Source organism: Peribacillus sp. NPDC097675 (assembly GCF_050277655.1).
Classification (GTDB): domain Bacteria; phylum Bacillota; class Bacilli; order Bacillales; family DSM-1321; genus Peribacillus.
Window position 1 is genome coordinate 1 of record NZ_JBNNSK010000001.1, and the last position, 57671, is coordinate 57671.

Here is a 57671-nt window from a genome sequence, read left to right on the forward strand (position 1 = left end):
ATATCCAGCTGAAGGGAATCGGATACCTCATAAGCGAGAATTTCATTGGTCACCGCATCCTTCACCGTGGATAAGTAGGCACGTTTACCATTCTTGTAGGTCAGGTACGTGATATCTGTTAACAGGACTTTTCCTGCCACACCCTGTTTAAAATTGCGTTGTAAGGTATTGGGGCATGTCCGATGTTCCTTCGTTGCTTTGGCTAGACGCCGATACGGATTGGCTTTCCGAATGGGGCAGATGATCCCGAATTTTTTCATGATGCGGCGAATGCGTTTTAAGTTGTAGGCGATCTGGTACTGGTTCTGAAGCGTCATTTTAATTTGACGTGCTCCCTTTTTACGTCCGCGGAAATGATACGCCTTTAAAATCACGTCCTTTACCCCCTCATCTGTCTCGTCCTTAGCCGCACGTTTTTGGACGGATTTTTCTAGGAAGTAGTTGTAGTAACCTGAACGAGATACCCCCATGATCTCGCATAAATAGCTCACCATACGGTCCAAATTGTATTTCTTAATCGTGTGTTTAATCAGTTCAAATTTCCATTTGGGTGCGATATTTATTTTTTCTTCAACATCTGCCTTTCGAGTAGGTCGAGCTTTTTTAAAAGTTCATTCTCTGCCTCAAGTAATCGATTTTTCGCTTCTAATCGCTTAATCTTTTCCTCCAGCGTTAATTCCCGATCTACCGGTTTTCCAGAATTGGTTTTACGTGTATCTTGTAAACCCTCCACACCGGATTTGCGATACGCCGCACGCCAGCGCTTTCCGGCAGTTTGAATCCGTTCTAGACCAATTAAATCAACATTTAAGCCAACCTCTTCAAATATTTCTCGCGGGAATTTCCCTTTCTCATTTTCCGCGATAAAATGACGCTTGAATTCATCTGTATACGTGATCGCTTTTTCACTGACTGCTTTCACATAGGGATTTCTCTTTAGAAGTTCTCGTTCGTTTTTGTTCAATAATCTTTTGGTCATTTCAATTCGCTCCGACATCTTTTTTCTCAATTATAAACAAATGTACCCCATCTGATTGGACTTTTTTCAAAGTGTCTATCTGATAGGGTACATTTTAATTTTCCGAAAGCCTCTTTTTTCATTGGGAAGAAAAAGTGTTGGTTCATTCCTCTTCTTCCGCTATATCCTTTTCATCTTTCTCTGTCATGTCCTGATTTTTATCGTCTTCTGGTTCCGTTTTTTTATCTTCGTTGTTTTTTGTGTCTTCTTTTTTACCGTCTTTGTCCTGTTTGCTTGAATTAGGTTTTGAATCCTTCTTATCCACAAAGGTAGTCGGTTTTGCAGCGACGGTTTTAACGCTTTGTGATGGAGCGGATTCTTTTCCTACAATGTCTACGGCAGTTACATAATAAGATCCACCATTTGATCCTACTTTATAAACCAAATCCGAACCTGCACTGATGCTGGCGACTTTTTGCCCATTTTGATAGACACGGTAGCCAACAACATCGCCTTCAGGATGAAGCCCCCATGAAATGGTATTACCATTCATAGTGATGGAAAGGGGTTCAGGCACTTTGCCGTTATCGTTGAGTGTCGCGCTTGTTCCCACGACATCTCCCCATTTGTCACCACCAGGAATCAAGGAGTTGGGATCATTCACGTATTTTAATCCAATAGCTTCTATGGACTTAGAGTTCAACACAAACCCACCACTTGTGAATTCACTTGGAGTTTCAGAAAGGGCAGTATAGCGCCTGCTTCCGACCGAAACATATTGACCATCCATTAGACTAGTATCGCCCTGAGTTGGAGCCTGTTCTGCAATGAATAAATCTGTCTTGACAAGCCCTGCTTTTTGACAGGAATCTGAAGGCAGAAGTCCTGTAGCGGCACAGAAGGAACGACTGACGATTCCCCCAGGCATTTCGAATCGCTTATCGGGATCGACAAGTTTCGAATCCACTGCATAGGCAGCGTTCATTAAATCGGCCCAATAATAGATATTTCGTTTATTGTACTCAAGACCGTTGTATGTTCCTTGTAAAGATTTAGGCGTATCATAACCAATCCAAGTACCGAACGTCACATTCGGGTTAGTGGCTACGAACCAAGCATCTTTATAGTCCTGTCCTGTCCCGGTTTTACCTGCCCAATCACTGGAGAAGGCTAGACGGTTCTTGACTGAGGCGGCCGTACCACTGTTTACGACATCACGCATCATATCGAGTGTCAGGTAAGCGGCCTGCGGAGAGAATACTTCTACTGGCTTCGTTTTATGTTTGTAAATGACTTCTCCGTCTTTTGATACAATTTTATCGATCATGTAGGCATCGATGAAATCGCCTGAGTTGGCAAAGGTAGTATATGCATTGACATTTTCTTCTACAGTCACACCATTTGTCATTGCGCCCAATGACAAGGAGGGGTTCGAGTGATCAGCCTTTGTAAGGCTCGTGAAGCCCATTTTTTCTAAATAGGAAACTGGGTTCTGATTTATGATTTTCATATAAAACAGTGCAGCCGGAATATTATATGAATTCTTTAAAGAATCTCGGGCTGTCGCAAGGCCAGTAAGGCTACCGCCGCCATAATTCCTTGGCTGCCACAACTTCCCGCTTCCGTCTGGTATGGAAACGGGAACATTGGCCGTTACGCTTCCTGGTGACAGTTTACCAAGGTCGATTCCTGGTCCATATACCAAAAGTGGCTTCATAGTCGAGCCATTTGGTCGTAGTGACGCTGTCGCATGGTTGGTCTGTTCACGTTTAAAGTCACGTCCACCGACAAAACTGATGATCTTACCTGTTTTGTTTTCAATGAGGACGGCTCCCGTCTCAACTGGTTCCTGCACGATTTTCGATTCTTTCGTGTCGGGATCGATGATGGTTTGACTTTTATCATAACCAAAGTTCGGATAGTTTTCCGTTACCTCTTGCATTTTGTTATAGATTTTTTTATTGATAGTTGAATAGATTTTATAGCCATTTTGACGCAAGTTACGATCGGCTAACGCTAGATACTGTTCATGCAAATCGTCATTTTTTAAATCTTTTTCTTCATACCCATCTTCTTTTGCTAGATAAAGTGACAAAATATCGATGGAGCGTTTTTCAATTTCGTAGGTAAGCCATGGATATTTCTCGGAAGGCAATGTCTTTTTGCCAATAAAGTCTTTGGTTATATCGTATTTTTGTGCTTTGTCATATTGTTCTTTTGTTATGTATCCATTGCTGTGCATTCTTTTCAATACGGTTTTCATTCGGTTTATACCAGGATCAAGATTATCCTTGAGTTCCCCCTGTTGCGTATAGGGTGTATAGCCGAAAGGACTTTGTGGCAATCCCGCAATGAAGGCAGATTGGGCCAGATTTAAATCTTTGGCGTCTATGCCAAAAATCCCTTCTGCAGCTGCTTGGACACCAGCGATATTCCGTCCTGATGAATTTCTTCCCAAGGTGGAGACATTCAGATAAGTTTCTAATATCTCCTCTTTTTCAAAGAACTTTTCCACCCGGAGTGCTAGTAAAATTTCTTTTGCTTTTCGTTCGAAGGATACTTCGTTTGTCAACACTTGGTTTTTGATGAGTTGCTGTGTTAATGTACTTCCCCCGGATTGGACGGAAGCATTCGAAAATTCTTGATAAACGGCACGAAGAATCGCTTTTGGTACAACGCCATCGTGTTCATAAAAATACTCGTCTTCCGTAGCGATGACGGCATTCTTAAGGTGGTCGGAAACTTTATCAATGGACACTTCTTCTCGCTCAAGATCACTTGTGAGCTTGCCTAAATATACTTTATCTGCAAAATATATCTCAGAGGTCTCTTCATAATTGTAAATATCCTTTTGTAAATCTGATTTTGAGCGTACTGGCTCATCTTTGACGAGGGCAGCGAAATATCCGGCTCCAACGCCGCCGGCGAATGAAAAGCCTAGAATTCCAACAATAATTACAATCAATGTTAAATTCCAAATCACTTGATATGAAACCCTTGCATTCTTTATTGTTTTTTCACTTTGGAAAAATCGGCTCACTTGGTTCCACGCCGATTGAATTCTACCTTTTTGTTTATTATTCATCGTATCAACCCCCTGAAATCACATATATTATAGCATATAACAACTAGGTGAAAAGCTAACTTCTACTTTTTCCAAACTTCTGTTTAGGTGCTGTTGACAATGGTCTGTAGGTATGATAAAAATTTAGTATTATCTTTATTGAATTTATTGAATTAGCGATGATAGGACCCAGTAGTCAAACTATCCCTGTTTTAGAGAGCCGGTGGTTGGTGGAAATCGGTACAAATAGTGAGATGAATTACTTCCTTGAGCATTTGTTGTGAACTGATTAGTAGCAACAAACGGGTGACGACCGTTATTCGTCTCGAGCGGAGGGCATCTTTTGTCCTCAAGTTGGGTGGTACCGCGAATTTATTCGTCCCTTCATTTATATGAAGGGGCGTTTTTGTATGGTTTTTGCGGAAATTTTCAGGATATATATGAAGGAGGAAAAATGGAATGGAATTACTTAAGGATCTCGAGTGGCGGGGAATCATGTACCAACAAACGGATGAAGAGGGACTCAAAGAAATTTTGGATAAAGAGAAGATTTCCCTATATTGCGGGGTAGACCCAACTGCAGATAGCATGCATATCGGTCATTTGCTTCCATTCTTGACATTACGCCGTTTCCAAAAGCATGGACATCGTCCTGTTGTGCTTGTGGGCGGAGCGACTGGTCTCATCGGAGATCCAAGTGGTAAGAAAGAAGAAAGACAGCTGCAAACGTTAGAAAAGGTTCTTTATAATGCAGACTGCATTAAGGGCCAGCTTTCTCAAATCTTCGAATTCGAAGGGGAAAATGGTGCAGTGATGGTAAATAACTATGACTGGATCGGCAAAATTGATATGGTGACGTTCCTGCGTGATTATGGGAAATATATCGGTGTGAATTACATGCTTGCCAAAGATACGGTTGCTTCTCGTTTGGAAACGGGAATTTCCTTTACTGAATTTGCGTATACGATTTTACAAGGCATTGACTTCAACCACTTGTACGACAATCATAACTGTAAGTTGCAAATTGGTGGAAGCGATCAGTGGGGGAATATCACGACGGGCCTTGAGATGATCCGCAAGTCTCATGATGAAGAGACAAAAGCATACGGCATGACGATTCCGCTTGTAACTAAAGCCGATGGTACGAAGTTTGGGAAAACGGAAGGTGGAGCAATCTGGCTGGATCCAGAAAAAACGACGCCTTATGAATTTTACCAATTCTGGATCAACACAGCAGACGCTGACGTTGTGAAGTATTTGAAATTCTTCACTTTCTTATCACGGGAAGCCATTGAAGACTTAGAGAAGTCCATGGAAAATGAACCGCATTTACGTAAAGCGCAAAAAGCTTTAGGAGAAGAAATGACACGGATGATTCATGGTCAAGAAGCTCTAGATCAAGCAATCAAGATCTCTGCTGCTTTATTCAGTGGTGACGTGAAGAATTTAAGTGCGGCCGAAATTAAAGTCGGGTTTAAAGATTTTCCAAGTTTTGAACGTGAAAGTAACGAAGATATCTCGTTAGTGGACTTAATTGTAGAAGCGAAGATATCTCCATCTAAACGTCAAGCGCGTGAAGATATTCAGAACGGGGCTATCTCCATCAACGGAGAAAAAGTCACTGATTTACAATATATCGTAAACGAAGCGGCTAAGATTGAAGGGGAATTCATCCTCATACGTCGTGGGAAGAAGAAATACACATTAGTGAAATAAGATAGAGAAGGCCGGCTGGATATCAGCCGGCTTTCGTTTGGATGAAATTCATTGTATAAAAAAAACCCATCCGAGGATGGGTTTTTCGAAGTTATTAACGAGAGTAGAACTCAACGATAAGAGCTTCGTTAATTTCAGCTGGCAATTCAGAACGTTCTGGTGTACGAGTGAATGTACCTTCTAATTTCTCAGCATCGAAAGTAAGGAAGTCAGGAACGAAGTTAGTCGCTTCAACTGATTCTTTGATGATTGAGAAGTTACGTGATTTTTCACGAACGCTGATTACTTGTCCAAGGGACACTTTGTAAGAAGGAATATCAACGCGTTTTCCATCTACAGTGATGTGACCGTGGTTAACAAGTTGACGTGCTTGACGACGTGTACGAGCTAAACCAAGACGGTAAACAAGGTTATCAAGACGTGATTCAAGAAGAATCATGAAGTTTTCACCATGAACACCTTTGATTTTGCCAGCGCGGTCGAACATTGAACGGAATTGACGTTCAGTGATTCCGTACATGTGACGAAGTTTTTGTTTCTCTTGTAGTTGCATTCCGTATTCAGAAATTTTTCTACGTTGGTTAGGACCGTGTTGTCCTGGTGCGTAAGGACGTTTTTCTAATTCTTTACCAGTACCTGTTAGGGAAATTCCTAAACGACGGGATAGTTTCCAGCTTGGGCCAGTATAACGAGCCATAGGATGACTCCTCCTTCAAATGTTTTTATTTTGGTAAAATAAAAACCGTGTGTGAATGAACAATCATGACCATTTTGTTTTCATGTACCTTCGCCCTAGCAGCAGAGAGTTACGAGATACACCTCTGTATGGAGGAACAAAATGAGAACATAAAGGCTGTCACATAGGCTGCAATATTTTACACAAGGAATATTGTATAATAATCTGCCAAGTGAGTCAAGCGGTATCAGATTATAATTTATTGAGTTATAAAGAGACCAAATTTCAAAATCCCAAGAAAAATACTAGAATAAGGGAGAAATTTTTGGCTGGAAACGTTATAATATAGTAATAAGTTGGAATATATTTTGTTAATAGTTACCATAACAAAGGGGAAATGTGGTATTGTTTTGGTTATTACTAGTTCTTTTGACCTAATTATTTTTTGAATATTTCTTATTTAATAGAATAACTAGATAAAATAGGCTTTGATATAGGGATGATGTAGATGCAGAACAAAACAGTTCGATTATTGAATGAACTAAGGATGCTTTTCTTTACGTATATGAAAAATGTGGAAGGGGATCAGGAATTTTTAGAGGGTTTTCTTGTTGAGACCAAGAAACAGCTTTATATGGAAGAGGTAATTATCTTTAAATTTGATGAGTGGAAACAACATTTTTATAAAGAAGCCTCAACTGGCAGTATGAAAAATTACATTATGAAGGCTCCCGATCAGGAGTATATTGAGAGAATATTGGGCGAAATGAAGAATGATGAAGAGTCGCCTGTGTTTATGCCGCCTGAAACGCTAGATTTCCATATCATTATACCATTTTGGGATAATGGCAACATCAATGGAGTAATAGCCTTGAAAGAACGGGAGGGGAGTTCTTTTAGTTGTTTAACTCCTGATGAAGGGGCTGATTTTGCCAAGGAGTTAGCAACCATTTTGAAAGCGGCTTTATCGATTTCAAAGATGTCAGTAGAGGAGAAACGGAATAAACAACTGTTTAAGGTTACGGAAAAATTTCATTCTTCGATGAATATGGATGCGGTTTTAGGAGAAATCATTTCCACCCTGCATACCGTGTACCCATCCTTTGATTATTTCCTGCTTCTCTCCCATGACAATGACAGTCATGAGAATCTGCCAATCAAGGATCTTGAATATGATAGTGAGAATGTGGCCGCCCTGCAGGCTTATGTAACAGGCACGATACAATTTGATGATCATCCATCAGAAAGTCATTCTATATTATATGCTCCGTTAAAAGGTAAGCAGGGAGTGTATGGGGTGTTACAAGTCATTGCACCTAATACGCTCATGTTTCCTAAAAGTGAAATCGAGTTCATTTCGTTATTGGCGAATACTGCCGGAAGCGCTCTGGAAAATGCCAAATTGTATCAGCAATCGAAAAGGCTCGTGTCAGATTTGCAGCTGATAAACGAAACGTCTCATCATTTGAATTCCAATTTACGATTAAGCGAAACGATAGAATATATGAAAAAACAAATTCTGAAGTCCTTTGGTGCCGACCAGACAGGTTTTATTTTACTGTTGCCAGGGGGGGATGTAAATGTATTGACAGGAAGCTCTGATTTTTTTGACTCCGAAGAATCGAAGGTATACGTATCCTTCATGAAAGAGAAGATTAATAAAGAGAAGGAATCATTATTTATAGGTGATTTAAGCCTGAAATGTCCGAATGTTGATGTGAAATACCACTCCCTAATGGCTGTTCCAATGATGGAAAGCAATGATGTTAAAGGGTTTGCACTCGTTCTACATAAAGAACCCTATTTCTTTTCCTTTGATATGTTCAAGCTTTTGCAATCGCTCATTCATCATTCGAGCTTAGCGATGGCCAATTCCATGCTTCGTGAAGAATTAGAAAAGATGGTGATAACCGATCATTTGACTCGGTTGTATTCTAGAAGTTATCTCGATGATAAAATGTCTGAATCCATGGAAGTGGATGAAGAAGGGTCTTTCATTCTTATTGACATTGATAACTTTAAGAGAGTGAATGATACGTATGGGCACCAAGTTGGGGATGAAATTTTAATACAGGTGGCCAACCTTATTCAACATAACATTCGCGATACAGATATCGGGGCCAGATGGGGCGGCGAAGAAATGGCGATTTATCTTCCACGCATTCCTTTAGAAACTGGCATCAAGATTGCGGAACGTTTAAAGGATAAGGTGGGGGAAGAGTCCAATCCGAAAGTGACAATCTCCTGTGGCGTAACTTATTGGGCCCAAGAGCAGTTCGATAACGTGAAAGAAGTATTCAAGCGAGCTGACGAGGCTTTATATATGGCTAAGAATTCGGGGAAAAACAGGGTGAATGTAAAGGAATTGCGGCTTTAAAAGGTGAAAGGGAGTGACATGCTGATGCTGTCACTCCCTTTCTCTATCTATTTATAAATACTTGCCAAGGATGTCCGTGAATTTCTCCAAGCCTTGCTGATCACTTTCATCAAATCGATTTGTGATGGGGCTATCGATATCAAGCACGCCAATTAGCTTGCCATCCTTCATGAGGGGGATGACTATTTCGGATCTTGTAGTTGCATCACAGGCAATATGTCCCGGGAATTGATGAACATCCTCCACTCTCATGGTTTTCCGTTCGGCTGCAGAAGTCCCGCATACGCCCTTGCCTAGTGGAATGCGGACACAAGCTGGAAGGCCTTGAAAAGGTCCTAACACCAATTGGTCTTCTTCGGCTAAATAAAATCCCACCCAATTGATATCACTAAGAAATTGGTTAAGTAAGGCTGCCGAGTTACTTAAGTTGGCAATCATATTTGGCTCATCTTCAATAAGGGCTACGAGCTGTTTTTGAACAAGTGCGTAGTTTTCATCTTTTTTTCCTTGATACATTTCGACATTAAACAAAAGGATTCACCTGTCTTCCGCATTTTATTACAGGACTTTCTTTCCAAGTCACTGGATGAAGAGAATTTGTCGAGAACTTACTAAAGGAGTTGGGCTATTTCATACAGAAATTAATCCACAAGACTTGTCTCAAAGAAAGCGAGGGATTGCTGATGAATCGCCAGACGCCAACGAAACAAGCTATAGTGGAAGCTGCCCTGCATTTGTTTCATTTAAAGGGCTACCATGCAACATCCATACGGGATATCGCGAATAAAGCAAAAGTGAATACGGCTAATATTGCTTACTATTTTAAGAATAAGCAGGGACTGTTGGAGTTCTGCTTCATTTCTTATTTAGAAGAATACCTTATCGTCCTTGAAAGGAATATGGAGCAGCTTGAAATTAAAGGGCCAAAAGAGTGCTTAATGAATCTAGTGAAGGATATCCTCACTTTTCAAAGAAAGAACTTTTTAGCGGCACGATTTATTTATGGAGAATCCTCTCTTGATTCGAACTTGAACCGTGAAATTCATTCCACCTATTTTACAAAAGAAAAGTCTTACTTTCAATATGTTTTAGAGCAAGGAATCAAAAGCAGATATTTTCAGTCAGTCTCCATCCCGATGTTCATGTTGCAGTTAAAAGGTTTACTTTCCGCTCCTGTCCTTCATACTCATTATGCGATGGAGGTGCTGCATGTGTTTCCACAGGAAGCGTATTATACGAATTTATATGCTGAAGAAGTAGGCCGTTTCCTTGAAGATACATTATTCATCACGGAAGATCTGCAACCACTGCTAGCGGGAAGACCAGAAATATATACCTGATTAGCGCTTGAATTCCGGAATGAGCGAATCGAAACCTTGTCCTAAATCCTTAGCCTGGTGGGCATCGGAACCATAAACGAGCGGGATACCAAGGTCCATGGCCCGTTTTGCAAAGCGTTCAGGAGGATAGGGCTCACGGCAAAGTGGTTTTACAAATCCAGCTCCGTTATAATCAAGTGAATACCCCTGTTCCTTGATTAAATCCAGAACTCGGTAAACACGGTCGTCGTAGTTGTTTTCGGGCTGAAATCGGCGTTGGAATTTATGAACAAGGGTAATATGCCCGATTCGTTTTGGTTTATAAAGTCCTAAATTGGCCTCGATTGACTTTTCTAATGTATCGTAATACTTGGCATATACAGCATCAACGGATCCTAATTTAGTCGCAATTTCATTGAATGTATCATCACTGAAATCAATGCAGTGCCAGTTATGTTCCTGCTTGATGAAATGGACGGATAGGATGCTGTCATCAAGAAATTCGCCAACTTCATTGAGGAATTCTTTTGTTTCCTTTTCGTATCCCTCTATAAAGTCAACCTCCAGACCTCTTTTAATGAGGATCTTGCCTTTGTAATGCTCTTTTAATACCTGGAGCTCTTGAAAGTAATCGAGGAGCAGGGCAGCATCCATACCGCTGTCTTTTTCTGGGGTGGGATCTTGGAAATTCGGTGGTAAAGGGGCATGTTCCGTAAACGTAATTTCCTTTAGCCCTAGTTCGATTCCCCTTGTAATATAATCATTAAATGTATCCGTTGAACCATGTGGGCAAAACGAAGTGTGGACATGTCTATCAGAATTCATGTGCTTTCCCTCCCATATAAACGGTATTTGTAGCAATTTTCTACAAAAAATATATTTTTCTCATCAAAAATTATTGCTAACATGGTATCATAAAAGCATTAAATTGAACATTTTTAACATTTATATATAAATGAGCGTGGCCGTAAGATTAGAACAGGGGGCTTACCATGGTATACATATACATACTTGGAATATTAATCGTGTTATTTTTAATTTTCATAATTTGGGGCTATTTTTTCAAAAAAAAATACTTTAAAGAAATTGATCGTTTGGAATCGTGGAAGATCAGTATCATGCATCGCCCCGTTTTAGAAGAACTATCTAAAGTTAAACAATTGAACATGACAGGTGAAACAGAAGAAATGTTTGAAAGCTGGCGCGTGGAATGGGACGCCATCATTACAGATCACATGCCAGAAGTTGAAGAGCTCTTGTTCGATGCAGAGGAATTTGTCGACAAATTCCGTTTCAGTCGCTCAAAAGAGACTCAGAGAAAAATTACATTGAAGCTGGATGAAATCGAAGAAATGATTAAGAAAATCCTGTACGAATTGAATGAACTTGTAGGTAGTGAAGAAAAGAATCGCCTGGAAATTGAGGATATAAAGGAATCGTATCGTCAATTGAAAAAAACTTTGCTTGCTCATCGCCATAATTATGGAAAAGCGGCTGATAAACTTGAAGCCTCCCTTGATGAAGTACTGCAGATCCTTCAACAATATGAGGAAGAAACGACGAATGGAAATTATCTGAATGCTAGGGAACTCGTTCTTTCCATAAAGGAAAAGCTTGCTGTCTTGGCCACTAAAATGGAAATGCTCCCAAGATTATTGGTCGATAGTCAGTCTGAGCTGCATTCGCAAATAAGCGAATTAAAAGACGGGTATCAGGAAATGGCCGGCCAGGGTTATCTATTGAGTCACATTCAGTTCGACCAGGAGGTCTCCCGCTTGGAGAACGAGCTGGAACTATATAAAACTCAACTGGAAAATGCCGAAACGGAAGCGGTGGAAACGGGAATTAAGGATGTAAGGGAAAGCATAGAGGTGCTGTACGACCTTCTGGAAAAAGAAGTGCTTTCCAAGCAGTATGTCATGAAAAATGATGAAGTGCTCCGGAACATGATTCATGATCTTGAAGACGAGATTGATGAACAGAAAACGGAAACCATCCATGTCCAACAAACCTATCATTTAACGGAAAATGAGTTGGAAGCACAACGGAAAATGGAAAAGCAAATTGCCCAGATTGCAAAACGATATCAATTGCTCGTATTGAAAATAGAAGATAACGTGTTGGCAAGCTCGCTTATCAGTGAAGAAATGCAAGGGCTGGCCAAACAACTGAATGAACTGCAAGAAAATCAAAAAGACTTTTCGATTAAATTACAGGATTTAAGAAAAGATGAAATGGACGCAAGGGATTCCTTAGCTGATTTGAAGCGTAAAATGATTGAAACAAGCCGGTTACTCACTAAAAGTAATATTCCTGGATTGCCGGAAGAGTATAAAGTGGTACTTCAGGATGCCAAAGAAAGCGTGGCTGACGTTCAAGAGAAACTTGAGGAAAAGCCACTTGATATGTCAGTTGTCTATATCTATTTGGAAAAAGCAGTTGAACAGGTTAACAAGGTTTATGATAAGGCACATGAACTTATTGAACATATGTATCTGGCAGAAAAAGTGATTCAGTTTGGAAATCGCTATCGTAGCAGCCATGATACGGTTGCTGAAAGCTTGAGGGAAGCCGAAGCGAAATTCAGAAGCTATGAATATCAAGCTGCACTGGAAACGGCAGCCACGGCGATTGAAAAGGTCGACCCAGGCAGCTTACGAAAGATCGGAGCGAATTTAGAAGAAGTCCTTTCTTGAAAACCCGCTATGGCGGGTTTTTTCGTGTGATAAAAACAATAGTGAGCTTCCCCTAAAGAGACAGCCCCCCTATAAAGGCTAAGATGTCATCAGGATGCTAGTATTCTCCTGAGGGGCCACCAATGGGTGCCTGAAGGTCCAAAGGTGCTGTATACAAACCGTGGTAACTGCAAGTCTCTTGGTCATCATTGTTGAAGTATGGGAAGTACGATAAGAGGAACTAAAGCGAACGGACTTGTAACGTCCGTGGTACAACTTGTTCATTACTAGGGGTTTCCATTCTCTTTCAATTTCAATTATGTTAATATTAGAAGTTGCAAGTGCTACTTATGAAACAGCATATAGAAGAATTACTAACATAGATACAAAAACATGGAAGGTGAAACCATGATTTATTTTGATAATAGTGCAACAACAAAACCATATCCAGAAGTGGTTGAGTCATTTATAAAGGTCTCTACTGATTACTTTGGTAATCCATCTTCCCTTCATGGGCTTGGAGTACAGTCGGAAAAATTGCTATCGGCGGCAAGAAAGCAGATAGCTGAATTATTAAAGGTGAAAAGCTCGGAGATTTATTTCACTTCAGGTGGGACGGAATCAAATAACCTGGCGATTAAGGGCGTGGCACACGCAAACGCTAATCGGGGAAAACATATTATCACGACGGCCATTGAGCACCCATCTGTCGGAGATGCCTGCCACTCTTTGGAAGAACAGGGTTTTGATGTGACCTACTTGCCTGTCGATGAACATGGACAAATTTCCCTTTCTGACCTCGAACTCGCCGTGCGTGAAGATACGATTCTGGTATCGATCATGCATGTGAACAATGAAGTGGGTTCGATACAGCCAATAGCCGAGATTGGTAAATTACTAAAGCGCCACCCCAAAATACTCTTCCATGTCGACCATGTCCAGGGAGCAGGTAAAGTTCTTTTGCCAATAAAGGATGCGAACGTAGATCTATGTACCGTTTCCGGCCATAAGGTTCATGGATTGAAGGGCACAGGTATCCTTTATATCCATGAGGGTGTCCGCATACAGTCGGTGTTTCATGGAGGCAATCAAGAGACGAAAGTCAGAAGTGGAACAGAAAATGTGGCTGGTATTGTCGCTCTTTCAAAAGCTTTACGGATTAGTATGAATAATCAGCTACTCTTCCACGATAAAATGCAGCAAATCAGGAATTATTTATACAATGGCCTGATGGAAATGGATGGGGTATTGGTTAACAGTCCATTAAAAGGTGCTCCGCATATCTTGAATTTTTCCGTTCCTGGTCTTAAATCGGAAGTACTTCTTCATGCGCTTGAAGAAGATGGAATATATGTCTCGACAACTAGTGCGTGCTCTTCTAAAAAACGGACGGCAAGCAAAACGGTGGAAGCGATGTTTCATAATCCGACCCGATCCGAAAGCGTGATACGGATCAGCACCACATATAGCAATGAACTAGAAGAAGCAGAGAAAGTCCTGGCAGCGATCCAGAAAATAGTCGCTAATTTAGAAAAAATAATGAGGGTTGCGAAATGAAATTTGATCATATAATTATTCGCTATGGCGAAATCTCGACGAAAAAAAGAAACCGCAAAGGCTTTGTGGACAAGATGAAGGCGCATATCCGCTGGAGTTTAAAGGATATTGAAGGTGTGCAGCTGACTTCCAATCGGGAACGGATGTATGTCCTGTTAAACGGAGTCGATCACAAGCCGGTCATTGAACGTTTAAAAGGGATATTCGGCATTCAGACCCTGAGCCCTGCGATCAAAATCGATCGTGACCTGGAAGTCATGAAGAATGCGGCTTTGTATTACTTGAACAATACCCTTGAGGAAGTCGCTACATTTAAAATTACGACAAAACGGGCCGATAAGGATTTTCCATATAATACTGATGAAATAAATCGGGCGCTAGGCGGACATCTGCTTCGTAATACAGAAGATTTAAAGGTTGATGTAAAGAATCCCGATTTGAATTTGCTGGTAGAGGTGCGTCGTGAAGCGGTGTATCTAACTGGTGAAATCATACCAGGAGCTGGTGGATTGCCATTTGGTTCAAGCGGTAAGGCAATGTTGATGCTTTCAGGTGGAATCGATAGCCCAGTGGCTGGTTTCCTTTCGATGAAACGCGGATTGGATGTGGAAGCCATTCATTTTTACAGTCCTCCTTTCACGAGTGAACGTTCACGTCAAAAAGTGATAGACTTGGCAGGAAAGCTTGCTGAAATAAGTGGTAGCATGAAGGTCCATATCGTTCCTTTCACGGAAATTCAGTTATTGATTCAGAAACAGATTCCGGAGAACTACTCCATGACGACGACTCGCCGTTTAATGATGCGCGTTGCGGACAAAATCCGTGAAAAAGAAGATGCGATGGCTCTTATCACAGGGGAAAGCCTCGGGCAGGTAGCCAGTCAGACGATGAGCAGTATGTATGCCATCAATGAAGTGACGAATACACCCATTCTTCGTCCGTTGATCACAATGGATAAGACAGAAATCATTAAAATGGCTAGAGAGCTGGATACGTTTGAAATTTCGAATTTACCATTCGAGGATTGTTGTACGGTCTTCACGCCGGCAAGTCCAAAAACAAAGCCAAAACGGGAAAAAGTCAATTATTATGAAAGCTTCGTTGACTTCGAAACGTTAATCGCAAAAGCGGTATCTGATACAGAGATAGTGACTGTAAAACCTGGTCAGGTATTCGACGATAAGGAAGCAATGGAAGACCTTTTTTAACACCCTACAATTACCAATAAATAAATTGGAATGAAGCCATGTGTTTTAACACACTCTATAATCACAAGGAGGTGAAAAACACATGGCAAACAACAACAGCTCAAACGACTTATTGGTACCTGGAGTAGAACAAGCTCTAGAGCAAATGAAATATGAAATTGCTTCAGAATTTGGTGTACAACTTGGAGCAGATACTACTGCTCGTGCTAACGGATCAGTTGGTGGAGAAATTACAAAACGTCTAGTTCAGATGGCTGAACAACAATTAGGCGGAGGGTACAGAAAATAATTTAATAAATATGGCTGCAGAGAGCGGGTTTCAACCCGCTCTCTTTAATTTATTTTATAAAAAACTGCGTTAAGATATTAAAATAGAGAAGTATCTTGTATAATGAGTAGGTACTAAGAGTTCATGAATGGAGGGGAAAACATGAAACGTGAAGATTTATTAGCTCCGGAACATTACAACTTAGTGAGTGAAATGGAACGTTTTGCAAAAAATCCGGAAAAAGTGGCTGTACTATGGGAAAACGAAACCGGTGAGAAAAAACAACTTACATATGAGAATTTATTAAAAAGTGCCAATAAAATCGGTAATGCCTTTATAAAAATGGGACTGGGAAAAGGTGATACGATTTTAATCATCATTCCTCGTTTAGTGGAAGCATATCAAGTGTATTTAGCTGCCTTGAAAATTGGTGCAATTGTCATTCCGTGCTCAGAGATGCTACGTGCAAAAGATGTCCAGTATCGGATCAATCATGGCGATGTAAAAGGGATTGTTAGTTATCATGAATACACGCATGAATTCAGTGAAGTGAAAGAAGCGGAGAATCTTTTGAAATTCTCGATCGGAAAACCAGTGGACGGTTGGTTTGATTTGAATGGGTTAGCAGAAGAGGAATCCGATCAGCTTGCCATGGCGGATACGAAAAGCGAGGATATGGCCTTCTTATCCTATACATCAGGTACGACAGGAAATCCTAAAGGTGTCGTTCACACCCATGGATGGGCATATGCCCACTTGAAAACCTCAGCGGCTAACTGGCTTGGAATAAGCGACGGTGATATCGTATGGGCAACAGCAGGGCCAGGGTGGCAAAAGTGGATTTGGAGCCCGTTTTTGGCTGTCCTTGGAACAGGTGCTACGGGACTTGCTTACCACGGTAGATTTGAGCCGAAAAAATATTTACAGCTGTTGCAGGATTATAAAGTGAATGCATTTTGTTGTACGCCTACAGAGTACCGCTTAATGGCCAAAGTGGACAATCTTGATGATTACAACCTATCCGCTCTACATAGCGCGCTATCTGCAGGAGAACCCTTGAATCAAAAGGTGTTCGAAGTGTTCAAAAGTCATTTCAATATCGAAGTTCGTGACGGATATGGCCAAACGGAAAATACGCTTTTGGTTGGCGTAGTTAAAGGAATGGAAATAAAGATGGGCTCAATGGGCAAACCGACACCAGGGAATCGTGTTGAAATCATCGATGATGCCGGCAAGCCGTGTCCTCCTGGTGTGGTAGGGGATATCGCGGTACATGTAGATACGCCTGCCCTCTTCAAAGAGTATTTTAAAGACCCAGAACGTACAGCCAGACAGTTTCGCGGTGACTATTATGTAACTGGCGATCAAGCTAAAAAGGATGAAGAAGGTTATTTCTGGTTTGAAGGTCGTTCCGATGATATCATCATCAGTTCGGGTTACACAATCGGACCCTTCGAAGTCGAAGATGCGCTGGTTAAACATCCATATGTCAAAGAATGTGCGGTCGTTGCGAGCCCGGATGAGGTGCGGGGAAATGTAGTTAAAGCTTTTGTTGTCTTGACGGATAATGTGGACCCTGATCAACCGGATTTAATCAGGACTCTTCAACAGCACGTGAAAGAGATGACAGCTCCTTATAAATATCCAAGAAGAATAGAATTTTTACAAGAACTTCCTAAAACGACCTCTGGTAAGATCAAGCGAATTGATTTACGGAAGAGGGAAGAAGAATCGCAAGGAAAATAATGGAAATACATGAACGTCAGCCCTTATGCTGGCGTTTTTTTATTGAAGCAAAAATATAGGATTTAAATAAATGTGGTGATACACTTACTGAATATTATTGGCTAATTAAGAGGTGCTTAAAGGGGATGAGGAGTTTTCGAAGAACTTTATCAGTTTTATAAAAAGTGTCGAAGTGGAAACGCTTTTCCATAACAGATTGTTGGTTGCATTTCTTCCGGGACAACAGCATTCCCTGGCAATATTTCCAGGGAAATCGACCTGAAAGGACAAAGTTTGCTTCCGGCCAACATGCCATGATCATTAGTGGTGAGGCCCATGGAAAGAGCTTTCTAGATGTTTAATTGAATTTAGGAGAAAATCGTTCCAAAAAGCGTGCATGAAATAGAGGGAATGATGCAAAAGAAAGAAGGCAGTGTATGAAAATGAATGAACAAAAAGAAGGGGCGATTTATGCAGCCGTTTCTTATATGATGTGGGGCATTGTCCCAATATATTGGAAGTTCCTCCAGGGCGTTGGAGCAGTAGAAATTTTAGCTCAGCGAGTATTATGGTCTTTCGTCTTCATGGTGGTTTTATTGGTATTTATGAAGAAATGGCGGGCTTTTATAGAGTATGTAAAAAAAATCATCGGAAATCCGAAATTATTTGCCGCCTTATTGACGGCTTCACTTTTGGTCACAGCCAACTGGGGCATCTTCATATGGGCTGTTAACGCAGGACGAATCCTTGACACGAGTTTAGGCTATTATATCAATCCACTTGTCAGCGTCTTGTTGGGTGTCATCGTCTTAAAAGAAAAATTGAACAAAGCACAGGTTATGTCGTTCATTCTCGCAGGAATTGGTGTCCTGATTCTCGGAATCCATTTTGGCACGATTCCTTGGGTGTCTCTCATTTTGGCAATCACATTTGGACTGTACGGATTGGCGAAAAAGATGATCAAAGCGGAATCGGCTATAGGGCTAACGCTCGAAACGATGATGGTAACACCGCTTGCATTGGGGTATTGGATTTATTTGCTGTTTCAGTCAGAGTCGCAATTCACTGCATCGAGCGGAACGAGCCTGTTATTGATAGGGGGCGGAATCGTCACGGCAATCCCACTTCTATACTTTGCAAAAGGAGCAGAAAAGGTACCTTTATCCATGTTAGGTATCCTGCAGTACATTGCGCCTACCTTAACTCTGATCATCGGAGTGTTCATGTATCATGAAAGCTTTACAAAAGCGCATCTATTGGCCTTTATCTTCATATGGTCTGCTTTGGCCGTTTATACACTATCCATCACAAAATGGGGTAAAATGGGTGCTGGTAAATGGAAAAAGAATAGAAATATTGGTGCATAATAAAAGCTTGGAGGTATTCCTCCAAGCTTTTTTAGGTTAGATAGGTGTGGGACCCTACTTCACCGAGAATCATTTGTTTCAGCAAGCTCTGGCCTAAAGGGTCGGTGTCGTCACGTGGTTTATTAATCGTGTATGCCCTATAGATTGAACTCTCGATAGAGATGATATGCGTTGTGAGGTATGCTGATATCATGGATCCCCAGATCCTGTTGTCGTTCAACTCGTTAATGATTTCTTGTTGACCCGTAACTCCAATTCCATGTGCAAAAAAGAGATTATCATCTAGCATGATGGCATTTTCTCCTTGCCATTCAGGAGCACTTGGTGAAAAATCCGGATTCTTGAAATATAAACAGTCGCCAGGTAAGTAATCTACCCCTTCATGGACAAGAATCGAGAGGTTTTGATGATAGTGCCAGTTGTACAGAAACAAATCAGGGAAGATGCGGTCAAAATTATTAGGTCCAATCGAATCCAATATTGCTTTATAAAATACGACCAATATCGCCGTTCCGCACTCGAAAGCATATAGTTGACCGTTTATGAAAATATCATTTAGTGCAACATGTGGAGGAACATTTGGCCATAACTCAAAAGTGCGATCTCCACTAAGTCGCCATACTCGTGGATTGCACATTGAGTCTTCGAGGATGGTAAACTCTGCCCCACTCTGGTCTAATAAGAGGGAAGCCTGAATGACATTCAGCCGCATCGTTAGGTCAAATTGTAGATCTTCAGGCGTATTAAACTCAAAAACAGTCGGGTATCTTGCCATCAGTTGGAGGATGGTCAATAGGTTCTTTGATGTTATGCCAGCTTGTAGCTGACTAACACTGATTGGTTTTTGACTAATTTTTATCATGATCATTTCCGCCTTTAGGTATGGTTAATGTGGGGTTTTTATAATTCATATTATGTATATGAAGGTGTGTATGGAAGTGTTAGACCTAGAGAATGGGCGTTGAAATACGAAAAAAGCTTGGAAGCATATATCCTCCAAGCTTACTGTTGTGTTTATAAAAAAGTCCGTTTTACTTTTTCCCAATAGGAGTTATTCTTCAACTTGACCGTTTTGATGACCTTTTTACTCAAGCGTACCTTGATTTTCTCCACATTACGTATGCTCAACGCCTCATTGTCCAAGCCGATGATCGGGTAGCTTGGCCCGTTTTGGGCAAGATGGACGGCCAGTGTCCTCTCGCCGCTCAGGATGAAAGAAGAACCTAAAGTCCGGTAGGTATTATTGTTGATCGAAGCGAGTTCACTCACTTGAAAGCATGGAAGAAGAGGGTCCACAACAGCACCATTCACAGACTTATTATAGGCGGTGCTACCTGTCGGTGTGGCGACAACGATTCCATCCCCTCGTAAGGTTTCAAAATGGATTTGATCGATGAAAATATCCATGATGAAGGTTTTGATGACGGATGTACGAATGCTAAGTTCGTTCAAGGAATGAAAGAAAGGTTGATCATCAAGCTGGATGTCAATGACGGGATATTTACGAACTTCGATTTGTTCATTTGTCATGGCTACAATCATGCTATTGACGTCTTCCATGTGAAAATCGCAATACATGTTCAGGTTGCCTGTGGTAGAGATACCAGCATATAAACAGTCATCCTGAAAACCAGTCTTGCGGACAGCCTGTAGGAAAGTACCGTCATCCCCAATGCTTACGATAATATTGGCTTTGGAAAAGTCCTCGACGATTTCAAATGAATACTGTTTTGCCAATTCTGCCAATCTCTTCACATGTTGTGTCATCTCATCATTCTGTACATGAAAAAAATAAATGTTTCGGCGATCGTTCATCTTGATTCCCCCAGTCAATATGTATAGTGTTGAAAGGCATTCTTTGCAAACTCAAGGAAAAGTTGATAAAACATGCTGGCTTCTCATTTCCAATTAGAGAATAATTTGCTACAATTTTAAGATGGTCTCATCTTACCATGGATTGAAACTTTTTTGTTTACCGATCGTAAGATAAAAGGGATAGAAATTTAAGGGGGAACACAGATGAATGGAAAGCGGTGGGCTGCTCTAGGTATTGCAGCCGTTTTATTTGTTGTATCGATAGGTGTGAATTTGGCCACCACTTTATTCGCAACTGATACAGAAAGTGTTATACAAAGTTTTTTCGAATCCGATAGCGGGTTTTACGAAGAGGTTATAGAAGAAGGTTCAGATCCTACGAATGTTATTGCAGTATTAGATGTAGATGGAACGATTCAGGATACAGGAGAGGCTTCCTTGTTAAGTTCAGAAACATATAATCACCGTGACTTCATGGATAAGCTGCAAATGGCAGAAGAGAATGACGATATCAAAGGGATCATCCTTCGGGTGAATTCTCCTGGCGGTGGCGTCGTGGAAAGTGCCGAAATCCATGATAAAATCCTAGATATTAAAAAGGCGAAAAAACCAGTCTATGTTTCCATGGGTTCCATGGCTGCTTCCGGCGGATATTATATTTCTGCACCAGCCGATAAAATCTTTGCCAGCCCTGAAACGATGACAGGTTCTCTTGGTGTCATCATGCAGGGGTACAACTACGAGAAATTAGCAAAAAAATATGGCGTCGAGTTTGAGACGATCAAAAGTGGTACATACAAAGACATCATGAGTCCAACGAGGGAAATGACCGATGACGAGAGGAAAATCCTCCAGAATATGATTGATAATTCTTATGATCAATTTGTTAAGATCATCGCCGATGGCCGTCACATGTCTGAGAAAGAAGTAAGGAAGATTGCCGATGGACGGATTTATGACGGACGACAGGCAAAAGAAGTTAACTTAATTGATGATTTCGGACATTTGGATGATGTGATAGCTGCAATGAAAGAAGATATCGATCAAAAAGATGCGCAGGTCATTCGTTATACAGGCGAAGCCGGCTTCGGTTCACTGTTCAGTATGGGGGCGCAAAAAATGCTGGGAAATGATGTGGAAGCGAACGTGTTGACTAAAATCCTTTCCTCCTCAAATTCCCCACGCTTGATGTATTTGTATGCGGAATAGGGGGGCTGAAGGATGACGGAACAATTTGAAAGCAATGAAAGACTCGAATCATCCAATCTAACAACGGAGCAGGAAGAGGCCGTACAGACCGAGGTTTTGCCAGCCCAGCCGATTGAGGATGACAATAAAGTGAAAGTAGTGTGCTTTGCTGGCTTTTGGATGAGATTTTGGGCCTATTTAGCGGACTTAATTGTCATCGGGAGTTTGAATCGAATATTGATACATCCCATTTTTAAGTTTTATAAAGGGTCGGATAACCTTTGGTTTTCTGCAGAGGCCTTATTAACGGGTATTATCTTTTTCCTTTATTTCATCTTGATGACCAAATTTTTCAACCAGACGTTAGGAAAAATGATTTTTGGCTTGAAGGTAGTAGGCTTGAAGGAAGAGACGATTTCCTGGGGGACGGTATTATTCAGAGAATTGTTTGGCCGCTATATTTCTAAAGTCACGTGGATAGGTTATCTTCTGGCTGGTCTATTACCTAAGAAGCAGGCTTTACATGATATCTTTGCAGACACGAGCGTTGTTTTAATTAGGAGGTAGTCTTCTTACCATATAAACCTGTAGGACTGTCAATTTCAGTCCTACAGGTTTATTTTTTTTTGCCCAGGCCGATAATGAATGGCTGAAAGGGTGTGGACGTGTGAAATGGCTTTTAATCATAATGGCTATCCTCTTAGTGGTGTTGCTTCTTCTCATTTTCACGAAAATCAAAGTGCACTTTTCCTATAAACGTGTTCAAAAAGATGATCTAATTCATATGAAAATGACGGCTTGGTTCGGCTTGTTACATTATACCTTGAAGGTACCAGTCATAAAAAAGGACGATAAATCAGCTGCTCTCATCGTAGAGAAAGAAAAAGGCATGACGGATGAATCAAAAAAAGAATCAATAGAAAAAGTTACAGCGGAAGATTTCCTCAACGGATTAAGCGACATCCGGACCCTGATTCATCACATAGTTAATTTGCATCGGATCATCCGAAATTTCCTTGGTAAGGTCCAGGTAAAAGAGTTTGCCTGGCATAGTGTGGTAGGTACGAAAAATGCTGCCCAAACGGGAATACTAACGGGAAACTGCTGGGCCCTTAAAGGCACCATCATTGGCTTGTTGACCACCTATCTGGACTTCCGAATCATGCCTGCCTATACGATTACACCGGATTTTTATCGAAGACAGGCCCAAACGTCATTCACCTGCATATTAGAATTTAGAATCGGGCAAGCTATACTGACTGGGATAAAATTGCTTCGCTACTGGAAGGGCGGTAAAGTGTCATTCAAGTCTAAGACATTAGCGAAGTTTACTGGAGATTCCAATAAACAAACGATGTAGAGTGGAGGAATTTAAATGTCTGATCACCCAATACAAGGTTTAATGAAAGAAGCCATGGAAAATCTGAAAGAAATGGTTGATGTTAACACGATTATCGGAGATCCAGTGGAAACTCCTGATGGAAGTGTCATCTTGACAGTTTCTAAAGTCGGCTTCGGATTTGCCGCTGGAGGCAGTGAATTCGTCATTGACGGGAATCATCAGGGGCAGCAACAAGGACAACAACAAGGTCCTTCCAAACAACCATTCGGTGGCGGTAGTGGTGGTGGCGTATCAATAACACCTATCGCATTTCTTATAGTTGGCACACATGGTGTGAAGATGATTCATTTAGATGAAGGCACCCATCTTCTGGAGAAAATGATAGATTTGGCACCGCAGGTCGTTGATAAAATTCAATCGATGCTGGCTAAGAAAGATAATCAATCGAAAAAAGATAGTAGTCCAAAAAATTCTATGGACAGTCAACAGAATTCTATGAACAGTCAACAATCAGGACAACCTAAACAACAGCAACCTAAACAGGATTTGGATTTTTAGAAGCGACTCGGCGTCCGCCGAGTTTTTCTTTTTATATTTTCGCGTTCTTCAATTCAATTAATTGCAAAATTACGATAAAACAAATATCATAAAACTTGTACATACGCATATAAAGGAGGAATTTTTAATGGCTTCAGTTACTTTTAAAAACAACCCGGTCACTTTAGTGGGACCAGAACTTAAAGTTGGGGACAAAGCTCCTGATTTTACAGTATTGGCTAATGATTTAACACCGGTTACACTAAGCGACTCTAAAGGCACAGTCCGTATTATCAGTGTAGTGCCTTCCGTTGATACAGGTGTCTGTGACGCACAAACACGTAAATTCAATGAAGAAGCGTCCAAACTGGATAATGTGAAAGTATTGACGATTAGTAATGATCTTCCTTTCGCACAAAAACGCTGGTGCGCAGCAAGCGGACTGGACAATGTCCAAGTTCTTTCCGATCACCGCGACCTTTCTTTCGGGGAAGCTTACGGTGTTGTGATGCAAGAACTTCGATTATTGGCTCGTTCCGTATTCGTGGTGAACAGTAACGATGAAATCACTTATGTTGAATATGTAAGTGAAGGTACGACTCATCCAAATTATGAAGGTGCTATCGAGGCAGCTAAAACTGCAAAATAAGAAGAGATTAATTTCTAAAAGCCAGGCGAATTGTGCCTGGCTTTTTATTTTGATGTTGAAATGGTATCAACGGATTTTTATCCTTTACGCTCCCCTTAATAGTAGTCATTTCAAGTTAGCGGAGTTGACCTTTTAAAAATCATCCATTAATCCACATGATGTAAGAAATAGGTTGCCTTAATAAGGGAACATTCTGTTAAATGTTTGATGGAAGATTGACAGGGCATACGACTTGTAACTCTTACTCCTTACCTTTAAAATAAGGACAGAAGCAAACAGGAGGAATAAATAAGTGAAGTCTACCCCAGTTGAAGAACTATTTTATGAATTTGATGAAACAACCAAAATACTGCAAGATGAATTATCATGTACATATCTCGATGCATTGGGAGAAACAGGAGAGAACTTCTTTCAAGGTAAAGTGATGCAGGAAGAGATTAGCGAAGAATCAAAGAAAGTTTTAACGAAGCATTATACGGAATTCTCATTAGAGAAGTATGAGAAGGAAGCCATTCGTAAAGCGTACCAACTTTCCATCCTGAAAGGCATGCAGCAAAGCGTACAACCAAACCACCATATGACTCCGGACGCCGTTGGGATTTTCGTCAGCTATTTAGTCGGCAAATTTACGGCCAAACAAAAAGAACTGGTCATGCTAGATCCAGCTGTAGGGACGGGCAACTTACTATTTGCCATCATGAACCAGTTGACCGATAAAAATATTGAATCATATGGCGTAGAGATTGATGAAACGCTAATCAGGCTTGCATATGCAGGGGCTAATCTACAAGAGCACCCACTGTCATTTTTCAATCAGGACAGCCTTGAACCGCTCTTCATCGACCCATCGGATGTTGTGGTTAGTGATCTGCCAGTCGGTTATTATCCGAATGATGTTCGTGCAGCGGAATATGAGCTGAAGGCGGAAAATGGACACTCTTATGCACATCATTTATTCATAGAGCAAAGTGTAAACCATGTGAAAGATGGAGGATATTTATTCTTCATTGTCCCGAATAATTTATTTGTTTCGGAAGAAGCTCCGAACCTCAATGATTATTTGAAAAAATATACCCACATCCAAGGGATGGTGCAACTACCGCTTTCAATGTTTAAAAATGAAGCGGCAGGAAAGAGCATTTTAATTCTGCAAAAGAAAAAAGATGGAGTCGAGGCTCCAAAGAAAGCATTGTTGGTCCAACTTCCGAAGTTATCTGACTTCGAAGCAACGAGGTCTGTCATGGAACAGATGGATCAATGGTTCAAAGAAGAAAAGTAAAGGTCAAAAGCTGATGCCAAAAGGCATCAGCTTTTATTTTTCAAAAGATAAAGAGTTTTTTAAATTGTTGAAATTTTATTGATTCGAATCAGTTTGCCATGATAAGATATATACAATATATATTGCACGTTTGTAGACTATCTTAGAGTAAAGGAGCAGGATGGATGTCTAAAATCATGGCTATAAATGCAGGCAGCTCTTCTTTAAAGTTTCAGCTTTTTGAGATGCCTTATGAACATGTAATTACGAAAGGTCTTGTGGAAAGAATCGGTTTGAAAAACTCCACGTTCACTTTGAGTGTTGAAGGCGAGAAAATTTCTGAAACGTTGCACATCCCAAACCATGAGGTGGCTGTCGGGCTTTTACTGGAAAAACTGATTCAGCACCGGATCATAAATTCTTTCGAAGAAATAGAAGGCATGGGACATCGAGTCGTGCATGGTGGTGAAGTATTTAGCGAATCGGTTTTAATTACTGAGGATGTAATAGGGCAAATCGAGAAGCTCTCAGATTTAGCGCCCCTCCATAATCCTGCTAATATTACGGGAATCAGGGCATTTAAGCGAATATTGGGTGAAGTTCCGGCGGTCGCAGTATTTGATACGGCCTTTCATCAAACATTGGAACCAAGTTCATATATGTATAGCTTGCCATTCGAGTACTATGAAAAATACGGCATCAGGAAATATGGGTTCCATGGGACATCTCATAAATATGTATCCCAGCGTGCAGCAGAGATGATAGGAAGGCCCGTAGAACAGCTAAGGCTGATATCCTGTCATTTAGGAAATGGGGCAAGTATCACGGCCATCAAGGAAGGGAAGTCGATTGACACTTCGATGGGCTTCACGCCGCTTGCTGGAGTGACAATGGGAACACGGTCAGGTAATATCGATCCGGCTTTGATTCCCTATATCATGGAGAAAACCGGAACGACTGCAGATGAAGTACTGGATGTGTTGAATAAGAAAAGTGGCATCCTCGCACTGTCTGGATTCTCGAGCGACTTACGCGATATCCAATTGGAAGCTGATGAGGGAAATGAACGTGCAGAACTTGCACTAGATGTATTTGCTGGTCGCATACATAAATACATAGGATCTTATACAGCGAAAATGGGCGGTGTGGATGGAATCATCTTCACTGCCGGTATCGGTGAAAATAGTCAAACCATACGTGGGAGAATATTGGAAGGGCTTGAATTTATGGGGGTATATTACGATGAGGACCTTAATCGTACCTCAGGTGTAGAAACATTCATAAATTCACCATTTTCTCCGGTGAAAATCATGGTCATCCCTACCAATGAAGAAATCATGATCGCCAGAGATACGATGAATATTATAATGAATGAAAGTTTAGAAGATATATTTTCTTAAATGTAAGAACCTCCTTACTCAAGTGGTGAACTGTGCCCTATAAAATGGACATTCTAAAAAAAGACCTATAGTTTAAACAGCTAAAAGATGGCTCCCGTATTGTGCGGGAGTCATTCTATTTAGGCTCCATTGATAACGATTTATATTGTATTCCTCTATGTATTCTTCAATGATGAGGGATAACTCCTCAAATGTTTGACACTCTGAATAATCCACTTCATCTTTAAAATGACCAAAGAATGATTCCATGGGGGCATTATCCCAACAATTTCCCTTCCGGGATATAGATTGTATGAGACCTAGTTTCTTTACTCGTCGTTGAAACTCAGGGTGTGTATAATGAACACCTTGATCTGAATGAATCAACGATTCAGGATAAAACAGTTCATTCACTGAATCGGCGAGTTTTTCCAATGTCCGATAAACAAGGTCCATCTTGAGGCTTTTAGATAAGTGATAGGCAACGATTTCCCGTGTAACAGAGTCTTTGACGCAAGAAAGATAAGCTGGCTGTCCAGAACCATAATAGACGTAAGTGATATCTGTAAGAAAAGTTTTCCTTGGTTCTCCTTGGTTAAATCTCCTATTTAAGAGGTTTGGAACGACTTTATGCTCATGAGTGGCTTTTGCCATTTTCTTATAAGGATTCGCTTGGCGAATTCTTGGCTTTAGGTTGAACTTATTCATAAGACGCCGAATTTTCTTGTGGTTCATCGTGACAAAAAAATCGTTCTCTAAAATCATTTTGATAGTGAGGGCGCCAGCCTTCTTCTTCTTTCCTTCAAATACTTTGTTAATGAGTTCATAATCCTGCCAATCTTTCTCTTCAAGATTTAATCGGATACTTTCTGCCTGCAACCACGCATAATATCCACTACGACTAACTTCTGCCATTTCACAGAAATATGAAACCATATTCGTAAGACTATATCTACGAATGATTTTTTCAATTAATATGAATGTTTCACTCTTTGTTATTTTTTCTTCTTCGATGCCTGCCTTTCTAGTTCGTCTAGCTTTTTTAGGAATTCAAGTTCTGCCTCTAAATATTTAATACGTGCCTCTGCTTTCTTTAACTGATTCTCCTGTGTATCAGACTTGGGTTTCAGTCTCTCTCCCTTGGCTTTCCCACGACGCTCCGTATAGAATCCATCCACCCCATATTGTTCAAATACTTTTCTCCAGCGCTTTAAGCAGCCTTTTGGCTTATCTGATCCAATCATGGCCAAATCAAATCCATGTTCGATAAAGATTTGTGTAGGTGACTTTCCTGCTTTATTTTCTTTAACAGCCTTTACTTTGAAATCAGGATGATAAGCAATTGACCGCTCGGACACTTGTTTTACATGTGGATTATTCTCTAATCGTTTTATTTGAAATTCATTAAAAATAATTTTACTCATTGTTATATCCTCCGCCCAACTATCTTAAATTGATTATAAACGGGGTTTTAATATGAGGACATAGAAAAACCCCGAATAAGGGACTTTTTTTACCGTGTCCATTATTCGGGGTATAGTTCAATGGTGTAGGGAGGTTTTTTTCATTTTTTTATGGCTATCCTAGGAATGACCAGGCGTTCTTTCATATTCTTGAAAAGCAGACCTATGTGATATACTTAAAGGGAGAATACACCAATTCTTTATAAAGGAGGCTTGTTGTATGGAATTCACAAATCGAGACATGAAAACTTGGAATGAAATTAGTGAATGGCAAGATAAACTAAATCAATATGATCCGACCGACTTGGCATCATTATATGATAAATGGTTAGAACAAAGTTTTTCGCTGCTTCCTGAAGATGTTCAAAAGCAGTTTTTCGAAAAGCTCGATACTTGGCTGTTTCATTTGCATGCAATGGTACAGAGCTCACCGATTCAAATAGATGCTAGAGACCGCATTTTAGCATCGGCCCGTGTTTTCAATGAAGAGATTGAAGTGATTAGAGATATACAACTTTTAACAATTGACCAATTGAATTATATAGCCAACCAGCATATTGCTAAGCACCGACTATATTCTTTTGTGCAGGGGGGAATAAGCGGTCGTGGAGGGTTACTCCTGCTTGGAAGCGATATTCCTGCCATGACAGTCATTAATGTCCGAACCGTACAACTGATTGCAATGTCCTATGGTTTTGAAGTGAATACACCCTTTGAAATGATGATGGCCCTGAAGGTGTTCAATGCAGGTGCAATGCCTAAGAGGCTTCAAGGAGCGGCTTGGGAAGATTTGATAAGGGAATATCAAACTGCGGAAGATGATTATTGGTATTGGGGCATAGAGGAATTGACGAATCCGACCTGGATGGAACAGCCATTAAAACAATTGTTAAAAGCTGTTTCGATTACTGTTTTCAGAAAAAAACTAATGGGCGGAATACCGCTTATCAGTATGGCCATCGGCGCTGGTGCTAATTACCAAATGACGAAAGATGTTAGTGAATTCGCCCAGAAGTTCTATCAGTATCGATACTTACAGGGAAAGAAGGCAGATGAAGAGTGAGTGTCAACGAACATAAAAAAATCATTGCGGAGCCTATTCGCTGTAAGGTCATTACCGTCAGTGATACGCGGAATGATGATACGGATAAAAGTGGCGCCCTGATGATGGATCTTCTAAAGTCAGAGGGACATGTAGTGACCGAATACGAAATCGTTAGAGATGAACGAGATGCGATCCAAGGAGCAGTAACGGCAGGCTGTAAAAGCAGTCAAGTCGATGTCATCCTAACAAATGGTGGCACAGGCATCGCCAAAAGAGATGTAACGATCGAGGCGGTAAAAGAATTGATGACCAAAGAGATACCTGGCTTTGGTGAACTATTCCGTATGCTGAGCTATCAAGAGGATATTGGGTCTGCAGCCATCTTATCAAGGGCCATTGCTGGAGTGGCCTTTGACAAAGCGATTTTTTCGACTCCCGGTTCCTCGGGCGCGGTTCGCCTAGCGATGAATAAATTAATCCTTCCTGAATTAGGTCATGTTGTTGGTGAACTTAGGAAAGATATATAAGTGAAAACGTAAAAACCTCCGTTTTTAAAAGCGGAGGTTTTTTTTGCATGAAAATGGGCTTAATTATGCATCTTTTCACTTATTCCTTGATCGGCACGATACCAGAGCCAAAGATCATTAATCACAGAAGCGAGTTCAGCAATTTCACTATTCAGCTGGCAGGACAAAACGAAATTACTTTCATCCGAGAGCTGCGTTTGTTTCCGATTGATGGTCGATTCTAATTCCTTTATACGGTCAGGGATGTGTCCCCGGATAGTTTCCCAGAATGCGAGTATGCTATGCTGCTCGCCTTTCGTGTATTCATCCCATTCCATAGGTAAATCAGGGATGAAGATTCCTAATCGTTCATCATACGTAAAAAGCTCTTTCATAAGTCCTCCCGTAACTACAGTTTTCATACTCTTAGTCTACTATATTTTAACGTAAGCATCTATTGTGTGAATTATAAGGAATTATCGAAAAATTTTTACTGAAATCAATGAAATACCCCTTGTATTCCGTGTATAAAAATGATAAAGTACTATTCATAGATTGAATAAAAATAACAACGGATGAATTTTTATTCACACGAAAGGGACGATAAAACATGGCAAATCAAAAAGTAGTTTTAGCATATTCTGGAGGATTAGATACCTCTGTTGCAATTAAATGGTTACAAGATCAAGGATACGACGTTGTGGCATGCTGCTTGGATGTCGGTGAAGGGAAAGACTTAGACTTCATTAAAGAAAAAGCAATCACTGTCGGCGCTGTTAGTTCATACGTAATTGATGCGAAAGATGAATTTGCTGATGAATTTGCGTTAACGGCTCTTCAAGCCCATACTTTATATGAAGGAAAGTATCCTTTAGTATCAGCTCTATCACGCCCACTCATCGCGAAGAAGCTAGTGGAAGTGGCTGAAGCAGAGAATGCAGTAGCAGTTGCGCACGGTTGTACGGGAAAAGGAAATGACCAAGTGCGTTTCGAAGTATCCATTTCAGCTTTAAACCCTAATTTACAAGTTCTTGCCCCAGTTCGTGACTGGAGATGGTCTCGTGAAGAGGAAATTGAATATGCCGCGAAGAATGGAATTCCTGTTCCTATCGGTTTAGCTAGTCCTTACTCAATCGACCAGAACCTATGGGGAAGAAGTAACGAATGTGGAATCCTAGAAGATCCATGGGCGGCTCCACCGGAAGAGGCATATGATCTGACAAACAGCCTTGAGAACACACCGGATACTGCCGATATCATTGAAATCGGATTTGAACAAGGTGTACCGGTTACGTTGAATGACAAGAATTACAAATTGGCTGATTTGATTGTTAAATTGAATCAAATTGCTGGTAAACATGGTGTCGGCCGTATCGATCATGTTGAAAATAGATTAGTAGGAATTAAATCACGTGAAGTATACGAAGCTCCAGGCGCAATGACATTGATTGCAGCACACAAAGAGCTAGAAGACATTACATTGGTTAAAGAATTGGCTCATTTCAAACCAGTAATCGAAAAGAAAATGACGGAATTGATTTATGAAGGACTTTGGTTCTCTCCACTACAAAAAGCATTGGCTGCATTCTTGAAAGAGACACAAGTAAGTGTTACGGGTACTGTTCGTGTGAAACTCTTCAAAGGTCACGCCATTGTGGAAGGAAGAAAATCAGAGTACTCTCTATATAATGAAAAACTAGCAACTTATACAAAAGCTGACGAATTCGATCATGAGGCAGCAGTAGGCTTCATTAAATTATGGGGACTTCCAACGAAAGTGAACAGCATGGTCAATAACAAGAAGGTGACAGTGTGAGCAGCAAGCTTTGGGGAGGAAGATTCACGAAATCTGCCGAAGAATGGGTAGATGAATTTGGGGCTTCCATATCCTTTGATCAGGAACTTGTCCTAGAAGACATTCAAGGCAGCTTGGCACATGTCACGATGCTGAAGAAGTGTAATATATTGCCTGAAGAGGATGCTGATCAAATTATTGTGGGCCTGAAAGGTTTACAGGAAAAAGCAGAAAAGGGCGAATTGACTTTCAAGGTGGAGATGGAAGATATCCATCTTAACCTTGAAAGCATGCTTATTGAAGCAATTGGTCCGGTCGGAGGTAAGTTGCACACCGGTAGAAGCCGTAACGACCAGGTTGCAACAGATTTGCATCTGTACATGCGTAACCAAACGAAAGTGATTCTTGAACTCATTAATGGACTCCAAGGAGCGATTTTGGAACAGGCTAAAAAGAATGTAGAAACACTCATTCCGGGGTATACGCATTTGCAGCGTGCCCAGCCGATTTCATTCGCTCACCATTTAATGGCTTATTTCTGGATGCTGGAGCGCGATAAACAACGTTTCACTGAAAGCTACAAGAGAATCAACATTTCTCCATTGGGTGCTGGAGCGCTTGCCGGGACGACTTTCCCGATTGACCGTGCGCTAAGTGCGGAATTGCTTGGATTTGACGGGTTTTATGAAAACAGTTTGGACGCAGTGAGCGACCGTGACTTTGCCCTGGAATTCATGAGTAACAGCGCAACGATGATGATGCATTTATCTCGTTTTAGCGAAGAAATCATTCTTTGGTCAAGCCAGGAGTTCCAATTTGTTGAACTGGACGATGCTTTCTCTACGGGAAGCAGCATCATGCCGCAAAAGAAAAACCCTGATATGGCGGAGTTGATCCGCGGTAAAACAGGACGGGTTTACGGGAATCTAACAGGGTTACTGACAGTATTAAAAGGACTGCCACTTGCTTACAACAAAGATATGCAAGAAGATAAAGAAGGCGTTTTTGATACGGTTAAAACGATTGTTGGTTCACTTAAAATTTTCGCGGGCATGATCTCAACGATGAAAGTGAAAAAAGATGTAATGGAAAAAGCAACGAAGAATGACTTTTCGAATGCAACCGAATTGGCCGATTATCTGGCTTCGAAAGGCATGCCTTTCCGTAAAGCCCATGAAGTCGTTGGCAAACTTGTTTTATTCTGTGTACAGAATGGCTGCTATTTAGTCGACCTTAGCATGGAACAATTCAAGGAAGCATCGGAGTTATTCGAAGAGGATATTTACGATGCATTAAATCCATATGAAGCAGTTAAACGCCGCAATAGTGCAGGTGGTACTGGGTTTGCCCAAGTGCAGCTTGCGATTGAAAAAGCGGAGAAGCTCATAAGTGAATAACATGTAAAAAAGCTCGTACACCGATTTGGTGTACGAGCTTTTTTTACATGGATTAGTTTTTATCGTTACGGACAATGATGACATCACAACTTGAATGTCGGACGATACCTTCTGATACGCTGCCGATTAAGAAACGTTCAACGGCATTAAGTCCTGTCGCACCGCACACAATTAAATCAATGGTATATTTTTTGGCTAAATCTCTTGGGATTTTAACTTTAGGAGAACCGTACTCCACTTCCGTTATAACGGAAGTGATCCCTGAGGCAATCGCTTCTGTCTTATACTTTTCCAATAAGTCATTGGCAAAGGTTTCTGAGCGGTCACGGATGTTCATATCATATGCTTCGATGGTCGGGAAATTCCTTGTGTCGACGATATGTGCTAGCACTAAGGTCGCGTCGCTTAGTTTGGCCAAATAAATCGCCTTTTTCAAGGCCCATTCTGCTTCTTCAGAACCGTCCACTGCTACTAGGATATTTTTATAATCTAACGTACCCATAATGAATCTCCTCCTTCAGCTTAATCCAATTATACATTATTTTCCCTTGGATAATTGTAACGAATTTGCGAATCTTTGTTTAAATCTATCTTAGTATTTGGAGGCTTTTCGGATATTTCGTCAGGACTTCACAGCCTGTATCGGTAATATACAAATCATCCTCAATCCTGACACCTGCGACATTAGGAACGTAAATACCTGGTTCGATGGTATAAACCATTCCGGTTTGCAGTTTAAGTGGATTCGTTTCCTTAAGAGATGGGTATTCATGTACACTAATGCCCAGTCCATGCCCAAGACGGTGTGGGAAATAGTCCCCGTATCCTTCGTTACCGATAATGCTTCTTGCAATCCGGTCGATCTCGGAACAAGCGACACCGGGTTTACTTGCTGCAACGGCAGCTTCTTGTGCTTTAAGGACCGTTTCATAGATTTCGGCTTGTTTATCATTGATGTCCCCGAAAGCGACGGTTCTGGTGATATCCGAGCAGTATCCTTCATGCACCACACCTAGGTCAAAGAGAACAAGGTCGCCGCGCTGAACTTTCGTTGTCCCTGGAGTTCCATGGGGCGAAGCACCGTTTTTACCAGTCAGGACCATCGTTGAGAATGACATCTCGCTAACGCCGACCTTCTTCATTTCATATTCAATCGTCGCGAGGATTTCCATTTCGGATTTACCTTCGCGAATTTCGCTGACGCCTATTTCAATGGCTAAGTCAGCAAGTCGACAGGCTTCACGAATCTTGACCATTTCATCATCCGACTTAATCATCCGCATCTGCTGTAGCTTTTCTTCGGCTGAAACAAGGGTCGGTGCGTCAAAATGTTGCTGTATGTTTTCATAGCGCTCTACATTCATATGCTCTTTCTCAATGGCGATTTTCTTCAAGGTTACTCCACGTTGATTGACAGCCTTCTTGATCTTTTCCCATGGATCTTCGATATCGGTATAGCCGATGATCTCTCCGTCCCATCCAGCTTGTTTCGCATCTGGCACTTCCATTTGCGGACAAACTAAAAATGGCTCGGCGTGATTGAAGATGGCTAGTGCAAGCAGCCTTTCATGTGGGTCACTAAAGAATCCACTGCAATAAAAGACGTTTTCGGTAGAAGTAAGAATGGCTGCATCTAACTCATTGGTTTGCAACCAGGTTTGTATTTCGCTCAAATGTTTATTCATGACGATTCCTCCATAGATAGGATATAATTACCTTAGCAATAACTATGTAAATAGTAAATGGTAAAGCTTTTGAAAAATTTCAAAATTGTGTGTATCAGAAGGGAGCATCAGTATATGAAAGTATCTTTTCATGGACATGCCATCGTGAAGGTGGAAACCAAGGGTAAGACGATTCTTTTTGATCCATTCATTACGGGAAATGAATTAACGGATTTGAAGGTGGATGATGTTAAACCAGATGTAATCATCTTAACACATGGCCATAATGATCACATTGGTGATACGGTGGAACTAGCGAAGAAACACAACGCCCTTGTTATCGGAATTGCGGAAATAGCTGCGTATTTAGGGAATCAAGGCGTCAGGACACATGGTATGAGCATTGGTGGTGCATTTGAATTTGATTTTGGCAAAGTAAAGTTGACGCCTGCATTTCATGGAACAGGATTCAATACCGAAGATGGTCAGATCATTTATTTGGGGATGCCTGCCGGCGTATTGTTAACAGTAGAAGGAAAGACGATTTATCATGCAGGGGACACGGCGGTTTATTCTGACATGAAGCTGATCGGAGAAAGACATCCGATTGACCTGGCATTTTTACCTATTGGTGATAATTTTACTATGGGGCCGGAAGATGCAGCACTTGCGGCTAAATTCCTCCAGGCAAAAAAAGTGGTACCGATTCATTACAATACTTTCCCGGTCATCAAACAGGATCCCAACAAGTTTCTTGACCTGCTTGAAGCGAAGAACGGGGTAGTGATGGAAGCTGGAGATGAAATGGAATTATAACGACTTAACAGGAGCCTCATTGAAGGCTCCTTTTTATTTAGTAGGATTAAGAATGGATTGAGCAGAACGGTTAGATAAAAATTGCAATCAGGCCCAGATTCTTTTTACTCTTCTTCAAACATAAAATTTAGAGAAGAAATGAAGGAGGGCGTTCAATGAAGCAAAGGTTATTACTCTGTTTGCTCTTATGCGGTGTGATGTTGTATTATGCGGTACCACGTCTGTCATTGGAAAGCGGTGGTTTGGAGAGCCTATTCGCGGGGACTTGGTTGTTATTCGCCCTGTTAGCGGTGGCCGGTAATTTGACCGGTATTTTGTATTCTCCTAAAAAACAGAAAGTGAAACGTCAACATGAAAAGAAAAGGTTGCGTGAATATTATTAGTTGTTTGATAATCTAGGCTCTTTCACCTTATAATGGTATAAGGAATACCGTGAAAAGGGTGAAGCGCTTGGCTACAAAGCATGAACAAATATTAAAACATATCGATGGACTCCCGGTCGGCGAAAAGATTTCCGTCCGCCAGATTGCCAAAGTCTTGAATGTAAGTGAAGGTACGGCATATCGTGCAATTAAAGAGGCGGAGAATCAGGGCTATGTAAGTTCCATTGAGCGGGTCGGCACGATCCGTATTGAGAAAAAGAAAAAAGAGAATATTGAAAAACTTACGTTTGCCGAGGTAGTTAATATTGTTGACGGACAAGTTCTAGGCGGAAAAACGGGTCTTCATAAGACATTGAATAAATTCGTAATCGGGGCGATGAAGCTTGAGGCGATGATGCGATATACGGATGCAGGGAACCTGCTAATAGTGGGAAACCGTACCCAAGCTCATGAGCACGCGTTGAAAGCGGGTGCAGCCGTGTTGATTACCGGTGGCTTCGATGCGGAAGAATCAGTGAAAAAATTAGCCGATGAATTGGAAATGCCGGTCATCTCAACGAGTTACGATACATTTACAGTAGCAACCATGATCAATCGGGCGATCTATGACCAATTGATCAAAAAGGAAATTTTATTGGTTGAGGATATTCTCACCCCCGTTCAGGAAACGACCTTCTTAACTGTGGGAGATCGAGTGCAGAATTGGCATGAATTGAATCAAGAATCGGGGCATAGCCGTTTCCCGGTTGTGGATGAAAACATGAAGGTTCAAGGCATGGTCACCTCGAAGGATATCATGGGCCAAGAAGAAATGACGCTCATCGAAAAGGTGATGACAAAAAATCCGATGACCGTAGGGGATAAAATGAGTGTCGCTTCCTCTGCCCATATGATGGTGTGGGAAGGCATCGAGTTGATACCAGTCGTAAGTGATAGTCATATCCTAAAGGGCATCGTAAGCAGACAAGATGTATTGAAGGCATTGCAAATGAGTCAAAGACAGCCGCAGGTGGGTGAGACGATAGATGACACGATTACCAGTCAGCTTGTAATGACCTCTAGCCAAGGCAAGGGGCAGGAAGTGTATAGCTACGGTGTTACACCACAAATGACCAATTATCTTGGAACGATTTCAAGCGGGGTGTTCACGACACTGGTTACGGATTCAGCCAATCGTGCGCTCAGAAGCTATAAGCGCGGTGACTTAGTCGTCGAAAACATGACGATTTATTTCATTAAGCCTGTTCAAATCGACAGTACGCTTGAAGTTCATCCCCGTGTCCTCGATGTGGGCCGTAAATTCGGAAAAGTGGACGTTGAGGTATTTAACCAAGGGAAGCTGGTTGGAAAAGCCATGCTGACATGTCAGTTGCTTGATCGTTCTTAAATAACGAAAGAGGATAATCGAATTCGATTATCCTCTTTCGTTTGCGGCTTCTTCGATAGCATGGGGAAGATAAAATTTATACATTTTATATCCGCCCCAGAAGCTGAATAGTCCCACCAAGATGAATACGGCGGCAATGATATACGTAACGGTCGTTTGGAAAAGGAAAAGCTGATTGACTCCAAATAAAGCGACAAAGGCACCCAGGGCCATGGAGGATTTTCCTGAAATCCATTTTTTCTCCATCGGCATTTTCGTGCGTACCGTTTTAATCTTGTAAAACACATAAATACCTAGTGACAGAACAATCAAGGTGACAAGGATAGGCATTGTTAATAATTCCCCCAATTTAACATATGTACCTTATTATTGTAGCGGGAATCTTTGGAGAATGCCACCGTAAAACAAGATGAGCCTTCCTATTTATCCAATTTTTTGATTAAATGAAATATATCCAGTTAATTTGTACAAGAATACATATGCATAAAGGAGACTTATATGAAAGCTGAAATTTTAGCAGACATCAAGCGTTTTGATACCATTATCATTCATCGTCATGTCAGGCCGGACCCCGATGCTTACGGTTCCCAAGGGGGATTGGCGGAAATCCTGAAAGCATCTTTTCCTGATAAGCAAATTTACACAGTCGGGAAAGAGGAACCTTCACTGAATTATTTAAGAAGACTTGATGTAATCTCGGATGAAATGTATCAAGGGGCATTGGTCATCGTTTGTGATACCGCGAATACTGATCGCATCTGTGACAGCCGCTATCCATCAGGGGAGAAGTTAATCAAAATCGATCATCACCCAAACGAAGATCCATATGGAGACATGCGTTGGGTCGATACGTCCGCGAGCTCTACGAGTGAAATGATTTATGAATTTTATCAATTTGGAAAAAATCAAGGCTTGAAGATGAGTGATGAGGCAGCTCGTCTATTGTATGCAGGAATAGTAGGTGATACTGGCCGTTTTCTTTTTCAAAGCACGACGGAGAAAACATTCGCTTATGCGAGTGATCTGATTCATTATTCATTTTCCCGTCCTCAGTTATATCAAGAGATGTATGACGTTGACGAAAGCATTGTCCGGCTAAATGGGTTTGTGCTACAAAACTTCGAGATCTTGCCCAACGGCACGGGGAAGATGATCATAACGAAGGATATCCTGGAAAAATTCCATGCAACGCCTTCAGAAGCCTCTCAACTGGTTTCCTCGCTTGGTTCGATTAAAAACGTAAAATCTTGGGTCTTTTTCATTGAAGAAGAAAAGGAAATACGCGTTCGGTTCCGTTCTAAAGGTCCAATCATCAACACAATTGCCAGGAAATACAACGGTGGCGGACATCCTCTTGCGGCAGGGGCCTCCATTTATTCTTGGGATGTAGTAGATCAGATCTTGGCTGAATTAGAAGAGGTAAACAAAGCTGAATAAGAATGACCAAAAGACCAAATCACCTTGGATTTGGTCTTTTGGCTTTTAGGTATTCACGCTGAGAGATTTTTAGCTGGTTGCCATCGGGATCTTTGAAATTGAACCATCGATCATTTTCAATCCCTGTTGTACATTCAGCTATTTCTCTTATATATTCATAGGCTTCAGTGACGTTCGTCGTGTTGAAGTGAAAGGGAGGGACTTTATAAATGCGATCTTCGGCAAATATCTTACTGTCCAACACAATTTCCGTTCCGACCATGGGCAAGACGTACATGTGTCCGAATAAAATCTCCCCTGTCACCGGGATGCCCAACAAGTCCGAATACCAATCGCGGGCGACTTCGATATTGCTCACAGGGATAAAGACCGTACCGATTTGGTTTAAGATTGGGTTCATCATTCACCTCTTCATTCATTTCGCCCTCTTGATTTTAAGTTCGATATTCATTTTTGTATAAAACATAATTTCGTAGACTTCCAGTTCATATCGCTTCTTATTGATTTCGATGATTTTATTTTCAATCGATTTCTTAAGCAACATTTTTCCGTTATATACGCTTACGACATCTTTTGCCAGAAGGGAAGAGAGGTCGTCTTCTATTACGTCCTCGGCATCGGCAATACTCAGCTGGTCGAGACTATAGAATTCCCCGTTGGTGATTTTCACCTCCACCTCTTGAATCGTCAAGATTTCTTCATTTTGTTGATTGAGTTTTTTGTAATCCTGCTCCCAGATGGCAATTTTATCAGTTAAATCTTTCATCTTTTCTCTCTGCTCATGAATGATCCGAATTTGCGTTTCCTGCTGTACCCCATACATGTAAAAGAAAATCACCCAGCTGAGCAGCCCGCCCAGCGCTGCCCCGGCAAAAAAACGCTGCCAGGTGGGGAGTCGATGATAGGGAGGGATCCTCATGGGGAAATATGCTCCTGTGTGAACCAGTTGATAATTATTGCTCCTGTCTGAGCACCACCGAGGGCGGAAAGGATCAATAGCACCTGCTTGACGATATCTTTCGTTTCGCCATGGAAAATGCCCCGCTCAAAATTATAAACCATATCGAAGGTTCCTCCGATCGCAGCGACAATCGCCCATATCCTGAGGCTGTCTGATAATCGGAACACCGTGGTCATAGGGGCTTGTCCCGTGAAAAAAGCCGCCAGCCCACCGATGATCGACCCTCCTAGCAAAACGCCGAGCGCTATGAAAAAACTGTTGATAAACGCGGGAACAAAGGCTTCATTCATGTATCATCATCCTTTTTGGCTTGATATTCTTCTACTCTATTTATATGGGGAGCATGGGGGGAATATGATAGCCGGTGAAAATCATGGTAGATGACTAGTATTGGAAATGAGAACATATTTTCTTTTTTTGAAATAAACACTATAATAAAAGGAAACATGCCCTTACAAAGGTGGGAGAAAAACCGTGTATACACATCTCCATATTCAGAGCGGATACAGCCTGCTGACAAGTACGGTGAAAATAAATGAGCTTGTGGCTAAAGCGAAAGCGGATGGCTGTACGAGCCTTGCGTTAACCGATCGAAACGTGATGTATGGATCGGTTTATTTTTATAAGGAATGCGAGAAACAGGGAATCAAACCGATTATCGGGATTCTCGCGGATATTCTTGATGAACAAGAAGCCGCACACCCCCTTCTTTTATTAGCAAAAGATCTTCAAGGGTACCAAAACCTGCTGAAAATAAGCAGTGCGATCAAAACCAAATCTCCGTCGGGAATTCCCTTCAATTGGCTTAAGGCCTATTCTAAGGGATTGATAGCTCTTTCGCCTGGTGCGGAAGGGCAAATAGAAACGCTATTAGAACAAGAAAAGCCAGAGGAAGCTAGGAAAGCTGCCGAGCAATTACTGCAGGTGTTTGGACGCAATCATTTTTATTTATCCCTTCAGAGGCTTGAGGTGGCCAATGAGGAGAAGCAAGTACAAGCGATCGGTCAGTTGGCTAAAGAGCTAGGAATCGGGCTTGTAGCGACGAATCCAGTCTATTATCTGAATCAAAGTGATGCATTAGCACAAGAAGTGCTACTCGCTATCGGAAATGGCGACAAGCTCGAAGACGAGACAAGGATCGTGCTTCCTTCTCAACAGTTTTATTTGAAAAGCCGTGCTGAAATGGTTGAACTGTTCAGTGACTTGCCGGATGCACTTCAAAATACGTTACATATTGCCGCGCAATGTAATCTCACTATTCCTTTTCAACGTTCCCTGCTGCCCAAGTACCCTACCGAAGCTGGAGTGACGGCCGAAGAATTGCTTGAAGCCATCTGTTTCCAAGGCTTGAAGAAAAGACGGCCTGAACCATCTTTCCAATATGAAGAGCGTCTCCGCTACGAATTGGAGGTCATTAAACAAATGAAATTCAGCGATTACTTCTTAATCGTCTGGGACTTCATGAAATTTGCAAGGGATCACCAGATATTAACGGGGCCTGGAAGGGGATCTGCAGCAGGATCGATGGTTGCCTATGTGTTGTCCATTACGGATGTCGATCCAATCGAACACTCATTGTTGTTCGAGCGTTTTCTTAATCCTGAGCGGGTTTCGATGCCTGATATCGATATTGACTTTCCGGATAACCGACGTGAGGAAGTGATTGCTTATGTCGCGAAGAAATATGGGGAGCTACATGTGGCCCAAATCATTACATTTGGAACACTAGCCGCCAAAGCAGCGTTGCGTGATACTGGGCGAGTGTTTGGTTTGAATTCAAAAGAGCAGGAAATGGTATCGAAAATGATACCCGGCCGACTGGGTATTACATTGCCTGAAGCGTTAGAAGAATCCAAGCGGCTTCAGGATTTCATAAGGGAAAGCGAGAGGAATCGGAAGCTTTTCGATACAGCTTTACTTCTTGAAGGTCTTCCCCGGCATACTTCGACGCATGCAGCTGGAGTCGTTATTAGCGACCAGGCACTCACTGAGCATATCCCGATCCAGGAAGGACATGATGGTATCCATCTGACACAATATCCAATGGACCTTCTCGAGGAACTCGGCCTTCTTAAAATGGATTTTCTGGGACTTCGCAATTTAACGCTCATTGATAATATTTTGAAAACCATCCAAAAAGGAACCGGAAAAAAACTGGATATATCCCATATACCTATGGACGACCCAAAGACCTTATCCCTGCTGGGCCGCGGTGAAACAACAGGCGTGTTCCAGTTTGAATCGGACGGCATAAGAAAGGTCTTAATCAATCTGAAACCGAATCGGTTTGAAGATATAGTCGCCGTCAATGCCTTATATCGTCCAGGTCCAATGGAAAACATTCCGCTTTACATTGAGCGAAAACATGGGTTGGCCCCAATAGATTACCTCCATCCAGATCTGAAAGAGATTCTCGATCCTACCTACGGCGTTATTGTTTATCAGGAACAGATCATGCAAATTGCATCAAGGCTTGCCGGATTCTCACTTGGAGAGGCCGATTTATTAAGGAGGGCCGTCTCGAAGAAGAAAAAGGAAGTATTGGATCAGGAGAGGCACCATTTTGTGAATGGGGCTTTAAAACAAGGATATTCCGAAAAAACAGCCGACGAAATTTATTCATTGATCGTCAGGTTTGCCAATTATGGATTCAACAGGAGCCATGCAGTGGCATACAGCGTCATCGCCTTTCAACTTGGATATTTGAAAACCCATTATCCTGAGTACTTCATGGCTGCACTTATGACTTCTGTAGTCGGAAATGATGAAAAGATATCCCAATATGCCCGAGAAGCTAAAAAGAAAGGCATTTTGGTGCTACCCCCTTCCATCAATGAAAGCGGCTATCCGTTTATACCGGTGAAAGAGGGGATTCGCTTCAGCCTTGGCGCCATAAAGGGAATTGGGGGGACGGTCTTAAAAGAAATCTTTGCGGCCAGGAGACAAAAGAAATTTGCCGACCTATTCGATTTTTGTTTACGGGTTTCCGGGAAAATCGTCAATAGAAAGGTATTGGAAGCATTAGTACACTCAGGTGCCTTTGATGAATTCGGCGAAGACCGGGCCACCTTGCTTGCCAGTTTGGACATCGCAATCAATCATACCGAATTGGTCAATCCAGATGATGATTTATTTGATTTGTTTTCAGATGATGAGTTCTCGCTAAAACCTAAATACAACTATGTCGAGCCCATCCCTATAGAGGACAAGCTTATCTTTGAAAAGAGCGTCCTTGGAATGTATCTATCCAATCATCCTGTTACGAGCCATAAAGAACTCTTTGGGCATTTTGGATGCCTGACCATCGACGAAGCTTTAAGTAAAAAAGAAGCAAAAATCATGCTTGGTGTGTACATCACGGCAGTTAAAGCCATTCGGACGAAAAAAGGTGATGTGATGGCCTTCTTGACGGTTAGTGATGAAGAAGGTGACCTTGAAGCCGTCGTCTTCCCAAATGTGTACAAAAGTTATTCTGCATTCTTGAATCACGGACAATTAGCGATGCTACAAGGTACATTGGAGGAGCGAAACGGGAAAAGCCAGCTCATCATTCAACATGTATATCCGTTGGAGCAAGTAAAAAATATGGCGCAGGAAAAAACGGGAACACTGTTCTTGAAAATTGAATCCGATAAGCAAACAAAAGACACTCTTCAAAAAATAAAAAAAATATTAATCCAGCATAGTGGCAACACGAAGGTCATGCTATTTTATGAACGGGAAAACCGCTATGTACAGCTATCTTATTGGGATTGGGTCAACCCGGCTGATAACCTAATCAATCTTTTGAATGGATTGTTAGGAAAAGGGAATGTGGTTTATAAGAGAGAATAACTATTTTACAACCTAACTAGTTATGTTATATTGAATGCAGGCCATGTGGTCTGACCACTAGATTTCAGCATAAAAATTCCGGGTTGCCCAATTCGTTTTAGGAGTGAAAATATGACATTAAGAGAAGAAGCATTACATATGCATCGCTTGAATCAAGGAAAATTAGAAACCGTTTCAAAGGTATCAGTTAAAAATGCTGTAGATTTAAGCTTGGCTTATTCTCCTGGTGTCGCGGAGCCGTGTAAAGAGATTTATGAAAAACCGGAAACCGTCTATGACTATACAATGAAAGGCAACACGGTAGCCGTTATTTCTGATGGAACGGCAGTATTGGGTCTAGGTAATATCGGTCCTGAAGCCGCATTGCCTGTTATGGAAGGCAAAGCTGTTTTGTTCAAGAGTTTTGCAGGAGTGGATTCGTTCCCAATCTGTTTAAAAACGACGGATGTGGATAAAATTGTAGAGACCGTTAAATTGCTTGAACCAACTTTCGGTGGAGTGAACCTAGAAGATATTGCAGCACCGAACTGTTTTGAAATCGAAGAACGACTAAAAAAAGAAATGAATATCCCTGTATTTCATGATGATCAACACGGTACAGCCATTGTAACCGTGGCCGGTCTTGTAAATGCATTGCGCCTTGTAGGGAAATCGATAACAGAAATTAAAGTGGTGGCAAGTGGGGCCGGTGCGGCAGGTATTGCCATCATCAAGTTGCTTTATAGCTATGGAGTACGTAACATCATCATGTGTGACACGAAGGGTGCCATATATGAAGGACGTACGTTAGGCATGAACGATATAAAAGAACAAGTGGCTAAAGTAACCAACCGGGATAGAATGCAAGGAAATCTCGCGACTGTAATTAGGGGAGCGGATGTATTCATCGGTGTGTCTGCTGCAGGTGCGTTAAGTCAGGATATGGTTTCTTCCATGAACAAAAATCCAATCATATTCGCCATGGCCAATCCCAATCCGGAAATCATGCCGGAGGAAGCGAAAGCTGCGGGTGCCAAAGTAGTGGGGACAGGCCGTTCGGACTTCCCGAACCAGGTTAATAATGTTCTTGCTTTTCCTGGAATCTTCCGAGGCGCATTAGATGTCCGTGCAACACATATCAACGAAAAAATGAAGGTGGCGGCTGTCGAGGCGATTGCTGGTTTAATAGAAGAGCATGAGCTGCATGAAGATTATGTTATTCCCGCCCCTTTTGATGCTAGAGTAGCACCTGCAGTTGCTGCAGCTGTGGCAAAGGCGGCTATGGAAACCGGAGTGGCAAGAATTCACGCGGATCCTGACGAAATTAAAGAGAAAACAAGAAAACTAGCAAACATAGGAAAAAGTGAGGAATAACTAATTTGGCAGATCGTACTTCTTCATCCAAAATTTATCTCGATGTTGTGGAGAGCCTGCGTAGCATGATTGAAGCAGATAACCTCTTACCGGGTGATAAAATCCCTTCTGAACGGGAGTTATCAGATCGCCTGAATGTTGGACGTTCTTCTGTCCGAGAAGCATTGCGAGCACTAGAGCTTTTAGGATTGATAGAAACTAGACGTGGTGAAGGGACGTTTATCAGGGATTTCCAGGAGCATAAGTTAGTAGAGCTTCTGGGAACCTTTTTTTTGCAAGATAAAAAGGTCCAAGAAGACTTAGCTGAAACAAAACGGTTAATTGAAATCGATTGTTTGAAGATTGTGGCCTTCTTCGCCCCAGCCCAAGAGATTAAATCACTAATCGACTGGGTCAAGGAAGAAGAATTCCATGACGATGATTTCTTCTTGAAGATTGCCATATTAAATCGCAATCGTTTGCTTGAAAGAATCTGGCGTATTGTCAACAGCTATGCTAGAACATCAGATAAGGTACTAGCCGACACAAAAAAAGAAGACTACCATACATTACTTACATACTTGCTTGAAAGAGATGAAGAAAAAGCCATCGAAACCTATCTAATTAAAATTAGAAATATGTCGAAGGACGAGTGACACCTTTTTACACGAACCTAATTTTATTTCTGATATAGTTTGTGCCAAGTATCCAAAAGGATAATTGGCGGTAAAGGGAGGATTAAGCTTGCTTAAAGATCTATTTGCAAAATCTAAGAAGAAATATGCAACGGTTCCTTTAAATCGTGAAAAACAAGATGTACCTGAAGGAATCATGACTAAATGCCCTGGTTGCAAAAAAATCATGTATACAAAAGAATTGGTGAAAAATAAGAAAGTCTGTTTACATTGTGGGTTCCATCATTCCATGTCCTCTCATGAACGAATAGAATTTCTTTTCGATGTCAATAGTTTTACAGAATATGACAAAGAATTGATTTCAGTTAACCCTCTCGAGTTCCCGGATTATCTGGAGAAATTGGAGAAGGATAAAATAAAAGCCAAAATTAATGAAGCTGTCGTTACAGGGGTAGGTAGCATAAATGGTTATGAGGTATCAACGGCTATCATGGATTCCAATTTCCGAATGGGAAGCATGGGGTCTGTCGTTGGTGAAAAAATTACACGGGCGATTGAACGGGCTGGCGAATTGAAGATACCATTCATCATTTTTACCGCATCTGGCGGTGCACGTATGCAAGAAGGGGTTCTGAGTCTAATGCAGATGGCTAAAACCAGTGCTGCCCTTAAAATGTTCAGTAATGAAGGTGGATTGATCATTTCAATGATGACCCATCCGACTACTGGTGGGGTCTCAGCAAGCTTTGCCTCTCTAGGGGATATCAATCTGGCTGAACCTGGTGCCTTGATAGGGTTTGCTGGTAGACGGATTATTGAACAAACCATACACGAAGATCTTCCTGATGACTTCCAGACATCCGAGTTCTTAATGAAACACGGCCAATTGGATGCTGTGGTTAAACGTACGGAAATGAAAGAAACATTGACAACAATCCTTAAAATTCATGCCCCAGGTGGTGAATGGTTATGATTTATGAATTAGAGTTTGAACGTCCCGTAACAGAGCTTCGGAGCAAGATTAAAGAACTCAGGGAAATAACAAAAGGAGCCGATGTTGACTTGGCTGCTGAGATAGAAAATTTGGAAAATCGTCTCGAGAAATTGGAAGCGGACATATACAACCACTTGAAACCGTGGGATCGTGTACAGATTGCTCGCCATCCAGCTCGTCCGACGACACTTGATTATATTCCTCTAATATTTAACGAGTTCATGGAATTCCATGGTGATCGCTATTACGGTGATGATGAAGCCATCGTAGGTGGCATCGGGGAATTTGATGGACTTGCTGTGACCATCATCGGTCATCAGCGTGGTAAGGATACAAAGGAAAATATTCGTCGTAATTTTGGTATGCCTCATCCTGAGGGCTATCGAAAAGCATTACGTTTGATGAAACAGGCCGAAAAATTCAATCGCCCCATCATTTGTTTTATAGATACAAAGGGGGCTTTCCCTGGTAAAGCAGCGGAAGAGCGCGGACAAAGTGAAGCCATTGCGAAGAACCTTTTTGAAATGGCGGGTCTACAAGTACCTGTTATCAGTATTGTCATTGGTGAAGGGGGAAGCGGTGGAGCACTGGCGCTTGGAGTGGCCGATCGGATATATATGCTGGAGAACTCAACCTATTCTGTAATTTCTCCAGAAGGAGCAGCGGCTATCCTTTGGAAAGATGCTTCGCAAGCGAAGCGAGCAGCCGAATCCATGAAAATCACGGCTCCCGATTTAAACCGATTGGGTGTCATTGATGAAATTATTCCTGAAGTCAGAGGCGGCGCCCATCGTGATGCCAATGAGCAAGCGAAAGCGATTAAAGAAATGTTAAATTCATCGCTAAACGAGCTACTATCTCTAAGTAGCGATGTATTAATTAATCAACGCTATGAAAAATTCAAAAAAATTGGTGAGTATGAATTGGAAGGACAGCCAGAAGGAAAGTTACTGGAAGTGGAACAACATTCATAAAAGCATGGCCATTGAAAATACGTGCTGCCGACCGGCAACGCGTTTTTTCAAGCCTTGACTTAGGCTTTTAATGCCCAATGTACGAAAAAATGGTCCTTATTTTGGTAAAGAACTCAATATTTAACGCAATTTACTTCAAATTATGAACAGAATAAGTTAGTCTTAGAACATTGGGTTTAAGCATAAGAAGAGTTTCTTGCTTATCTTAAGTGAAAAAAGGGTACAATGATAGCACATAGTTTATTTCATTAGATCGGTAGGAGAGGTGACCATTATGAAAAGAATAGGTGTATTAACAAGTGGAGGAGATTCTCCAGGCATGAATGCGGCAGTTCGGGCTGTCGTCCGGAAGGCAATTTTTCATGAAATGGAAGTCTACGGCATCTACCATGGCTACCAAGGCCTGATCAATGGTGACATAAGACGTCTTGAACTTGGCTCAGTCGGGGATATCATTCACCGCGGAGGCACCATGCTACATACTGCTCGCTGTCCCGAATTCAAGACGGAAGAAGGACAGCTAAAGGCAATCGAACAATTAAATAAAGTGGGAATTGACGGAATTGTCATTATTGGCGGAGATGGATCCTATCTTGGAGCGAAGGCATTGACGGAACGTGGGTTTCCTTGTATCGGTGTTCCGGGCACCATTGATAACGATATTCCGGGAACGGATTTTACGATTGGCTTTGATACAGCACTTAATACGGTTATCGATGCGATTGATAAAATCAGGGATACAGCAACTTCCCATGAAAGAACATATGTGGTTGAAGTGATGGGCCGAGACGCTGGTGACATTGCACTCTGGGCAGGTCTTGCTGGAGGAGCGGAAACCATTCTATGTCCAGAATATGATTTCGACATGGAAGAGATGATCGGTAAGCTTAACCGTGGACATGAACGCGGGAAAAAGCATAGTATCATCGTTGTAGCGGAAGGCGTAGGCAGTGCCATGGATATCTCCAAACAGATAGAGGCAAAAGCGGGTTTTGAAACGCGTGTGACTGTTCTTGGTCATGTTCAGCGTGGCGGATCTCCTACTGCATCTGACCGTGTATTGGCAAGCAGGCTTGGTGCACGTGCGGTCGAATTGCTTCTTGAAGGATTGGGAGGCAGGGCTGTCGGGATTGAAAAAAATAAACTAGTTGATTATGATATCATTGAGGCCCTAGCAAAGCAGCACACAATTGATAAGAAAATGTACGACCTATCAGCGGAACTATCAATTTAATTGAAAGCTGATACAATAATGAGGCAACAAAAAATTTTGTTAAATACTACGTCCTTCTCCGTTTTTTGAAAACGGCAGATCACGAGTATCTTTATAGGAGGTTGACACCATGCGCAAAACTAAAATTGTATGTACGATTGGTCCCGCAAGTGAAAGTGTAGAAAAATTGGTTCAATTAATCGAGGCAGGAATGAATGTAGCACGGCTGAATTTTTCTCATGGTGATCATGAGGAACATGCTGCAAGAATCCGCAACATCAGGGAAGCTTCAGAGAAAACGGGGAAAAAGGTAGCTATCTTGCTTGATACAAAAGGCCCGGAAATCCGGACGAACAATATGGAGAATGGCTCCATGGAGTTGACGGCAGGTAACGAAGTAACCATTTCCATGCAAGAAGTTTTAGGGACGCCAGAGAAATTCTCCATTACCTATGAAGGTCTTCTATATGACGTACAAGCTGGATCCAGAATTTTATTGGACGACGGTTTGATCGGTCTTGAAGTGTTGAATATTGATGAAACGAAAAAAGAAATTCATACGAAAATCTTAAATAGCGGTACATTGAAAAATAAAAAAGGCGTGAATGTACCTGGCGTTTCAGTTAAATTGCCGGGGATTACGGAAAAAGATGAAAAGGACATCCTTTTTGGTATCGAACAGGGAATTGATTTTATAGCTGCCTCTTTCGTTCGCAGAGCTTCAGATGTACTGGAAGTTCGTGAGTTATTACAGCAAAATGGAGCAGATTATATTCAAATCATCCCTAAAATTGAAAATCAAGAGGGTGTAGATCGTCTTGATGAAATTCTGGAAGTAGCAGATGGATTGATGGTAGCGCGTGGTGATCTAGGCGTTGAAATCCCTGCAGAAGAAGTGCCACTAGTTCAGAAAGATATGATTAAGAAATGTAACAACGCTGGGAAACCAGTCATAACAGCTACACAAATGCTTGACTCCATGCAACGTAATCCACGCCCGACACGTGCAGAAGCAAGTGACGTGGCCAATGCCATTTTTGATGGAACGGACGCAATCATGCTTTCCGGTGAAACAGCTGCTGGTACATACCCAGTCGAAGCGGTTCAAACAATGCATAATATTGCTTCACGTGCAGAAACTGCCCTGAATTATCGGGACATTCTTACAAGAAATAGCAAGGTGGACAGACATAATGTAACCGATGCTATCGGAGAATCCGTTGCACATACCGCTCTAAATCTTAACGCTGGTGCAATCATAACACCAACTGAAAGCGGTCATACGGCACGAATGATATCTAAATATCGTCCAAAAGCTCCTATCATCGCTGTTACTTCAAACGAAAGCGTGTCAAGAAGGCTTGCATTGGTCTGGGGAGTTTATCCACAGATGGGGCCTAAAGCAGAAACGACGGATGATATGCTCCAAACAGCAATCGATCAAAGCCTTGAATCCGGAATTGTTTCCCACGGCGATTTAGTAGTGATTACCGCTGGTGTACCTGTAGGTGAAATAGGAACGACTAACTTGATGAAAATTCATGTGTTAGGAGAGGTTCTATTGAAGGCTCAAGGAATCGGTAGGAAAACAGCGAAGGGCGAAGTGGTAGTTGCCAAAAATGCCAAAGAAGCCTTGGAAAAAGTAAAAGAAGGATCTGTTTTGGTTACACTCGGTTCAGATCGTGACATGATGCCGGCAATCGAAAAGTGTTCCGCATTGATTACCGAAGAAGGCGGTTTGACTAGCCACGCAGCAGTTGTCGGTGTCACATTGGGCATTCCAGTCATTGTTGGGGCAGAAAATGCTACAAAAGTCTTTAAGGATGGACAAAGAATTACGGTCGACGCTAGCCGTGGAATCATTTATGATGGCCACGCCAACGTTTTATAAAACAAAATTTTGGATGAAATCCAATCGATGATGTAAGATAAGTGTACCGTACCAGAAGTGGGCTGTGCAGGAGGAATGTAAATGAAGTATTTTTTATTGTTTATCATTGCGATGCCTATCATTGAGATTATTGTCCTCTTATTATCTGGCAATTTGATTGGGTTTTGGCCAACGCTGTTCCTAATTGTAACCACGGGTTTAATCGGTGTTTTCTTGGCTAAACGTCAAGGAATGGAAACGTGGAGAAAGGCACAGGGACAACTTCGTCATGGAATCATGCCCGGAAATGAAATCATCGATGGAATCTGTATCTTCATTGGATCTGCTCTGTTGCTTTCACCGGGACTGATTTCGGATGTTTTGGGATTAATCCTAGTGTTTCCACCCACGCGTAACCTTTTAAAACCAATTGTTATTCGGTTCATGATGAATAGGATGAACAAAGGAAAAGTAACAATCATCCAACATAAATAGTAAAAGGCTGTCCACATTTGTTATGGTGGACAGCCTTTTTTTGTCCTATTTGCATGGAAAAGAGCCCAATAAGAATGTAACTTCTTTCATCTATTCCAGTTTTTTTAATCGATAAGTCTATATTTTTAAAAAAATAAGAAATTAGGTGACAAATTTATACAGTGTGTTATATAATACAAACAGGAAATGAAATAACTGTATTATAACATAAGGAGTTTGAAAGGATGTGGAGAGCAAGATGATTACGGAAGCCAAAGGATTACAAATTACAGGAAATATCAAGCCAGGATATGAACAAATACTTACTACGGAAGCCCTTCAATTTATTGAAAGAATTGAGCGGCAGTTCGGTGGAAGAAGAAGGGAACTTTTAGAACGTCGTAAAAAGGTTCAGGAAGAAATAAACAAAGGCAAGCAGCTTGATTTCCTGGAGGAAACGAAACATATCCGTGAAAGCGATTGGACGATTGCCCCCCTCCCGAAGGACTTACAAGACCGTAGGGTTGAAATTACGGGTCCGGTTGATCGTAAAATGATTATAAATGCTTTAAATTCGGGTGCTTCAGTTTTTATGGCCGACTTTGAAGATGCCAATTCACCTACTTGGGAAAATTGTATAGAAGGCCAACTTAATTTGCGGGATGCCATCCGCGGAACCATTTCATTTGAAAACTCAAATGGCAAAGTATATACGTTGAAGGAAAAAACGGCAGTTTTAAAAATAAGGCCTCGAGGCTGGCACTTGGAGGAAAAACATGTTCTTTTAAATGGACAGCCTATTTCCGCAAGCATTTTCGACTTCGGTCTATATTTTTACCATAATGTGAAGACATTGATTGAAAAAGGTAGCGGCCCGTACTTCTATCTGCCGAAGATGGAAAGCCATCTCGAAGCTAGATTATGGAATGACATCTTTGTTTATGCCCAGAATGATCTAAGAATTCCACAGGGAACAATTAGAGCGACTGTCTTAATCGAAACGATTCTTGCAGCATTTGAAATGGATGAAATTTTGTATGAGTTGAAAGATCACTCGGCCGGCCTGAACTGCGGTCGTTGGGATTACATCTTCAGCTTCCTAAAAAAATTCCGTCATTCAGAAGACGTAATATTCCCAGATCGATTACAGGTCACAATGACTGTTCCGAATATGAGAGCCTATTCCCTTCTTGCAATCAAGACATGCCACACTCGTAATGCTCCGGCAATCGGGGGAATGGCTGCCCAAATCCCCGTCAAGAATGACCCAGTTAAGAATGATGAGGCTTTTGCGAAGGTCCGTGCCGATAAAGAACGTGAGGCAAGAGATGGACATGATGGTACATGGGTTGCTCATCCAGGCATGGTCAGTACTGCAAAGGAAGTGTTTGACCTTATCGTTCCGAAACCGAATCAAATATACCGCAAACGTGAAGATGTAGAAGTAACGGCTAATGACTTGCTGGAAGTACCTGAAGGCACGATTACGGAAGCAGGGTTGCGAACGAATATAAATGTCGGCATTCAGTATATTGCTTCATGGCTATGTGGTAGAGGGGCGGCACCCATCAATAACTTAATGGAAGATGCTGCAACAGCAGAAATATCCCGTGCTCAAGTGTGGCAGTGGATTCGACATCCTAAAGGCATACTGGAAGATGGCAGGAAAGTAACGGAAGAATTATTCCATCAGATCACAGAGGAAGAATTGGACACCATTAAATCCGAAATAGGGGAAGAAGCTTTCCAATCAGGAAAATTCGACGAATCTACTAAACTATTTGAAGAACTGATAGTGGCAGACGACTTTGCTGATTTCCTTACAAATCCGGCATATGATAAATTATCTTAATATTCAATAAATTAATAGTCTAATATAATAGGAGGAAAAACATAATGACGAATGAAAGAGTAGAACAATTACGACAAAACTGGGAAAATGATTCAAGATGGACTGGGATTAAACGGACGTATACGGCGGAAGACGTAATCAAATTAAGGGGATCCATCGATATCGAACACACTTTAGCACGTCGTGGAGCTGAAAAACTATGGAATCTCCTGAAAGAAGAAGATTTCATCAATGCATTAGGAGCACTAACTGGTAATCAAGCCATGCAACAAGTAAAAGCTGGTTTGAAAGCCATCTACCTAAGCGGCTGGCAAGTTGCTGCGGATGCTAACATCGCAGGGCAGATGTATCCTGATCAAAGCTTATACCCAGCTAACTCTGTACCACAAGTCGTGAAACGTATCAATCAAACACTACAACGGGCCGACCAAATCAGCTTTGCTGAAGGAAAAGATGATATCGACTGGTTCGCTCCCATCGTAGCTGATGCAGAAGCAGGTTTTGGCGGGGCCCTTAACGTATTCGAACTCATGAAGGGGATGATTGAAGCTGGAGCAGCCGGTGTCCATTTTGAAGATCAGCTTTCTTCTGAAAAGAAATGTGGACATTTAGGTGGTAAAGTACTTCTTCCCACACAAATTGCCGTTCGTAACTTAATATCTGCTCGTTTGGCCGCAGATGTAATGGGAACTCCGACTCTATTAATTGCCCGTACAGATGCAGACGCTGCAGACTTGATCACGGATGATATCGATCCAGTTGATGCACCATTCATCACCGGTGAACGTACTCCAGAAGGATTCTACCGCACGAAAGCAGGTCTTGATCAAGCGATTGCCCGGGGCCTTGCATATGCACCATACGCTGACCTTATCTGGTGCGAAACATCCGAACCAAACCTTGCAGATGCCCGCCGTTTTGCGGAAGCAATTCACGCTGAGTTCCCTGGCAAACTACTGGCTTACAATTGTTCACCGTCCTTCAATTGGAAAGCAAAATTAAGTGATGAGGAAATTGCTAGCTACCAAATCGAATTAGGTAAATTGGGCTATAAATTCCAGTTCGTTACTCTTGCAGGCTTCCACTCATTGAACCACAGCATGTTCAAACTTGCTCTTGGATATAAAGAACGTGGAATGGCAGCATACTCCGAATTACAGCAAGCTGAGTTTGCTAGCGAAGGGGAAGGCTATACGGCAACCCGTCACCAACGTGAAGTTGGAACTGGTTACTTTGATGAAGTGGCACAAGTTGTTTCGGGTGGGACTTCTTCTACAACGGCACTCGCTGGTTCTACGGAGGCAGAACAGTTCGAAACATCAAAATAATAGATAGAAAAAAATCCGTTTCGAATATCGAGGCGGATTTTTTCTATGAAACTTAAGGGAATTTATTGGGGGTTGTTTTTTTTGTATCAGGACCCATGATGTACGACCAAATGGCTTTAAAGACATGAGCACGTTGAAGCGTATTGAATATGACCAGGGCCACTGGACCGGCAATCAATCCGAGGAATCCAATTAACTTAAAACCAATGAACAAGGCGATGAGAGTAGCGAGCGGGTCCAAGCCGATACTAGAAGAAAGTACTTTTGGCTCTATCAATTGGCGCTGGACAACCACGATGATATACAGCACAGACAACCCGATGCCAAGACTGTTATTCCCAGAAATGAATTCGAAGATGATCCACGGAATGAAGATGGTACCTGTCCCTAAATAGGGGATGATATCGACTAAGCCACAAATTAAAGCAATGGTTATCGAATATTTGACTCCTAAAATAAGAAATCCGATCAAGATGGTGACGGTCGATAATGAAACGAGTGTAAATTGAGCACGAATGAACCCGAATAATGCTCGTTTTAGATCACGAAATAAACGTTTGGCCCCGGAAAACACCTTATTCGGTAATACGTTTCCTGTCATTCTTCCAAAATGGTCATAGTCTTTACTTATGAAGAAGGTGCCCAATAAAGTAAACAGGAGTGCTGTAACAGTCGTCGGGAACCAACCGATGATAGCCGGAATATTTTTTAGGAAGGTTTGGATGAAACTGCTGACCCCGGTAGTGATGGATTCACCAATGTTTTGGATGTTCTTGATGATGGTGTCTTGCTGCTCGTTATCTAACGTATTGAACATAGCAGTCGTTTGATTGTACAAGGGGATAATCTTGGTGGAGATGAGCGTTTCTATGTAATCCACGATGGTTTCGATATGCTCGGGTATCACACCTGCAAGGTAATTAGTGCCTGAAATGATTTCGGTAACCAAGAGGGTAATAAGTCCAGCAAAAACAAGGAAAATGAGCAATAGAGAGACAAAAACAGCAAGACCTCTTGGCAGGTGAGCTTTCTTTTCGAGGAAAGTAACAAGGGGGTTCATCAAGAAAGCGATAATCATGGCAATAATGAATGGATATGTATACTTTGATAAATAAAAAATCGCCATTCCGCCTAGAATGATACTCCCGATGACTGACAAGAATCGGATGAATCGGTAGATGAAAACAGGGTTCAAGATATTCCCTCCTTCTTACAGTAGCATTTGTATTATAATTGTAACGGTGTTGGAAAAGAAAGGAAAGTTCCTTTTGGGATTCATCTTGAACTTTTTCTTTCAGTGTTCTGATAAAACCTTGAATTTTTCATGAGGAAAAGGTGTAGTTTGTTATGTTAAGATAACAAAAGGAGGAGGAGGTGGCGTATGATAAACGGTCCAGTCATATTTTTAATTTTACTTGCTGCCATAGGGTGGTTTGGGAAAAACACATCACTTATTGCAGCTGCAGGTTTTCTGTTACTTATGAAAATCATTGGGCTTGATACGAAAGTGTTCCCCTATCTAGAAGGTAAAGGAATCAACTTAGGCGTTACGATCATTACCATTTCAGTGCTGATCCCGATTGCAAATGGGGCGATTGGTTTTAAGGAGCTTGGTGATGCTATTAAATCGCCTTATGCATGGATAGCATTGGCTTCTGGAATAGCGGTTGCATTGATAGCGAAAAATGGAATCACCTTACTTTCACATGACCCGCATATTACTACCGCGTTGGTTTTTGGGACGATTCTAGCGGTCGCATTATTCAAGGGTGTTGCGGTAGGTCCATTGATTGGGGCTGGAATAGCTTATTTATGCATGCAGATCTTCGATTTTTTTAAATGATTATCCAATAATGTAAATAATAATTGTTTAATTCTTCTGGAAATTTTTTATCTTCCTTATGTCGTAAATATTCTGCTTGGATTCTTTTTTTATATAAAATTCTATGAAAAAACTAAAAAATGTAGAGGGTTTAGTAACTGGAATTTTTCTAATGAAATAATAATTTTTTCATATTTTAAGCGCTTTTCATTCCCAAAAAAGTGATTATTGTTTATAATAATGTTGTAACTATACCGAGTCATTATATTAAGATTAAAAAATATTGATTTTTTAAAATCTTAAAAAGAGTGTAGTTATTGAGCAAGCGCTCACTAGGAAGCGTGCTACAAGCATTAATTTTTAGAATTCGTATATGCGATTATATAAGGTCGTGCACCTTACTATTGTTTGTGTCACAGTGTGTGAACACTTTCGATGAGTTATGCATGCCTTCAGCTAAAAATATAGATGGTTGGGTAGGATGGCTAACTCTTGGAAGCGCTATATTTATACGTAATGAGCAAGGATATAGGGGAATTTTAGAAAAAGGAGAGATTTTATATGACAGCAACAAAAGGTCTAGAAGGTGTGGTAGCAACTACTTCATCCGTAAGTTCCATCATCGACGATACACTAACTTACGCTGGGTACGATATCGATGATTTAGCTTCAAATGCCACATTTGAGGAAGTAATTTATCTATTATGGCATGGAGCTCTTCCAAACAAAAGTCAATTAGCTGAACTAACAAAACAACTTGCTGAAAACGCAGAAATTCCTGCAGAAGTTGTTAATCACTTCAAAACATACCCAATTGACAAAGTACATCCAATGGGTGCTCTTCGCACAGCGATTTCTCTTCTTGGTCTATATGATGAAGAAGCAGACGTAATGAGCGAAGAAGCTAACTACCGTAAAGCAATTCGCATCCAAGCTAAGATTCCGACGTTAGTAACAACTTTCGCACGTACCCGTCAAGGTAAGGAAGCGGTTGCACCACGTACGGATTTAAGCTTTGCTGCTAACTTCTTATATATGTTAAGTGGTAACGAACCAACTGCAATCGAAGAAGAAGCATTCAACAAAGCATTAGTTCTACATGCTGACCATGAATTAAACGCTTCTACATTTACAGCTCGTGTATGTGTAGCTACACTTTCTGATATCTATTCAGGTGTAACTTCTGCAATTGGCGCATTAAAAGGCCCTCTTCATGGCGGAGCCAACGAACAAGTTATGAAAATGCTAACAGAAATCGGTTCTGTAGAAAACGTAGAGCCTTACATCAACGAAAAATTAGCTAACAAAGAAAAAATCATGGGCTTTGGCCACCGTGTATACCGTAAAGGTGACCCACGTGCTAAACACCTTAAAGAAATGTCTCAAAAATTGACTGAACTTACTGGTCAGC

General features: G+C 41.5%; 52 protein-coding genes, 1 pseudogene and 1 other annotated feature (1 of these 54 running past the window's edge). Of the genes and pseudogenes, 37 read left to right on the top strand and 16 right to left on the bottom strand.

The features are described 5' to 3' along the window. Nucleotides 1-979: pseudogene (locus ACQKL5_RS00005) on the bottom strand (IS3 family transposase); the annotation flags it as partial. 142 nt (nucleotides 980-1121) lie between these two features. After that, nucleotides 1122-4043 (bottom strand): transglycosylase domain-containing protein, encoded by a 2922-nt coding sequence (locus ACQKL5_RS00010; protein WP_427605780.1) that lies wholly within the window; start codon nucleotides 4041-4043, stop codon nucleotides 1122-1124. A gap of 149 nt (nucleotides 4044-4192) precedes the next feature. Then, nucleotides 4193-4409: a binding site (T-box leader), on the top strand. Nucleotides 4410-4481: 72 nt separating this feature from the next. Here ACQKL5_RS00010 and tyrS point away from each other — a divergent pair. Continuing rightward, nucleotides 4482-5738 carry a tyrosine--tRNA ligase gene (gene tyrS, locus ACQKL5_RS00015; RefSeq protein ID WP_427605782.1) on the top strand — a complete coding sequence of 419 codons (1257 nt, stop codon included), beginning with the start codon at nucleotides 4482-4484 and terminating at the stop codon, nucleotides 5736-5738. A 94-nt stretch (nucleotides 5739-5832) separates the two neighbouring features. Here tyrS and rpsD read toward each other — a convergent pair whose 3' ends face one another. Then, the gene (rpsD, locus tag ACQKL5_RS00020) at nucleotides 5833-6435 is read right to left on the bottom strand and encodes a 30S ribosomal protein S4 (RefSeq protein ID WP_427605784.1); all 603 of its coding nucleotides are present in this window, start codon (nucleotides 6433-6435) and stop codon (nucleotides 5833-5835) included. A 487-nt stretch (nucleotides 6436-6922) separates the two neighbouring features. On the opposite strand from rpsD, the gene ACQKL5_RS00025 reads away from it, so the two are divergent. Beyond that, a complete protein-coding gene (locus ACQKL5_RS00025; RefSeq protein ID WP_427605785.1) occupies nucleotides 6923-8791 on the top strand; it encodes a diguanylate cyclase in 1869 nt (622 codons plus the stop codon). Nucleotides 8792-8842: 51 nt separating this feature from the next. Here ACQKL5_RS00025 and ACQKL5_RS00030 read toward each other — a convergent pair whose 3' ends face one another. Further along, nucleotides 8843-9322 carry a GAF domain-containing protein gene (locus tag ACQKL5_RS00030; protein WP_427605787.1) on the bottom strand — a complete coding sequence of 160 codons (480 nt, stop codon included), beginning with the start codon at nucleotides 9320-9322 and terminating at the stop codon, nucleotides 8843-8845. A 152-nt stretch (nucleotides 9323-9474) separates the two neighbouring features. Between ACQKL5_RS00030 and refZ the strand changes: the two genes are divergently transcribed. Further along, nucleotides 9475-10131 carry a forespore capture DNA-binding protein RefZ gene (gene refZ / locus ACQKL5_RS00035; protein ID WP_427605789.1) on the top strand — a complete coding sequence of 219 codons (657 nt, stop codon included), beginning with the start codon at nucleotides 9475-9477 and terminating at the stop codon, nucleotides 10129-10131. On the opposite strand, the gene hisJ is transcribed toward refZ, so the two are convergent. Further along, nucleotides 10132-10935: a histidinol-phosphatase HisJ gene (gene hisJ, locus ACQKL5_RS00040; protein ID WP_427605791.1), complete on the bottom strand. Its 804-nt coding sequence runs from the start codon at nucleotides 10933-10935 to the stop codon at nucleotides 10132-10134. A 167-nt stretch (nucleotides 10936-11102) separates the two neighbouring features. Here hisJ and ezrA point away from each other — a divergent pair, with 167 nt between their 5' ends. The 7 genes from ezrA (at nucleotide 11103) to rarD (ending at nucleotide 18910) form a co-directional block, all read left to right on the top strand. Further along, a complete protein-coding gene (ezrA, locus tag ACQKL5_RS00045; protein ID WP_427605793.1) occupies nucleotides 11103-12806 on the top strand; it encodes a septation ring formation regulator EzrA in 1704 nt (567 codons plus the stop codon). Between the two features lie 387 nt (nucleotides 12807-13193). After that, complete coding sequence (locus ACQKL5_RS00050; protein ID WP_427605794.1) at nucleotides 13194-14342, top strand: cysteine desulfurase family protein; 1149 nt, start codon at nucleotides 13194-13196, stop codon at nucleotides 14340-14342. Beyond that, the gene (gene thiI / locus ACQKL5_RS00055; RefSeq protein WP_427605796.1) at nucleotides 14339-15550 is read left to right on the top strand and encodes a tRNA uracil 4-sulfurtransferase ThiI; all 1212 of its coding nucleotides are present in this window, start codon (nucleotides 14339-14341) and stop codon (nucleotides 15548-15550) included. The genes ACQKL5_RS00050 and thiI overlap by 4 nt, the downstream gene beginning before the upstream one ends. 82 nt (nucleotides 15551-15632) lie before the next feature. After that, nucleotides 15633-15839: a small, acid-soluble spore protein, alpha/beta type gene (locus tag ACQKL5_RS00060; RefSeq protein ID WP_427605798.1), complete on the top strand. Its 207-nt coding sequence runs from the start codon at nucleotides 15633-15635 to the stop codon at nucleotides 15837-15839. A 141-nt stretch (nucleotides 15840-15980) separates the two neighbouring features. After that, nucleotides 15981-17564, top strand: coding sequence for an acyl-CoA synthetase MbcS (gene mbcS / locus ACQKL5_RS00065; RefSeq protein WP_427605800.1), 1584 nt, complete (start codon nucleotides 15981-15983; stop codon nucleotides 17562-17564). 164 nt (nucleotides 17565-17728) lie between these two features. Beyond that, nucleotides 17729-17905, top strand: a complete 177-nt coding sequence (locus tag ACQKL5_RS00070; protein ID WP_427605802.1) for a hypothetical protein — start codon at nucleotides 17729-17731, stop codon at nucleotides 17903-17905. Nucleotides 17906-17980: 75 nt separating this feature from the next. Continuing rightward, complete coding sequence (rarD, locus tag ACQKL5_RS00075; RefSeq protein ID WP_427605804.1) at nucleotides 17981-18910, top strand: EamA family transporter RarD; 930 nt, start codon at nucleotides 17981-17983, stop codon at nucleotides 18908-18910. Nucleotides 18911-18941: 31 nt separating this feature from the next. On the opposite strand, the gene ACQKL5_RS00080 is transcribed toward rarD, so the two are convergent. Both ACQKL5_RS00080 and ACQKL5_RS00085 read right to left on the bottom strand, forming a co-directional pair. Continuing rightward, on the bottom strand, nucleotides 18942-19772 hold the full coding sequence (locus ACQKL5_RS00080; RefSeq protein ID WP_427605806.1) for a protein-glutamine gamma-glutamyltransferase: 831 nt from the start codon (nucleotides 19770-19772) through the stop codon (nucleotides 18942-18944). Between the two features lie 152 nt (nucleotides 19773-19924). Continuing rightward, the gene (locus ACQKL5_RS00085; protein WP_427605808.1) at nucleotides 19925-20725 is read right to left on the bottom strand and encodes an NAD kinase; all 801 of its coding nucleotides are present in this window, start codon (nucleotides 20723-20725) and stop codon (nucleotides 19925-19927) included. Nucleotides 20726-20929: 204 nt separating this feature from the next. Here ACQKL5_RS00085 and sppA point away from each other — a divergent pair, with 204 nt between their 5' ends. The 7 genes from sppA (at nucleotide 20930) to ACQKL5_RS00120 (ending at nucleotide 27099) form a co-directional block, all read left to right on the top strand. Further along, nucleotides 20930-21934 carry a signal peptide peptidase SppA gene (sppA, locus tag ACQKL5_RS00090; RefSeq protein WP_427605810.1) on the top strand — a complete coding sequence of 335 codons (1005 nt, stop codon included), beginning with the start codon at nucleotides 20930-20932 and terminating at the stop codon, nucleotides 21932-21934. Between the two features lie 12 nt (nucleotides 21935-21946). Continuing rightward, nucleotides 21947-22480: an RDD family protein gene (locus tag ACQKL5_RS00095; RefSeq protein ID WP_427605811.1), complete on the top strand. Its 534-nt coding sequence runs from the start codon at nucleotides 21947-21949 to the stop codon at nucleotides 22478-22480. Nucleotides 22481-22580: 100 nt separating this feature from the next. Continuing rightward, nucleotides 22581-23273 (top strand): DUF2953 domain-containing protein, encoded by a 693-nt coding sequence (locus tag ACQKL5_RS00100; protein ID WP_427605813.1) that lies wholly within the window; start codon nucleotides 22581-22583, stop codon nucleotides 23271-23273. A 15-nt stretch (nucleotides 23274-23288) separates the two neighbouring features. Continuing rightward, nucleotides 23289-23813 carry a GerW family sporulation protein gene (ytfJ, locus tag ACQKL5_RS00105; RefSeq protein WP_427605815.1) on the top strand — a complete coding sequence of 175 codons (525 nt, stop codon included), beginning with the start codon at nucleotides 23289-23291 and terminating at the stop codon, nucleotides 23811-23813. Between the two features lie 127 nt (nucleotides 23814-23940). Beyond that, on the top strand, nucleotides 23941-24441 hold the full coding sequence (gene tpx / locus ACQKL5_RS00110) for a thiol peroxidase (protein WP_427605817.1): 501 nt from the start codon (nucleotides 23941-23943) through the stop codon (nucleotides 24439-24441). A 292-nt stretch (nucleotides 24442-24733) separates the two neighbouring features. Further along, complete coding sequence (locus tag ACQKL5_RS00115; protein WP_427605819.1) at nucleotides 24734-25720, top strand: class I SAM-dependent methyltransferase; 987 nt, start codon at nucleotides 24734-24736, stop codon at nucleotides 25718-25720. 164 nt (nucleotides 25721-25884) lie between these two features. Next, nucleotides 25885-27099 carry an acetate/propionate family kinase gene (locus tag ACQKL5_RS00120; RefSeq protein WP_427605821.1) on the top strand — a complete coding sequence of 405 codons (1215 nt, stop codon included), beginning with the start codon at nucleotides 25885-25887 and terminating at the stop codon, nucleotides 27097-27099. Nucleotides 27100-27171: 72 nt separating this feature from the next. Here ACQKL5_RS00120 and ACQKL5_RS00125 read toward each other — a convergent pair. Next, a protein-coding gene (locus ACQKL5_RS00125) for an IS3 family transposase (protein WP_427605823.1) occupies nucleotides 27172-28502 on the bottom strand; the annotation gives its coding sequence in 2 pieces (ribosomal slippage) (nucleotides 27172-28130 and nucleotides 28130-28502; 1332 coding nt in all). Nucleotides 28503-28761: 259 nt separating this feature from the next. Here ACQKL5_RS00125 and ACQKL5_RS00130 point away from each other — a divergent pair. Together ACQKL5_RS00130 and ACQKL5_RS00135 are read left to right on the top strand one after the other, a co-directional pair. Continuing rightward, on the top strand, nucleotides 28762-29604 hold the full coding sequence (locus tag ACQKL5_RS00130) for an EcsC family protein (RefSeq protein ID WP_427605824.1): 843 nt from the start codon (nucleotides 28762-28764) through the stop codon (nucleotides 29602-29604). Beyond that, complete coding sequence (locus ACQKL5_RS00135) at nucleotides 29601-30113, top strand: MogA/MoaB family molybdenum cofactor biosynthesis protein (RefSeq protein WP_427605825.1); 513 nt, start codon at nucleotides 29601-29603, stop codon at nucleotides 30111-30113. Before ACQKL5_RS00130 ends, ACQKL5_RS00135 begins: the two co-directional genes overlap by 4 nt. Nucleotides 30114-30172: 59 nt before the next feature. Here ACQKL5_RS00135 and ACQKL5_RS00140 read toward each other — a convergent pair whose 3' ends face one another. Further along, a complete protein-coding gene (locus ACQKL5_RS00140; RefSeq protein ID WP_427605827.1) occupies nucleotides 30173-30487 on the bottom strand; it encodes a hypothetical protein in 315 nt (104 codons plus the stop codon). 215 nt (nucleotides 30488-30702) lie between these two features. On the opposite strand from ACQKL5_RS00140, the gene ACQKL5_RS00145 reads away from it, so the two are divergent. Together ACQKL5_RS00145 and argH are read left to right on the top strand one after the other, a co-directional pair. Then, entirely contained in the window at nucleotides 30703-31908 is a 1206-nt protein-coding gene (locus tag ACQKL5_RS00145) for an argininosuccinate synthase (RefSeq protein ID WP_427605829.1), read from the top strand. Then, complete coding sequence (argH, locus tag ACQKL5_RS00150; RefSeq protein ID WP_427605830.1) at nucleotides 31905-33284, top strand: argininosuccinate lyase; 1380 nt, start codon at nucleotides 31905-31907, stop codon at nucleotides 33282-33284. Before ACQKL5_RS00145 ends, argH begins: the two co-directional genes overlap by 4 nt. A 52-nt stretch (nucleotides 33285-33336) precedes the next feature. Here the strand turns inward: argH and ACQKL5_RS00155 are convergent, their stop codons facing one another. After that, a complete protein-coding gene (locus ACQKL5_RS00155) occupies nucleotides 33337-33786 on the bottom strand; it encodes a universal stress protein (protein WP_427605832.1) in 450 nt (149 codons plus the stop codon). A gap of 85 nt (nucleotides 33787-33871) precedes the next feature. Then, complete coding sequence (locus ACQKL5_RS00160) at nucleotides 33872-34969, bottom strand: M24 family metallopeptidase (RefSeq protein ID WP_427605833.1); 1098 nt, start codon at nucleotides 34967-34969, stop codon at nucleotides 33872-33874. A gap of 114 nt (nucleotides 34970-35083) precedes the next feature. Here ACQKL5_RS00160 and ACQKL5_RS00165 point away from each other — a divergent pair, with 114 nt between their 5' ends. The 3 genes from ACQKL5_RS00165 (at nucleotide 35084) to ACQKL5_RS00175 (ending at nucleotide 37534) form a co-directional block, all read left to right on the top strand. Then, nucleotides 35084-35764 carry a metal-dependent hydrolase gene (locus ACQKL5_RS00165; RefSeq protein ID WP_427605835.1) on the top strand — a complete coding sequence of 227 codons (681 nt, stop codon included), beginning with the start codon at nucleotides 35084-35086 and terminating at the stop codon, nucleotides 35762-35764. Nucleotides 35765-35919: 155 nt separating this feature from the next. Beyond that, nucleotides 35920-36147: a hypothetical protein gene (locus tag ACQKL5_RS00170; RefSeq protein ID WP_427605837.1), complete on the top strand. Its 228-nt coding sequence runs from the start codon at nucleotides 35920-35922 to the stop codon at nucleotides 36145-36147. 67 nt (nucleotides 36148-36214) lie between these two features. Then, entirely contained in the window at nucleotides 36215-37534 is a 1320-nt protein-coding gene (locus ACQKL5_RS00175; protein WP_427605838.1) for a DRTGG domain-containing protein, read from the top strand. A 27-nt stretch (nucleotides 37535-37561) separates the two neighbouring features. Here the strand turns inward: ACQKL5_RS00175 and ACQKL5_RS00180 are convergent, their stop codons facing one another. Next, nucleotides 37562-37864 (bottom strand): YtpI family protein, encoded by a 303-nt coding sequence (locus ACQKL5_RS00180; protein WP_427605840.1) that lies wholly within the window; start codon nucleotides 37862-37864, stop codon nucleotides 37562-37564. Between the two features lie 168 nt (nucleotides 37865-38032). Here ACQKL5_RS00180 and ACQKL5_RS00185 point away from each other — a divergent pair, with 168 nt between their 5' ends. Next, nucleotides 38033-38971, top strand: a complete 939-nt coding sequence (locus ACQKL5_RS00185; RefSeq protein WP_427605842.1) for a DHH family phosphoesterase — start codon at nucleotides 38033-38035, stop codon at nucleotides 38969-38971. Nucleotides 38972-38990: 19 nt separating this feature from the next. Here ACQKL5_RS00185 and ACQKL5_RS00190 read toward each other — a convergent pair whose 3' ends face one another. Genes ACQKL5_RS00190 through ACQKL5_RS00200 form a run of 3 tightly spaced genes read right to left on the bottom strand, consistent with a single transcriptional unit; the run spans nucleotide 38991 to nucleotide 40222 of the window. Next, nucleotides 38991-39374, bottom strand: a complete 384-nt coding sequence (locus tag ACQKL5_RS00190) for a VOC family protein (protein ID WP_427605844.1) — start codon at nucleotides 39372-39374, stop codon at nucleotides 38991-38993. A 12-nt stretch (nucleotides 39375-39386) separates the two neighbouring features. Next, entirely contained in the window at nucleotides 39387-39890 is a 504-nt protein-coding gene (gene ytrI / locus ACQKL5_RS00195) for a sporulation membrane protein YtrI (RefSeq protein ID WP_427605846.1), read from the bottom strand. After that, entirely contained in the window at nucleotides 39887-40222 is a 336-nt protein-coding gene (locus ACQKL5_RS00200; RefSeq protein WP_427605848.1) for a YtrH family sporulation protein, read from the bottom strand. Before ACQKL5_RS00200 ends, ytrI begins: the two co-directional genes overlap by 4 nt. Before the next feature lie 184 nt (nucleotides 40223-40406). Here ACQKL5_RS00200 and dnaE point away from each other — a divergent pair, with 184 nt between their 5' ends. The 10 genes from dnaE to aceA all read left to right on the top strand — a co-directional run bounded on the left by dnaE (nucleotide 40407) and on the right by aceA (nucleotide 54438). Next, nucleotides 40407-43766 (top strand): DNA polymerase III subunit alpha, encoded by a 3360-nt coding sequence (dnaE, locus tag ACQKL5_RS00205; protein ID WP_427605850.1) that lies wholly within the window; start codon nucleotides 40407-40409, stop codon nucleotides 43764-43766. A gap of 111 nt (nucleotides 43767-43877) precedes the next feature. After that, complete coding sequence (locus ACQKL5_RS00210; protein ID WP_427605852.1) at nucleotides 43878-45119, top strand: NAD(P)-dependent malic enzyme; 1242 nt, start codon at nucleotides 43878-43880, stop codon at nucleotides 45117-45119. Nucleotides 45120-45184: 65 nt separating this feature from the next. Further along, the gene (locus tag ACQKL5_RS00215) at nucleotides 45185-45754 is read left to right on the top strand and encodes a FadR/GntR family transcriptional regulator (protein ID WP_427606579.1); all 570 of its coding nucleotides are present in this window, start codon (nucleotides 45185-45187) and stop codon (nucleotides 45752-45754) included. Between the two features lie 88 nt (nucleotides 45755-45842). Further along, nucleotides 45843-46706 (top strand): acetyl-CoA carboxylase, carboxyltransferase subunit beta, encoded by an 864-nt coding sequence (accD, locus tag ACQKL5_RS00220; protein ID WP_427605854.1) that lies wholly within the window; start codon nucleotides 45843-45845, stop codon nucleotides 46704-46706. Continuing rightward, nucleotides 46703-47701 (top strand): acetyl-CoA carboxylase carboxyl transferase subunit alpha, encoded by a 999-nt coding sequence (accA, locus tag ACQKL5_RS00225; protein WP_427605856.1) that lies wholly within the window; start codon nucleotides 46703-46705, stop codon nucleotides 47699-47701. The genes accD and accA overlap by 4 nt, the downstream gene beginning before the upstream one ends. Nucleotides 47702-47975: 274 nt before the next feature. Then, on the top strand, nucleotides 47976-48935 hold the full coding sequence (gene pfkA / locus ACQKL5_RS00230) for a 6-phosphofructokinase (protein ID WP_427605858.1): 960 nt from the start codon (nucleotides 47976-47978) through the stop codon (nucleotides 48933-48935). Between the two features lie 109 nt (nucleotides 48936-49044). Next, on the top strand, nucleotides 49045-50805 hold the full coding sequence (pyk, locus tag ACQKL5_RS00235; protein ID WP_427605860.1) for a pyruvate kinase: 1761 nt from the start codon (nucleotides 49045-49047) through the stop codon (nucleotides 50803-50805). Nucleotides 50806-50886: 81 nt separating this feature from the next. Further along, a complete protein-coding gene (locus tag ACQKL5_RS00240) occupies nucleotides 50887-51279 on the top strand; it encodes an FxsA family protein (RefSeq protein WP_427605862.1) in 393 nt (130 codons plus the stop codon). A 238-nt stretch (nucleotides 51280-51517) separates the two neighbouring features. After that, a complete protein-coding gene (gene aceB, locus ACQKL5_RS00245; RefSeq protein ID WP_427606580.1) occupies nucleotides 51518-53110 on the top strand; it encodes a malate synthase A in 1593 nt (530 codons plus the stop codon). 44 nt (nucleotides 53111-53154) lie between these two features. Continuing rightward, nucleotides 53155-54438 (top strand): isocitrate lyase, encoded by a 1284-nt coding sequence (gene aceA / locus ACQKL5_RS00250; protein ID WP_427605863.1) that lies wholly within the window; start codon nucleotides 53155-53157, stop codon nucleotides 54436-54438. 52 nt (nucleotides 54439-54490) lie between these two features. Here the strand turns inward: aceA and ytvI are convergent, their stop codons facing one another. Then, nucleotides 54491-55633, bottom strand: coding sequence for a sporulation integral membrane protein YtvI (gene ytvI / locus ACQKL5_RS00255; protein ID WP_427605865.1), 1143 nt, complete (start codon nucleotides 55631-55633; stop codon nucleotides 54491-54493). Nucleotides 55634-55819: 186 nt separating this feature from the next. Here ytvI and ACQKL5_RS00260 point away from each other — a divergent pair, with 186 nt between their 5' ends. Further along, entirely contained in the window at nucleotides 55820-56281 is a 462-nt protein-coding gene (locus tag ACQKL5_RS00260) for a DUF441 domain-containing protein (RefSeq protein ID WP_427605866.1), read from the top strand. Nucleotides 56282-56821: 540 nt separating this feature from the next. Continuing rightward, nucleotides 56822-57671, top strand: partial view of a citrate synthase gene (gene citZ / locus ACQKL5_RS00265; RefSeq protein ID WP_427605868.1) — the 5' portion only. 266 nt of this gene lie beyond the right edge of the window; 850 of the gene's 1116 nt are visible here — the first part of the coding sequence; it begins with the start codon at nucleotides 56822-56824; the stop codon falls past the right edge of the window.

Coding starts and splice junctions, on each gene's coding strand:
- ACQKL5_RS00010 (WP_427605780.1), bottom strand. CDS start 4,043: ATGAATAATAAACAAAAAGGTAGAATTCAATCGGCGTGGAACCAAGTG.
- tyrS (WP_427605782.1), top strand. CDS start 4,482: ATGGAATTACTTAAGGATCTCGAGTGGCGGGGAATCATGTACCAACAA.
- rpsD (WP_427605784.1), bottom strand. CDS start 6,435: ATGGCTCGTTATACTGGCCCAAGCTGGAAACTATCCCGTCGTTTAGGA.
- ACQKL5_RS00025 (WP_427605785.1), top strand. CDS start 6,923: ATGCAGAACAAAACAGTTCGATTATTGAATGAACTAAGGATGCTTTTC.
- refZ (WP_427605789.1), top strand. CDS start 9,475: ATGAATCGCCAGACGCCAACGAAACAAGCTATAGTGGAAGCTGCCCTG.
- hisJ (WP_427605791.1), bottom strand. CDS start 10,935: ATGAATTCTGATAGACATGTCCACACTTCGTTTTGCCCACATGGTTCA.
- ezrA (WP_427605793.1), top strand. CDS start 11,103: ATGGTATACATATACATACTTGGAATATTAATCGTGTTATTTTTAATT.
- ACQKL5_RS00050 (WP_427605794.1), top strand. CDS start 13,194: ATGATTTATTTTGATAATAGTGCAACAACAAAACCATATCCAGAAGTG.
- thiI (WP_427605796.1), top strand. CDS start 14,339: ATGAAATTTGATCATATAATTATTCGCTATGGCGAAATCTCGACGAAA.
- ACQKL5_RS00060 (WP_427605798.1), top strand. CDS start 15,633: ATGGCAAACAACAACAGCTCAAACGACTTATTGGTACCTGGAGTAGAA.
- mbcS (WP_427605800.1), top strand. CDS start 15,981: ATGAAACGTGAAGATTTATTAGCTCCGGAACATTACAACTTAGTGAGT.
- rarD (WP_427605804.1), top strand. CDS start 17,981: ATGAAAATGAATGAACAAAAAGAAGGGGCGATTTATGCAGCCGTTTCT.
- ACQKL5_RS00080 (WP_427605806.1), bottom strand. CDS start 19,772: ATGATAAAAATTAGTCAAAAACCAATCAGTGTTAGTCAGCTACAAGCT.
- ACQKL5_RS00085 (WP_427605808.1), bottom strand. CDS start 20,725: ATGAACGATCGCCGAAACATTTATTTTTTTCATGTACAGAATGATGAG.
- sppA (WP_427605810.1), top strand. CDS start 20,930: ATGAATGGAAAGCGGTGGGCTGCTCTAGGTATTGCAGCCGTTTTATTT.
- ACQKL5_RS00095 (WP_427605811.1), top strand. CDS start 21,947: ATGACGGAACAATTTGAAAGCAATGAAAGACTCGAATCATCCAATCTA.
- ytfJ (WP_427605815.1), top strand. CDS start 23,289: ATGTCTGATCACCCAATACAAGGTTTAATGAAAGAAGCCATGGAAAAT.
- tpx (WP_427605817.1), top strand. CDS start 23,941: ATGGCTTCAGTTACTTTTAAAAACAACCCGGTCACTTTAGTGGGACCA.
- ACQKL5_RS00120 (WP_427605821.1), top strand. CDS start 25,885: ATGTCTAAAATCATGGCTATAAATGCAGGCAGCTCTTCTTTAAAGTTT.
- ACQKL5_RS00130 (WP_427605824.1), top strand. CDS start 28,762: ATGGAATTCACAAATCGAGACATGAAAACTTGGAATGAAATTAGTGAA.
- ACQKL5_RS00140 (WP_427605827.1), bottom strand. CDS start 30,487: ATGAAAGAGCTTTTTACGTATGATGAACGATTAGGAATCTTCATCCCT.
- ACQKL5_RS00145 (WP_427605829.1), top strand. CDS start 30,703: ATGGCAAATCAAAAAGTAGTTTTAGCATATTCTGGAGGATTAGATACC.
- ACQKL5_RS00155 (WP_427605832.1), bottom strand. CDS start 33,786: ATGGGTACGTTAGATTATAAAAATATCCTAGTAGCAGTGGACGGTTCT.
- ACQKL5_RS00160 (WP_427605833.1), bottom strand. CDS start 34,969: ATGAATAAACATTTGAGCGAAATACAAACCTGGTTGCAAACCAATGAG.
- ACQKL5_RS00165 (WP_427605835.1), top strand. CDS start 35,084: ATGAAAGTATCTTTTCATGGACATGCCATCGTGAAGGTGGAAACCAAG.
- ACQKL5_RS00170 (WP_427605837.1), top strand. CDS start 35,920: ATGAAGCAAAGGTTATTACTCTGTTTGCTCTTATGCGGTGTGATGTTG.
- ACQKL5_RS00180 (WP_427605840.1), bottom strand. CDS start 37,864: ATGCCTATCCTTGTCACCTTGATTGTTCTGTCACTAGGTATTTATGTG.
- ACQKL5_RS00185 (WP_427605842.1), top strand. CDS start 38,033: ATGAAAGCTGAAATTTTAGCAGACATCAAGCGTTTTGATACCATTATC.
- ACQKL5_RS00190 (WP_427605844.1), bottom strand. CDS start 39,374: ATGATGAACCCAATCTTAAACCAAATCGGTACGGTCTTTATCCCTGTG.
- ytrI (WP_427605846.1), bottom strand. CDS start 39,890: ATGAGGATCCCTCCCTATCATCGACTCCCCACCTGGCAGCGTTTTTTT.
- ACQKL5_RS00200 (WP_427605848.1), bottom strand. CDS start 40,222: ATGAATGAAGCCTTTGTTCCCGCGTTTATCAACAGTTTTTTCATAGCG.
- ACQKL5_RS00210 (WP_427605852.1), top strand. CDS start 43,878: ATGACATTAAGAGAAGAAGCATTACATATGCATCGCTTGAATCAAGGA.
- ACQKL5_RS00215 (WP_427606579.1), top strand. CDS start 45,185: ATGATTGAAGCAGATAACCTCTTACCGGGTGATAAAATCCCTTCTGAA.
- accA (WP_427605856.1), top strand. CDS start 46,703: ATGATTTATGAATTAGAGTTTGAACGTCCCGTAACAGAGCTTCGGAGC.
- pfkA (WP_427605858.1), top strand. CDS start 47,976: ATGAAAAGAATAGGTGTATTAACAAGTGGAGGAGATTCTCCAGGCATG.
- pyk (WP_427605860.1), top strand. CDS start 49,045: ATGCGCAAAACTAAAATTGTATGTACGATTGGTCCCGCAAGTGAAAGT.
- ACQKL5_RS00240 (WP_427605862.1), top strand. CDS start 50,887: ATGAAGTATTTTTTATTGTTTATCATTGCGATGCCTATCATTGAGATT.
- aceB (WP_427606580.1), top strand. CDS start 51,518: ATGATTACGGAAGCCAAAGGATTACAAATTACAGGAAATATCAAGCCA.
- aceA (WP_427605863.1), top strand. CDS start 53,155: ATGACGAATGAAAGAGTAGAACAATTACGACAAAACTGGGAAAATGAT.
- ACQKL5_RS00260 (WP_427605866.1), top strand. CDS start 55,820: ATGATAAACGGTCCAGTCATATTTTTAATTTTACTTGCTGCCATAGGG.